Here is a 57,671-nt window from a genome sequence, read left to right as displayed (position 1 = left end):
TTCACGTGTGCTCGGGGCAAAGCACGGCTTTCCACGCCGATGAACGACGTTCCGCTTACAACTTGCGCGGAACGTGAAAGCATCGTGGGGGAGAAAAACGATTAGGGAAAGTTAGAAAAATTTATTGTATAAGTTAGCCATCGTGTATGGATGGAGGGCTCCGCCGTGATGCGCAATGCCACGCTGCGACAGTTGAAGATCTTCGAAACCGTCGCGCGCCGCCTGAGTTTTTCGCGGGCGGCTGAGGAGCTTTACCTTACGCAGCCTGCCGTTTCGACCCAGGTCAAGCAACTGGAGGAGCACGCGGGGCTGCCGCTTTTCGAGCAGCTTGGCAAAAAGATCTATCTCACGCCCGCTGGCAATGAAATGCTTCATTACAGCCGAGCCATTCTCGAACAGTTCCGCGAAGCTGACGACGCGATGGCGCGGCTGAAAGGCATTTCCGGCGGCACGCTGAACGTCGCGGTGATCAGCGCCGGCGATTATTTCTTCCCGCGTCTGCTCGCCGCCTTTACGAAGCGCAACACCGATGTGCGCCTGAATCTCGCAGTGCACAATCGCGAGGAGCTCCTGCATCAGCTCACCGACAACCTGACCGATCTCGCGGTCATGGTCCGTCCGCCGAAGGACATGGACACCGCGAACGTGTCGTTCGCACCGCATCCGTACGTGATCGTCGCGCCGCCGGATCACCCGCTCGTCGGCAAGACCGATATTCCGCTTGAGGCGCTCGCCGAGGAGCCTTTTATCGTCCGCGAGAAGGGATCGGATACGTGGAATTCAATGGAGGAAGGCTTCGCCGGGCGTTTGCCGAACCTGAACATCGCGATGGAGATCACCAGCACCGAGACGATCAAGCAGGCCGTGATCGCCGGCATGGGCATCAGCTTTCTCTCGGCGCACACGATCAGCATGGAACTGCAGGTGGGCAAGCTCGCCGTGCTCGATGTCGCGGGCTTTCCCGTGATGCTCAACTGGTTCGTCGTGCACCGGAACAACAAGCGCCTGCCGCCGGTCGCGCTGGCGTTCAAGGAATTCCTGATCGAGGAAGGCGCGGCGCAGATCGAGGCAATCACCCATATCGGTGCAGAAACCGGTAGACCCAATTCATAAAGTTTTACTTATCGTTATTCGGAAAAAGTTTAACTGTCGTATATGGATCGAAGTTCTTATCCTGCATGTAACCCCTCACGGCCAAACAGGAACAGGAGACGACCATGATCCACGCCACTCACAGCGACGACCGCGAAATCCAGGCGCAAATTTGCGCGTACAACAACGCCTTCGAAGAACTCGACCTGATGTTCCGCTGGGACGCCGACACCTATCGCGCCCTCGCCGCCGCCGATAGCGACTACGTCCGGATTGCGCAGTACATCGAGTCGCACTGCCCGCATTTGTTGACGGCCTACAGCGCGGATTTCCTGTGCCAGGCGATCGTGGATCGGAAGAACGCCGTGCTGGAAGCGTGCCGGGCGAACACCGTCAAGAACGACGACAGCGCTCGCCGCGCGCGGCTCTGGCGCTCGCGCAACGAGCAATCGGTTGCGCACGCCTGAAGCGTTTGATCGGGATTTAATCAAAAAAGCCGTTCACGTTCGAACGGCTTTTTTGCGATTTTGAGCGGCCCGCGGGCCGCTCTTTGTTTAGGTTCAAGGCGTAAGCGACACCCAGATCGCCTTCGGCTCGGTAAAGTTTTCGATGGCGACATCGCCATGTTCGCGCCCGAAGCCCGAGTCGCCTGAGCCGCCCCACGGCAGCCGCACGTCCGTGTAGCCGTAGGTATTGACCCAGACGGTGCCCGCCTTCAGCTCCGCCGCCATCCGGTGCACCCGGCCGATATCCGCGCTCCACACGCCCGCCGCAAGGCTGTAGGCCGTGCCATTGGCGATGCGCAGGGCGTCGGCTTCATCGTCGAAAGGAATCACGCTTACCACCGGGCCGAAGATTTCCTCCTGCGAGATGCGCATTTCGTGCGCGACGTTCGCGAACACCGTCGGCTCGACGAAATAGCCGCGCTCGCCGGTGCGCCGTCCGCCCGTCACGAGCGACGCACCCTCGCCCTTGCCGATATCGACGTATTCGAGCACGGTCTTCATCTGCTTCGATGAAATCAGCGGGCCCATGTTGGTCTCGCGCTGCGACGGATCGCCGAGCTTGATCGACTTCGCGCGCTGCGCCAGCATTTCGACGACGTCGTCGTACACCGCGCGCTGCACCAGCACGCGCGAGCCCGCCGAGCACACCTGCCCGGCGTTGAAAAAGATGCCGGAGGCGGCGGCGCGGGTGGCGGCGTCGAGGTTGGCATCGGCGAAAATCACGTTCGCCGACTTGCCGCCGAGTTCCAGCGTCACGCGCTTGAAGTTGCTTGCGGCACCCTGCAGAATGCCGCGCCCCACCGACGGCGACCCGGTGAACGTGACCTTGTCGACGCCCGGATGCGCGACGAGCGCATCGCCGACCACCGATCCCTTGCCGGTGACGATATTCAGCACGCCCGGCAGGACGCCCGCTTCGAGCGCGAGCTTGCCGATCATCAGCGCCGAGAGCGGCGTGATTTCGGCCGGTTTCACGATCAGCGTGCAGCCGCAGGCGAGGGCCGGCGCGATCTTCCACATGCCGATCATCAGCGGGAAATTCCACGGCACGATCGCCGCGACCACGCCAACCGGCTCGCGCACCGTGTACGTCAACGCGTCGGGGCGCGCCGGCACGACCTGGCCGTTGATCTTGTCGCACCAGCCGGCGTAATAGGCGAGGGTATCGATGGCGGCGGGCACGTCCTGGCGCTGCACGCCCGCGATCGGCTTGCCGCAATCGAGGCTCTCGACGGCGGCGATTTCCTCCTGGTTCTGACGCAGCAATTCGGCGAAGCGCATCAGGATGCGGCCGCGCTCGCTGGCGCGGATCGCGTTCCACGGCTTGAGCGCGGCGCGCGCGGCGAGCACGGCCCGATCGACGTCGGCGGCGGTGCCTTGCGCGACGCGCGCGATTGGCCGCTCGGTCGCGGGATCGAGATTGATCGAATAGTCACCGCCGCTCGGCGGCACGGATTCCCCGCCGATCAACAGTTCGTAGCGCTTCAAGTCTGCTGTGTTTTCCATTTGTCTCACTCCTTTTGCACTCGTAGATCCATTCATGCTGGACCAGATGACTCATAAACGATAGCAAAACATTCTTATCTGATTCATTCAGTCTGACTTATGCTTCGGCGATAAAGACCCGATTCGCTGACATGAATTCTAGTGTGCGCTTGTTGAGCGAGAGGGGCACAGCGGCGGCGAAGCGCCGGGGGCACAGGGACGAGACTGGTGGGCCGGGTGGGACTCGAACCCACTATCGGTCGATTATGAGTCGACAGCTTATACCAATTAAGCTTCCGGCCCTTTTGAGGGAAAAAGGCAAAAAGAAAGCGCCGGGTGGCGCTCTTTCATACGTCGGAACAATGCGCCCGCTCTGCGAGGGTTGCGAGTTTGCCTCACAACGCCTCACAAAACAAGGGGCTTTCAGTTCCCTTCGAGGAACGACTTGAGCTTGTCCGACCGGCTCGGATGACGGAGCTTGCGCAGCGCCTTCGCCTCGATCTGACGAATCCGCTCGCGCGTCACGTCGAACTGCTTGCCGACTTCCTCGAGCGTATGGTCCGTGCTCATTTCGATGCCGAAACGCATGCGCAGCACCTTCGCCTCGCGCGGCGTCAACGAATCGAGCACGTCCTTCACGACGTCGCGCATGCTGGCGTGCAAGGCGGCATCGGCCGGAGCGACCGTGTTCGTGTCCTCGATGAAATCGCCGAGATGCGAATCGTCGTCGTCGCCGATGGGCGTTTCCATCGAGATCGGCTCCTTCGCGATCTTCATGATCTTGCGGATCTTGTCTTCCGGCATCTCCATCTTCTCGGCAAGCGTCGCCGGGTCCGGCTCGAGACCGGTTTCCTGCAAAATCTGCCGCGAGATACGGTTCATCTTGTTGATCGTTTCGATCATGTGAACCGGAATCCGGATGGTGCGCGCCTGATCCGCGATCGACCGCGTAATCGCCTGACGAATCCACCACGTCGCGTACGTCGAAAACTTGTAACCGCGACGATATTCGAACTTGTCCACCGCCTTCATCAAGCCGATGTTGCCTTCCTGAATGAGGTCGAGGAACTGCAAACCGCGGTTCGTGTATTTCTTCGCAATCGAAATCACGAGACGCAGGTTGGCCTCGGTCATCTCACGCTTCGCCTGACGCGCCTTCAGTTCGCCCGCCGCCATCTGGCGGTTGGTTTCCTTCAGGTCCTTCAGAGGCAACACGACACGCGCCTGCAAGTCGAGCAGACGCTGCTGCTGTTCTCGGATCGCCGGAATATTGCGTTCGAGGATCGCGCTATAGCCGTGCCCTTCCGTCACGACCTTCTCCGACCATTCGAGGTCCGTCTCATTGCCCGGGAAGCGGGCGATGAATTCGGCGCGCGGCATGCCGCACTTGTCCACGACAGTATGCAGAATCTGCCGTTCGACCTGACGCACTTCATCGACCTGCGCGCGCAGCGTGTCGCACAGACGCTCGACGGTACGCGCGGTAAAGCGGATCGACATCAGTTCGGTCTGGATGGCTTCCTGCGCCTTCAAATACGCCTTCGACTTGTAGCCTTCCTTCTCGTAGGCGCGGCGCATCTTGTCGAACCATTCGCTGATCAGGGAAAACTTCTCCAGCGACGCGCGCTTGAGCGCTTCGAGTTGAGCGGCGTTCGCATTCGCCTGCGCGGTGCTTTCGTCCTCTTCTTCCTCGTCGTCGCTCTCTTCCTCGGTGGCCTCTTCCTCGTCCTCGCTTTCGATCGCCTCCGCTTCCTGCTCGGAGAAACCGTCGGCGTCGGCGGCGTTCGGATCGATCAGGCCGTCGACGAGTTCGTCCACGCGCGTCTCTTCGTTCTGCACGCGCTCGGCCATCGCCAGGATGTCGGCGATAGTGGTCGGGCAGGCGGAGATCGCCATGACCATGTGCTTCAGGCCGTCTTCGATCCGCTTCGCGATCTCGATTTCGCCTTCGCGCGTCAGCAGTTCGACCGTGCCCATCTCGCGCATGTACATGCGCACGGGATCGGTTGTACGGCCGAATTCGGAATCGACAGTAGAGAGCGCGACTTCCGCTTCTTCCTCGACTTCGTCGTCGGTGGAGGCAGCCGGCGCGTTGTCGTTCAGGAGCAGCGTCTCGGCATCGGGCGCCTGCTCGTAGACGGCGACGCCCATGTCGTTGAACGTGCTGATGATCCCTTCGATCGCTTCCGTTTCCGTGAAGTTATCAGGCAGGTGATCGTTGATTTCCGCGTACGTCAGGTAACCGCGCTCCTTGCCGAGCTTGATCAGCGCGCGCAGTTTCGAGCGTCGTTCCTCGAGCTCTTCCATCGTGCCGGGCGCGGCGGAGGCGAACGCGTCTTTCAGCAGCGCTTTTTCCTTCGCGCGGCGATCGCGTGCCTTCACCTTTTCAACCTTGACCGCAGGAGCGGCGACGGCGGGCTCTGCGTTTTGCGTTGCGTCGTCTTCGACGGGTGTTTCGTTCAGCTTTTTCGTCATGGAATTCGCCGTGCCGGCTTTAGTCTCGACCCGCGGCTGCTGGACGGCAGCCGATGGAACCGTGGAATCTGAATGTGCGCGCGCTGCTTCGTCCCGCGCGCCCTGCCCGGGGTCGTGCCGCGGGCCATCGCGCTCGCGATGACTTCGACCCTCGCTCCGTCCCTCAATAGCAGCCGTTTCCCTTCTGCCCGTCTGTTCGTCTGCGATCGGATCCGCCCGATCGGGGTCCTCCGGCGCACGCACGGCCTTCACCGACGTAGCCGACGCCTTCTTCCCAGCCGATTCAGCCAGCGCCCTCTTCCTCGAACACGCCTCGTCGCGCGGTTCGGCACCGGCCTTCGATTCACCGGAGGAGGAAGTTGACGCACCAGGAACCCCCGTGGGGACTACTGCCCGATCCGGCCCCGTCGAGCCGCCGCGTCCTGTCACTTTCTTCCCGCTCGTAGTCTTTGCCATTTGCCTTTTTCGCCTGTGCCCTTAACACATCTTCAAGCTGATATGCGGGCGCCGTACAAGGAAAACAAACTCAAAAAAACAACTTGCTGAAAACCTGAAATTATAGCACCGCGGGTCTAGCTCTCCCGGCTCACAACCCGCGCCGCCTTGATCTGCGCAGCCTTCACCGAGAGCTCGCTGAACTCGGCAACTTCCTCCGCCGATAGCGTCGCCTGCCGCGCCAGTTGGTCCAGTCGCGCGCGATAGCTGTCGTGGCGCAGCTTGATAACCGTCGCCTGCAGCTCTTCGGCGAGCAGTTTCTTCTGTTCCTGGACCCTTTCTGTCGCGCTTTCGTCCGCCGGATCGATCATCAAATCTCGTCCATTTTCATCATAGGCGAGAATTTCCTGAAAGATATCTTCGTACGTCGGCGCATTCGGACCGTTTTGCAGGAGATCCTTGAGCACCGGAAACTCCGCGTCCGCCCCGAGTTCGCGCGCATGGCCGATCACTTCGCCGAACAATTCGCCGTGCTCCGTCATCAGCACAAGCGTCTGCTCGCTCTCCTGGTCGAGCGCTTTGGCGATGCTCGGATACATCACCAGATTGCGCAGCGCCCGCTGCTCCTGGCCCGTCACGCGCCGCCGCTCGCTCTTCGGCACAGCGCGGCGCGCGACCGCCGCCGCGCGCGAATCGATGTCGCAGAGCGCGGCAATTTCCGCAAATGGCGTCGAGAGCCGGTCTGCCAGCATGTGCAATATCTGCACCCGCAGCGCGTTCGCCGGCAGCGCCTGCAGAAGCGGCTTCGCGTCGAACAGCGCTTTCGCGCGGCCTTCCGGCTGGTCCAGTTCCTTGTCGTTCAGCACTTCGTTGAGCAGAAACTGCGACAGCGGCATCGCCCGGTCGACCTGCTCGCCGAAACCGTCCGCGCCAAACTCGCGCACGTAGCTATCCGGATCGTGCTCCTTCGGCAGGAACAGGAAGCGGATCGTGCGATTGTCGGCGGCGTGCGGCAGGCACGCCTCCAGTGCGCGGCGGGCGGCGCGCCGTCCGGCCGAATCGCCGTCGAAGCTGAAGACGACCGTCTCGGTCTGCCGGAACAGCTTCTGGACGTGGACCGGCGTGCACGCCGTGCCGAGCGTCGCGACGGCGTTCGCAAACCCGAGTTGCGCAAGCGCCACGACATCCATATACCCTTCGACGACCAGCACATAGCCCAGTTCGCGAATCGCGAGACGCGCCTCGAACAGGCCGTAAAGCTCACTGCCCTTGCTAAATAGCGGCGTCTCGGGCGAATTCAAATACTTGGGCTCGCCGCTGTCGAGAATGCGCCCGCCAAAGCCGATCACGTTCCCCTTCACGTTGCGGATCGGGAACATCACGCGTTCGCGGAAACGGTCGTATCGGCGGGATTGGCCCTGGGCGTCGTTCTTCTCGCTGACGATCACGAGTCCCGCTTCGACCAGGTTGTCGTTGCGGTAGTCGGGGAACGCGGTTTCGAGGTTCTGCCAGCCGTCGGGTGCGTAGCCGAGACCGAAGCGCGCGGCGACTTCGCCCGTCAGCCCGCGTTTTTTAAGGTATGCGATCGCGTTCGGCGCGCCGCGCAACTGCTTGCGGTAAAAATCGCAGGCGGTCTGCATGACTTCGGTCAGCGCAACGCTTACAGCCTTGCTCGGCCCCGGCGCGTTGCCTTCGCCGCCGCTGCCCCTGAACGAAGACGGTTCCTGCGGCACGGTCAGTCCGCACGATTGCGCGAGTTCCTTGACGGCTTCCGGGAACGTGAGCCCGGTGTGTTCCATGAGAAAGCTGATCGCCGTGCCGTGCGCGCCGCAGCCGAAGCAGTGATAGAACTGCTTGGTCGGGCTGACCGTGAACGACGGGCTTTTCTCGTTGTGGAACGGGCAGAGCCCCATGAAGTTCGCGCCGCCCTTCTTCAACTGGACGAAGCGGCCCACCACGTCGACGATATCGACGCGGTTAAGCAGGTCCTGCAGGAAAGCGTGCGGAATCACGTGGAGACGCGCTTACTTCGTCAGCGCCGCTTTCACCTGCGCCGAGACGGCCGTCATGTCGGCCTTGCCCGCGAGCTTGGGCTTGAGCACGCCCATCACCTTGCCCATGTCCTGCGGGCCAGCCGCACCCGTCGCGGCGACGGCGGCCGCGACTTCCGCCGCGATTGCTTCGGTCGAGAGTTGCTCCGGCATGTACGCGGCGAGCACGGTCAGTTCGGCGCTTTCCTTCGCGACCAGATCGTCGCGACCGGCGGCCTGGAACTGGCTGATCGAGTCCTTGCGCTGCTTGATCATCTTGTCGATGACGGCGGTCACGGCGGCGTCGTCCAGCGTGACGCGTTCGTCGACTTCACGCTGCTTGATCGCGGCGAGCAACAGACGAATCGTGCCGAGGCGCTCGGTTTCCCGCGCGCGCATCGCGTTTTTCATGTCGTCGCTGATCTGGTCCTTGAGGCTCATCATTTACCCGTGCAATTGCAATTTTGAAGAGATTGGGCCGGCGGCTTTCGCATCAAACGCGCAAAAACCACGCGAAATAAAGCAAAAACCCGCTTGGGATGCTTCCTCAAGCGGGACCGTGGAGTGGCGAACAGGCCGGCTGGTGCGAAACAAATGGAGCTTGCTCGTCGCGTTTCAATGTGGCTGTTCACTTCGCGTCTCGTGATGCTCGCGCTCGGGCATTTTTACGCTACGTATTCAGCCCACGCCGATCGACCCGATGGTTCAATCGAGTATAGCAGTTCGATAGTGCCGTTTCGAGATAGCGGCAAACCCTGCAAGCGCCGCGCCGCAAGGCTTGTAGCGCGACTCTATGCGGAGTCCCGCAACGCCTGTTCGCGGGCGAATTCGGCAGAGGCTTGTCCCGCCGCAACGCCCGATGCCCACGCCCACTGGAAGTTGTAGCCGCCGAGCCAGCCGGTAACGTCTACCGCCTCGCCGATGAAGTAGAGGCCGGGCACGCGCGCGCTCATCATCGTCGCCGATGAAAGCTCGCGTGTATCGACGCCGCCGCGTGTCACTTCGGCCTTGCGATAGCCTTCGGTGCCGTTCGGTGTGAGCGTCCAGCGCGACAGCGATTCACCGATCGCCTTGAGCGTGCGGTCGGGGAGATCGGCGAGGCGAGCGTCGGCGGACACGCGCTGCGCTTCGAGCCACGTGTGCGCGAGGCGCGCCGGCACGTGCTCGGAGAGAAACGTGCCGATCTGCTTCTTCGATCCAGCCTTTGCAACGAGCAGCGTTTCAGTCGGATCGAGGCCGGGCAGCAAATCGATGTGAATCGGCGCGGACGGATTCCAGTAACTCGAAATCTGCAGCACGCCCGGACCGGACAAACCGCGATGGGTGAGCAACAAGTCCTCCGAGAACTCACCGCGCGTCTTGCCCTTCCCGGTGCTCAACTCCACTTCCACCGACAGGCCCGACAACGCCGCGAACGGCGCCCAGTCGTCGGCGGCGAAGGTAAGCGGCACGAGTGCCGGACGGGTGTCGATGAGCTTGTGGCCGAACTGCTTCGCGACGCGATAGCCGAAATCCGTCGCGCCGATCTTCGGGATCGACAGGCCGCCGGTCGCGATAATCAGTGCTGCGGCGTCGATCGTGCCAGCGGTCGTGTCCAGCGCGAAACGCTCGCCGTCGCGGCGGATCGCATCGACCGTCACCGGACGGCGCCACGCCACCTGGCCGGCTTCGCACTCGCTTTTCAGGACGTCGATGACCGATTCGCTGGAGTCGTCGCAAAAAAGCTGGCCCTTGTGCTTCTCGTGCCAACTGACGCGATGCCTCTTGAGCAGCGCCAGAAAATCGCGCGGCGTATAGCGCGCGAGCGCCGAGCGGCAGAAATGCGGATTCGCCGACAGAAAGTTCGCCGGTCCCGCGTTGATGTTCGTGAAGTTGCAGCGTCCGCCGCCCGAGATGCGGATTTTTTCGGCGAGACGCTCGGCGTGGTCGATCAGCACGACGCGGCGGCCGCTCTGTGCTGCGACCGCGGCGCTCATCATGCCCGCCGCGCCGGCGCCGATGACGGCGATATCGAAGGATTTCATGGCGCGCATTGTAACCGGGGCGCCCTCGCCAAGCCCTTGACTGGAAACCCGCAAAAGGCCCCGCTGCTATACTTTGACGTTCCCCTGACGCCCAATCCCATGCTAGTTCTCGGCATCGAAAGCTCCTGCGACGAAACCGGCCTCGCGCTCTACGACACCGAGCGCGGCCTGCTTTCGCACGCGCTGCACTCGCAGATCGCGATGCATCGCGAATATGGCGGCGTAGTGCCCGAACTCGCGTCGCGCGATCACATCCGGCGGGCGCTGCCGCTGCTCGAACAGGTAATGGCCGAAGCGGGCACGGCGCGCGGCGACATCGACGCCATCGCGTTCACGCAGGGCCCGGGCCTCGCGGGCGCGCTGCTGGTGGGCGCGAGCATCGCGAATTCGCTCGCGATGGCGTGGGACAAACCGACTGTCGGCATTCACCATCTCGAAGGGCATCTGCTCTCGCCGCTTCTGGTGGATGAGCCGCCGCCGTTTCCGTTCGTCGCGCTGCTGGTGTCGGGCGGGCACACGCAACTGATGCGCGTGACCGACGTCGGCGTGTACGAAACGCTTGGCGAGACGCTCGACGACGCCGCTGGCGAAGCCTTCGACAAAACCGCCAAGCTGCTCGGCCTAGGGTACCCTGGCGGCCCGGAAGTCTCGCGGATGGCGGAATTCGGCACGCCGGGCGCCGTCACGCTGCCGCGCCCGATGCTGCATTCCGGCGACCTCGATTTCAGCTTCAGCGGGCTGAAAACCGCCGTCCTCACGCAGAGCCGCAAGCTGGGCGCGAATGTCTGCGAGCAGGCGAAAGCGGATCTGGCGCGCGGTTTCGTCGATGCCGCCGTCGACGTGCTGGTCGCAAAATCGCTCGCGGCGTTGAAGCGCACTGGGCTCAACCGCCTTGTCGTCGCGGGCGGCGTGGGCGCGAACCGGCAGTTGCGCGAGGCGCTCTCGGCGGCGGCGAAAAAGCGTCGCTTCGATGTCCACTATCCCGACCTGTCGCTCTGCACCGACAACGGCGCGATGATCGCGCTCGCCGGCGCTCTGCGTCTCACGCGCTGGCCCGAGCAGGCCGTGCGCGACTACGCGTTCACCGTCAAGCCGCGCTGGGACCTCACCTCGCTCGCGACCGCCTAACTCGGCGGATTGAACGGCTGGAGGATCGCCTTGAACGCGGGCAGCGCTTCGCAATTGTCCGCATGGGCGATCAGCGTCGGCCAGCGGGTCGGCGTGAAGAGCGCCGGATGCGCCTCGCGGGCGAAACGCAGCGCGCAAGCCACCGCGATATCCGCATGACCGATCGCATCGCCGAACCAGTAGGGCGTCGCGCGCGGGGCACGGTCGGCTTCGAGCACGCCGAGCACGCGCTCCACTTGCCCCGTGCAACGTTTCATCCACACTTCCGACTTTTCCTTGTGCAGCACGCGCTCGTAAACGAGCGCGACGGCCTTGTCGCCGAGACCCGTCGCAAGCGCGCAAATCTTCTGCGCCTGACGCCGCGCCGGGCCTGATGCCGCCATCATCCGCTTGGCTTCGCCCGCTTCTTCGTCGAGATAATCGAGGATCATCGCGCTTTCGATCAGCACCTCGCCGGAATCGAGGACGAGCGTCGGCACGCGGACGAGCGGATTGAACGGCGCGACCTTGTCGGCATCGCCGAAGACGGACCACGGCTTGTGCTCGAAAGGCATCCCGTAAAGCGTCAATGCGATGGCGACGCGCCGCACGAACGGTGAATCGTATTGGCCGATCAGGATCACGGCATGGCTCCGCTTTTTATTTTGGGACAGCCAGTTTAAGGTCGCGCGGGCCTCGGAAACAATGGCAATGCGGCGAGCGCGACGGCGCCTGCGACGAACCACACCGTGCCCCACGAGCCCACGGCGAGCAGATGCGGAATCGCGATGGGCGTGAGGAACAGTCCGAAGTAGACCGCCGTGTTCGCCATGCCGAGCGCGGTGCCGGCGCGTTCGGTGCCGGCGAGCGTCGCGAGTTCGGTGTACGCGACGCCATGCCACGCGGACACGCAAATCCCGGCGAACGCGACGAGCGCCATCAACAGCGCGCCCGACGCGTGTCCGAACGCAAACGCGAGCGCCAGCACGATGAACGAAGCGGCGGCGACGATCGTCGAGCCGCGCAGATACGCGCGCCGGTTCCCGCGACGGTCGGTGAAACGCCCGCTCCAGACGCGCATCGCCATCGCGCCGATCTGGACGGCGGCCATCGTCCCGCTGATCGCCGCGATGCCGAGGTGCGCGGCGTCGTGAAGGAAAACGGTCGCGAAGGTCAGCACGGCCATCTGCGGCGAGCACAGGATGCCGATGCCGAGCACGACGCGCCAGATCCGCGTGTCGCTTAGAGGTTCGCCGCCTTTTCTGGCGCCCGACGCGGCCTGTGAATAAGGCGGCTCGTGCAGCCAGCGCCACGCGAACCCCGCCGACACCGCGCACATCGCCGCGAGCACGCCGTACACGGCCGCGAATCCGAATGATGCCGCGAGCCACGGCAGCAAGAGCGCGCCGAGCCCGCCGCCGAGCGGCACGGCCGTCTGCCGGATGCTCATCGCGAGGCCGCGCTCGCCTTCGCGGAACCACGCCATCACCGCGCGCCCGCTCGACCCGTTGACACTCCCGCCGACCAACCCCGTCACGCACATCGCGGCGACGAGCCAGCCGAGCGCGGGCACCGCGTCCCCCGCCGATGGCGCGAGAAACAACGCCATCGCAAAAAGCGCGGCGGCGGTGGCCGCGAGGCCAGTGAGCAACACGGGGCGGTCGCCCCAACGGTCGGTGAGCATGCCCCACGGCAATTCCGACAGCGCCACGCCCAGCCCCATCGCCCCGAGCACGAGGCCAAGTTCCGCGTTGCCGAGGTGATAGCCCGAGCGCAACCAGACGGCGGTCGTCGGGATGCCGGCCGCCGCTGCCGAGAAACTCGCATTGGACGCGACGCCCACCGCCAGCACTTTCCACCGATGCCCTTCATCGCGCGCGTTCGACTGCCATGTCAGCGATGTCACCATGATCCTGCTCTCCTGAAATTGACCGGAGCAGTGTCGCGCGTTACGATCGTCCTGAATATCGGAAAGTTTGATAACGATGGTTCGATAAAACAGGATGATTGTCATGAGCCAGGTGTCATTCGATCTCGCGGTGTTGCGCAGTTTCGTCGCGGGGATGGATTTGGGAAGTTTCGCGAAGGCGGCGGATCGCGTCGGACGATCGACCTCGGCGGTGAGCGCACAGATCCGCAAACTGGAGGAGCAGGCGGGCACGGCGTTGTTTCGCAAGTCGGGACGCGGCCTCGCGCTGACTGAAGCCGGCGAGATCATGCTGCGGTACGCGCGGCGGCTCGTCGAGCTGAACGACGAGGCCGCCGTCGCGATGCGCGGCGTCGATCTGGAAGGCTGGATACGGCTCGGTTTGCAGGAGGATTTCGGCGAGGTCGTGCTGCCGGAGGTGCTCGGACGCTTCGCGCGGGCGCATCCGAAGGTGCGCATCGAGGCGCGGGTCGCGCGCAATGCGGAGTTGATGGAGCGCATCGAGACGAATCAGCTCGATCTCGCGCTGGTCTGGGGCGGTTCGACGGACCCGATCGCGGTGCCGCCGATGTGCTGGATCGGATCGTCAGCGGTGCCGTTTTCGCGCGAAGCGGCCGAGCCGCTGCCGCTCGTCGCGTTCGACCGGCAGTGTCTCTTTTTCAGCGCCGCGACGGCTGCGCTCGATCGCGCGGGGATCGAATGGCGCGTGGCGTTCACGAGTCCGAGTCTCGCCGGATTGTGGGCCGCGGCGGCCGCGGGGCTCGGGGTGACGGTGCGCACGCGTTACGGTTTGCCGTCGACCGTGCGCGCCCTCGATTCGCAGGAGTCCGGCCTCCCCTCGCTGCCGATGATCCCGCTGACGCTCGAACGCGCCTCGCCGACGGCGCCCGCGCCGATCGAACGGCTCGCATCGATTTTGCTCGACGCGGTGCGCGGCGGGCCATCGGCGCTTGACAGGATCGCGGCGTAAGCGAAAAAGCCGGTCTCGCGACCGGCTTTTCTTTCTGCGTCAAAGCGAGGGATTTCAGCCGCGCCTGTCCCGCTCAATCACCGCATACGCGCTGTGATTGTGAATCGACTCGAAATTCTCGGCTTCCAGCACATAAGCGACGATCCGCGCGTCTTCGTTCAGCCGCGTCGCGACATCGCGCACGAGATCCTCGACGAACTTCGGATTCTCATATGCACGCTCGGTGACGAACTTCTCGTCGGGCCGCTTGAGCATGCCCCACAACTCGCACGACGCCTCTTCCTCCGCGATCCGGATCAAATCCTCCACCGGCATATCGCTGGCGAGTTCAGCGGAAATCGTCACGTGGGAGCGCTGGTTGTGCGCACCGTACTGCGAAATCTTCTTCGAGCACGGGCACAGACTCGTTACCGGAACGAGCACTTTCAGCGACATACGCGTCTCGCCGTCGCGCAATTCGCCCGTCAGCGTGACCTCGTAGTCCATCAGGCTCTCGACGCCCGACACCGGCGCCGTCTTCATCACGAAATACGGAAACGACACTTCGATACGTCCCGCCTGCACTTCGAGTTTCGCCAGCATCGAAGCAAGCATCGCGCGGAACGCGGTCTGATCGAGCGGCGCGCGATGTTCGTCGAGCAGCGCGACAAACCGTGACATATGCGTGCCCTTCTGCTCAGCAGGCAGGTGAACGTCGAGATTCCACACGCCGACGCTCGGCTGCAACTCGCCGCTTTGCGCGCGCACGGTCAGCGGATAGCGCACGCCTTTCACGCCGACGCGCTGGATCGGAATCTGGCGGGTGTCGGGCGTGCTTTGCACGTCGGGCATCACGAAGGCGGGATTCATCTGATTCATGTTCTTATGTCCTGATCCGCCGCGCGCTTGAGTCCGGGGCGACGCACGGCGTGAAATCGGTAAGGCGGACTTCGCGGGGCGGAGTCGCTTTGTAGTGACTGTCGTATTCGATGTGACGAGCGAGGCGCGCGTTCCCCGGACGCGCCTTTCACATCGTGTTGCAGTTATGCGACGCGCTTGGTCAGCTTGCCCGGCGCCGTCTCGACGGCGGCGACGTTCAGAAACCGCTCGCGAATCGACTTGGCGATACCCGCGCCGTCCAGCCCGACGCTCGCCAGCAGCTTCACCGGATCGCCGTGGTCGATAAAGACATCGGGCAGGCCAAGCTGCAACACCGGTTTGACGACCTGCTGCGCGAGCAGCGCCTCGACGCACGCTGAACCCGCGCCGCCCATGATCGCGCCCTCTTCGACCGTCACGAGCACGTCGTGCGTCGCGGCGAGTTCGCGCAACAAGTCGACGTCAATCGGCTTAACGAAGCGCATGTTGGCGACGGTAGCGTCCAGTTGCTCGCCAGCCGCGAGCGACGGCGCGACCATCGTGCCGAACGCAAGGATCGCGATGCGCTGGCCAGAGCCCAGCTTTTGCGACGATTCGCGACGAATTTCGCCCTTGCCGAGCGGGATCGCGGTCATCTGCTTGACCGTCGCGACACCCGTGCCGGCGCCGCGCGGATAACGCACGGCGGTCGGATTTGGCTGCTGGAGCGCGGTGTAGAGCATCTGACGGCATTCGTTTTCGTCGGATGCGGCCATCACCGTCATGTTCGGGATGCAGCGCAGGAAGGCGAGGTCGTAATTACCCGCGTGCGTCGCGCCGTCCGCGCCGACGAGACCCGCGCGGTCGATCGCAAAGACTACCGGCAGGTTTTGCAGCGCGACGTCGTGGATCAACTGATCGTAGGCGCGTTGCAGGAACGTCGAATAGATCGCGACGACCGGCTTCATGCCGTCGGCCGCCAAGCCGCCCGCGAAGGTCACCGCATGCTGCTCGGCGATGCCGACGTCGAAATAGCGGTCCGGGAAGCGCTTTTCGAACTCCACCATGCCGGAGCCCTCGCGCATGGCCGGCGTTATGCCGACGACGCGCGAATCCTGCGCGGCGGCGTCGCACAGCCACTCGCCGAACACCTGCGTGTAGGTTTTCTTCGAAGGCGCCGTCGACGGCTTGATGCCTTCGGCCGGATTGAACTTGCCCGGTCCGTGGTACAGCACCGGATCGGCCTCGGCGAGCTTATAGCCCTGTCCCTTTTTCGTCACGACGTGCAGGAATTGCGGGCCGCGCAGTTCTTTGATGTTCTGCAGCGTCGGGATCAGCGAATCAAGGTCGTGGCCGTCGATCGGGCCGATGTAGTTGAAGCCGAATTCCTCAAAGAGCGTGGCCGGCACGATCATGCCCTTTGCATGCTCCTCGAGCTTGCGGGCGAGATCGAGCATAGGCGGCGCGACGCGCAGCACGCGCTCGACGCCCGCGCGCGCGGCGGCGTAGAAACGTCCCGACATCAACCGCGCGAGATGGCGATTCAGCGCGCCGACCGGCGGCGAAATCGACATGTCGTTGTCGTTCAGGATCACGAGCAGCGGCACGTCGTCCTCGACGCCCGCGTTGTTCATCGCCTCGAAGGCCATGCCGGCGGTCATCGCGCCGTCGCCGATCACGGCGATCGAGAAGCGGTTCTCGCCCTGCAGCTTGCTCGCGATCGCCATGCCGAGCGCCGCCGAAATCGACGTGCTCGAATGCGCGGTGCCGAAGGTGTCGTATTCGGACTCGCTGCGGCGCGGGAAGCCCGAAATGCCGCCGAGCTGGCGCAGCGTGGGCATCTGGTCACGGCGGCCGGTCAGAATCTTGTGCGGATACGTCTGATGACCGACGTCCCAGACGATGCGGTCACCGGGGGTGTCGAATACATAATGCAGCGCGATCGTCAGCTCGACCGTGCCGAGATTTGACGACAGATGACCGCCCGTTTGCGACACGCTGTCGAGCACGTAGGCCCGCAGTTCGTCGGCAAGCGGTTGCAGTTGGCGGCGATCGAGGGCGCGCAGGGCGGCCGGATCGTCGATGGTTTTCAGCAAGTCGTACATCGTCGTCCCATTTTAGGAAAACTGGCGTGGTTCCGTGGCGCGCATTTTGCACTCACGCGCGGGATCACGCATTCAACGTTCAATGCACCCGGTTCACGACCAGGTCGGCAAGCTCGGCCAGGCGCTGGGCGCGCGCGCCGAACGGTTCGAGCGCGGCGTGCGCGTCGCGGCTCAGTTGCGCGGCGAGTTCGCGCGAGGCGTCGAGTCCGATGATGGAAACGTAGGTGGGTTTATCGTCCTTCGCGTCCTTGCCCGCGGTTTTGCCGAGGGTAGCGGAGTCGGCGATGACGTCGAGGATGTCGTCCACCACCTGGAATGCAAGGCCTACAGCGGCCGAATAATCGTCGAGCGCCTTGAGCGCTGCCGCGTCGGGCGTGGCGCCGGCAAGCGCGCCCATGCGTACCGACGCGCGCAGCAACGCGCCCGTTTTCTTCCGATGCATCGTTTCGAGTTCCGGCCGCGACAGCTTGCGCCCGACGCTTTCGAGGTCGATCGCCTGCCCGCCCGCCATGCCGATCGAACCGCTCGCCAGCGCCAGTTCGCGCACAAGCGCGGCCTGCTGGGCATCGTTCAGACCATTGCCGGCGGTCGTCAGCGCGATGAACGCCTGCGATTGCAGCGCATCGCCGACGAGCAGTGCCGTCGCTTCGTCATATTGGACGTGTACCGTGGGCTTTCCGCGACGCAAAGCGTCGTCGTCCATTGCGGGCATGTCGTCATGCACGAGCGAATACACGTGGATCATTTCGAGCGCGGCGCTCGCCGTCTCGACCGCGTGCGCGCTCGCGCCCGTCAGCTCGCCTGCGGCGTGGCACAGAAGCGGGCGAACCCGCTTGCCGCCGCCGAGCGCCGCGTAACGCATTGCGTCATGGAGCTTCGCCGGGGCGATGTCGGTGCCCGGCAGAAAATGTTCCAGTGCCGTCTCGACGCGGTCGAGACTTTCGCGCATCCATTTTTCGAATGTCATAGATCGTCCCCGTTGCCTTGGGCCGCGCGTACCGCATCGACGGGCAGGGCCTTCAACGTCTCGCCATCGAGCACGCGAACCTGTTGCTCGACCTTCTCGAGCTGCTGCTGGCAAAAGCCCACGAGTGCGGCGCCGCGGCGATACGCCGCAAGCGACTCCTCAAGACTCAGCGCCCCGCCTTCCATACGCGAGACGAGTCCTTCGAGTTCGGTCAGCGCCGCTTCGTAATTTTCCGGAAGCGTTGAGCTATCGGCGTCCGGCGCGCTGGCGGCGGTTTCCTCTATTGCGGTTTTCGCCATGAATCGTTGGTGTGGAATCGAATTTTGGGAACAAGTCGCACATTCTACGGCAAAAGCCGGTTTTCCGACCTTCACCCCGTCCCCACCTTTTGCCCGCTAGCCCTCTGGCCAAGGGGCGGTGTCCGAAAATGCCGCCAATCGTCCAGCCGGTCACTGCCGCGGAAGTGATGCGGCCTGCCGAATTTCGACCCCGATCCCACCCTTCGCGCCCTGAAAAGGGTGTTTTTGGTATAATCGCCGGCTCCCTAAATCGAATTTTCGATGGTTGGGTTGTTCACTGCTTTCACGTTTTCATCGGGAGTGGGAATGTCCAATCTGAGCAATGCATTGCAGCTGAAGGCTGTCCACAGCCAGCTGCCAGTCACGGCTTACTTTGACGAAGCGCTTCTTACGCGCGAAATCGACACACTTTTCAAGCAGGGTCCTCGCTACGTCGGGCACGAACTCATGGTGCCCGAGGCAGGAAGCTATTTCGCGCTTCCGGGTGAAGGCGAAGGGCGCGTGCTCGTGCGCAACCAGCAATCGCAGATCGAATTGCTGTCGAACGTCTGCCGCCATCGGCAGGCGATCATGCTCAACGGCCGCGGCCAGGCGGACAACATCGTCTGTCCTCTGCATCGCTGGACCTATGATCTGAACGGCCAGTTGCTCGGCGCGCCACATTTTGCCGACAACCCGTGCCTGAATCTTGGCGCCACGCCGCTGCAGAACTGGCAGGGCCTGCTCTTCGAATCGCAAGGCCGCAACGTCGCGGCGGATCTCGCGCGCCTCGGTACGGCGAAACACTTCGACTTCTCGGGCTTCATGTTCGATCACGTCGAGGTGCATGAGTGCAACTACAACTGGAAGTCCTTCATCGAGGTGTATCTGGAGGATTATCACGTCGCGCCTTTCCATCCGGGCCTCGGCAGCTTCGTCTCGTGCGACGACCTGACCTGGGAATTCGGCGACTGGTACAGCGTCCAGACGGTCGGCGTGCACAAGAATCTCGAAAAGCCGGGCAGCCCGACGTACCGGAAATGGCACGACCAGGTGCTCAAGTTCCGTAACGGCACGCCGCCGGAATTCGGCGCGATCTGGATGGTGTATTACCCGGGCCTGATGATCGAGTGGTATCCGCACGTGCTCGTGGTCTCGTGGCTGATTCCGCACGGTGCGCAGAAAACGACGAACATCGTCGAGTTCTATTACCCGGAGGAAATTGCGCTGTTCGAGCGCGAGTTCATCGAGGCCGAGCGCGCCGCCTATATGGAAACCGCGCGCGAGGACGATGAAATCGCCGAGCGCATGGACGCCGGGCGGCGAGCGCTGATGTCGCGCGGGGAATCGCAGGTCGGGCCGTATCAGAGTCCGATGGAGTCAGGGATGCAGCACTTTCACGAGTTCCTGCGGCATCAGTTAGGCGAGATCTGAGCGGCACGGGTCGATGAAAAGACGGGCGTTGAGCCCGTCTTTTTTTGTTTAGACTTAGTCAATCCACTACTCGAAAGCCCAAGCCCTTCCCGCCTATCGAGACATCGGGCACATCGGGCGCATCGGGCGCATCAGGAGCCGCCATGCCGCACACCCGCTACACCACGCTCATTTCCGCCGCCAACCTGGCAGACCGGCTCGACGCCGCACCTGGCAGCGTGCTCATCTTCGATTGCCGCTTCGACCTCGCCGCGCCCGAATCCGGCGAAGCCGACTACACGGCGGGCCATCTGCCAGGCGCGCATTACCTGCATCTGGATCGCGATTTGTCGGGCACGAAGAACGGCACGAACGGCCGGCATCCGCTACCGGATCGCGCGGCACTTGTCGCGACGCTCGCGGCTTTCGGGCTGAACGACGGCCAGCAGGTCGTCGCCTACGACGCGCAGGGCGGCATGTACGCCGCGCGGCTCTGGTGGCTCTTGCGCTGGCTCGGCCACGATTCAGCGGCGCTCCTCGACGGCGGCCTGCAGGCGTGGAAAGCCGCCGGCAAGCCGCTTGAAGCCGGCGCGCCCGCGAAGACGCCCGGGAATTTCAAAGCAGCGGCGCCACTTGCCGTGACCGTCGATGTCCAGGCGGTCGAGCGCAATCTGACGACACGCGATCACGTCCTGATCGACGCGCGCGCCAACGACCGCTATCGCGGCGAGAACGAAACGATCGACCGGGTCGGCGGGCACATTCCGGGCGCGATGAATCATTTCTTCAAGGACAACCTGAACGCCGAGGGCCGCTTCAAGACCGCCCACGAACTGCGCGACGCCTACGGCGCGCTGCTCGGCGCGACGCCGCCGGATCGCGTCGTGCTGCAATGCGGGTCGGGCGTGACGGCCTGCCACAACGCCCTCGCGATGGAAATCGCCGGCCTGCACGGCGCAGCGCTCTATCCGGGGTCGTGGAGCGAATGGAGCGCGAACCCGTCGCGACCCGTGGCGACGGGCCCGGCGGCCTGAGATCGCCCCTGCGTTACTTCACGCCGTGCTCCTTGAACCAGGCGAGGGCACGGCGCCAGCCGTCCTCGGCATCCGCCTTCCGGTAGCTCGGGCGATAGTCAGCGAAGAACGCGTGCGGCGCATCGTCGTACACGACGAATTGCGAGCCGCGCGCGCTCGGCGGACCGTTCGCGATCGCCTGCTTCATCGCCTCGATCGTGTCCTGCGGGATGCTCTGGTCCTGACGTCCGTACAGACCGAGCACCGGCACCTTCAATTGCGCCGCGTTGTCGATCGGGAAGCTCGGCTTGTTGGCGGTCTTCGGGCCTGTGAGCTGCCCGTACCACGCGACGGCCGCCTTCACGCGCGGGATTGTGCTCGGCATAGAGCCACGCGATCCGCCCGCCCCAGCAAAATCCGGTAATGCCGAGCTTGTTCACATCGCCGCCATGCTCGCCTGCCCAGACGACGGCCGCGTCGACATCGGACAGCACTTGCGAGTCCGGCACCTTCGACGCAATCTGGTCGTTGATCTGCTGAATCGACGGGACAGACGCCGGGTCGCCCTGCCGGATGAAGAACTCCGGAGCGATCGCCAGATAGCCGAGCTTGGCGAAGCGGCGGCAGACATCGGCGATATGTTCGTGCACGCCGAAAATCTCATGCACGACGATGATGACCGGCAGCTTCGTTTTGCCCTTCGGCTGCGCGCGATATGCGGGCACGAGCGTGCCGTCGGCGGCGCGGATGCCGATCGCGCCGGCCTCCAGCCCTTCGGTGTCGGTGGTGATGGTTTGCGCCGAGACGGGCAGCACGGCGGCGGCGAAGCCGGTGCCGATCGTGGCTTTGATGAAGCTGCGGCGGTCGAACGGGACGTGCGGGACGAGGCTGTCGACTTCAGGCTTAAGCATGCGAAGCTCCTGCGGCAAAGGCCGCCAAGGGCCGTCGGCTGCGCGTAGGCGCGCCGGGCGACGCTGATTCGGAGACCGCGCGTCGTGAATCACAAGCCTCGCCACGCGCGGCGCTGCACTGCGGAAAGAGCGCGGCTCAACCTCGCAAGCCGCGTCTTCGAACTGCGCGCCAGAAGGCGCGCCGCTCATTCTAAACAGCTTTCGCGCGTGCCTGCAGGGGTGCCAAACCTCAGTGCAGCTTGACGCGCGGCGCGGTGGAGCGCCGCAGCCAGTGCGCGAAGGTATCGAGCACCATGCGCGGATAGCCGTGCAGCGCGGCGATGTGCAGCCGGTACAGCGACATGTACATGAAGCGCGCGAAGAGCCCTTCGATCAGCATGTTCCCGCCGATCAGCCCGCCCATCAGGTTGCCGACCGCGCTGTAATGCCCGAGCGACACGAGCGAACCAAAGTCGCGATACGTGTATTCCGGCAGCGCCTTGCCTTCGAGCCGGCGCGCGAGCGACTTCATCAGGAAGCTCGCCTGCTGGTGCGCGGCCTGCGCGCGCGGCGGCACGTTGCGCTCGTTGCCCGGCCACGCGCACGCGGCGCAATCGCCGATGGCGAAGATGTTGTCGTCGATTTCGGTTTGCAGCGTGCGCCGTACGACGAGCTGGCCGAGCCGGTTGGTCGGCAGGCCGTCGAGGTTCGCCAGCACCGGCGGCGCCTTGATGCCGGCCGCCCACACGGTCAGGTCGGCGCGAATGATCTTGCCGCTCGCCGTGCGGATCGAATCGCGCGACACTTCGGCCACCGTCTCGCCCGTCATCAGCCTGACGCCGACCTTGTTGAGCAACTCGGCGGTCGCCGTCGATACACGTTCCTGCAGCGCCGGCAGAATGCGCGGCCCGGCTTCGATCAGCGCGATGCCGATGTCGTGCTTCGGATCGAGCTTGTGCAACCCGTAGGCCGAGAGCACCTGCGCCGTGTTGCGCAATTCCGCCGACAATTCGACGCCCGTCGCGCCCGCCCCGACGATCGCCACCTGAATGCGCGGCTGCTCCGGCTGCCCTTCGATCACCGGGTCCGGCGCGCGATGCTCCGCGCGCATGCACGCGGCGATCAGGCGCTTGCGAAACAGCTCGGCCTGGCCGACGGTATCGAGCGCGATCGAATTTTCCTGCGCGCCCGCGACGCCGAAGAAATGTGTCGTGCTGCCGATGGAGATGACGAGCGTGTCGTAGTCGAATTCGCGTTGCGGAATCAGCTCGCCCGCTTCGTCGTCGAGAAGCGGGCCGATCGTGACGCGCTTCGCGGCCCGGTCGAGGCCGATCAATTCGCCCTGCGCGAACTCGAAGCCGTGCCAGAGCGCCTGCGCGGCGTATTCAAGTTCCTGCGTGAACGGGTCCATGCTGCCCGCCGCGACTTCGTGCAGGAGCGGCTTCCAGATGTGCGTCGGGTTGCGGTCGATCAGCGTGACCTGCGCGTGCGGCGTCTTCTTGGGATCGGTCGAACCGTAGCGGTCGCCGAGACGCGTCGCCAGTTCAAGCCCTCCGGCCCCGCCGCCTACGATGATGAAGCGATGCATTGAACTCTCCCTGTGCCGTTACTTGAACTCGTCGATTCTTCGGACATTGGCTTCCTGCTCGCCTCGACAGGCATTGTGCGCGCCCTTCCCATCCGCTCACAAGCCCGTGTTCCGCATGCGCGACATGCGGCTCATGAAAAATCAGTGTGCTTCTTCCCAGTTCGCCCCCGCGCCGACTTCAGCCACGAGCGGCACCTTCAGCGACGCCACGCCGCACATCAGTTCTGGCAGACGCTTGCGCACTTCCGATAATTCTTCCTCCGGCACTTCGAGCACGAGCTCATCGTGGACCTGCATGATCATCCTCGCGTTGACGTCCGAAGCCTCGATCCAGTCCTGCACCGCGATCATCGAGAGCTTGATGAGGTCGGCTGCGGTGCCTTGCATCGGCGCGTTGATTGCGGCGCGCTCGGCGGCCTGACGGCGCGGTCCGCTCCCGCCGTTGATCTCGGGCAACCACAAACGACGGCCAAACACGGTCTCGACAAAGCCATCGCGCTTCGCACTCGTGCGCGTGTTTTCCATGTATGCCGCGACGCCCGGATAGCGCGCGAAATAGCGGTCGATGTAAAGCTTCGCGGCATCGCGCGTAATGCCGAGGTTCGACGCAAGGCCGAACGAACTCATGCCGTAGATCAGCCCGAAGTTGATGACCTTCGCGATGCGCCGCTGGTCGCTCGATACTTCGATCGGCGTGACGCTGAAAATCTCAGACGCGGTCGCGCGATGCACGTCCTCGCCTTCGGCGAACGAGCGCATCAGCGATGCGTCGCCGGAGATGTGCGCCATGATGCGCAACTCGATTTGCGAGTAATCCGCCGATACGATCCTGCTGCCCGGCGGCGCGATGAATGCTTCGCGAATGCGCCGCCCTTCACCCGTGCGCACCGGGATGTTCTGCAAGTTCGGCTCGTTCGACGACAAACGCCCCGTCACCGCGACCGCCTGCGCATAGTTCGTGTGCACGCGTCCCGTCGATGCGTTGACCATGCGCGGCAGCTTGTCGGTGTACGTCGACTTGAGCTTCGACAAGCCGCGATGTTCGAGCAAGATTTTCGGCAGCGGATAGTCCTCGGCGAGCTTCTGAAGCACTTCTTCATCGGTCGATGGCGCGCCGCTCGGTGTTTTCTTGACCACCGGCAATTGCAGCTTCTCAAAGAAAATCTGCCCGATCTGCTTCGGCGAGCCGAGATTGAATTCGCCGCCCGCGAGTTCATACGCCTCGCCTTCGAGCTGGATCAGGCGCGTTGCGATCTCGCTGCTTTGCTTCTGCAATTCGTCGCGATCGATCAGCACGCCGTTGCGCTCCATCTTGCGCAACACGCGCGCCGTCGGCAGTTCGATGTCGCGATAGACGCGCAGCAAGCCGTCTTCATCCGCGACTTGCGGATAGAGCGCCTGATGCAATCGCAGCGTGATGTCCGCGTCTTCGGCGGCGTACTCGGCGGCCTTGTCGAGCGCGACTTCATCGAAGCCGATCTGCGATGCGCCCTTTCCCGCCACCTCTTCATACTTGATCGTTTTGACGCCGAGATGACGCAGCGCGAGGTTGTCCATGTCGTGCGGCCGATGCGACTCCAAGACATACGACTGCAGCAACGTATCGTGCTCGACGCCTTTTAGTTCGATGCCGTAGTTGGCGAGCACCTGCTCGTCGTACTTCAGATGCTGGCCGACCTTCTTCTTCGATGCGTCTTCGAGCCACGGCTTGAGCTTTTGCAGAACTTCGTCGCGTGGCAACTGCTCGGGCGCATCCGGCCCGCGATGCGCGACCGGAATATAAGCCGCATGCCCCGGCTGGACCGACACCGACAAGCCCACCAGTTGCGCCACCATCGGATCGAGCGCCGTCGTCTCCGTATCGAACGACGTGAGTTCGGCCGCGTTGATTTTCGCAAGCCACGCGTCGAACTGCTCCCACGTCTGCACCGTGTCGTAGTGATGCTCGATCTCGGTGGCTTCGGCGGGCGGCGTATCGGTCGGGCCTTCGACCGCGTCTGCGATTTCGACTTCGCGCAGCCACGTCTTGAACCCGTGACGCGTGAAGAGATCGCGCAGTTCGTCACGCGCTTCGGGACGGCTCGGCAATGTGCCTTCGATCGATTCGATTTGCGAGCTCAGGTCGCATTGCGTATCGACGGTGACGAGTTTTTTCGCCATCGGCAGGAAGTCGAGAGCCTTGCGCAGATTGTCTCCTACCGCACCTTTGATCTCCGCTGCATGTGCGACGATGCCATCGAGGGTGTCGTATTGCGTGAGCCATTTCAATGCCGTCTTGGGCCCGCACTTCTCGACGCCCGGCACGTTGTCGACCGTATCGCCGATGAGCGACAGGTAATCGACGATCCGCTCCGGCGGCACGCCGAACTTCCCCAGCACGCCGGCACGATCGAGCGTCTCGTTCGTCATCGTATTGATGAGGGTGACATGATCAGTCACGAGCTGTGCCAAATCCTTGTCGCCCGTCGACACGATCACCTTCATGCCGCGCGTCTCGGCAGCGACGGCCAGCGTACCGATGACGTCATCCGCTTCCACTCCCTCGATCATGACGAGCGGCCAGCCAAGCGCGCGCACGGTCACGTGAATGGGCTCGATCTGACGCGAGAGATCGTCGGGCATCGATGGCCGGTTGGCCTTGTAGTCCGCATACCAGTCGTCGCGAAACGTCTTGCCTTTGGCGTCGAATACGCACGCGCTATACTCTGCATTGATCTCGCGCCGCAAGCGGCGCAGCATGTTGATCATCCCATACAGCGCGCCCGTCGGCCCGCCATCGGGTCCGCGTAAATCCGGCATCGCGTGATAAGCACGGTAGAGATAGCTGGATCCGTCGACCAATAGCAGGGTCTTACCTTCAAGACTTAGTTCTTCAGGCATTATGAACAAGAGAAAAGTGATTCCGAGTCTGCGATCGCTCGCAGATCAAGAGCGCGCGACGGCCAAGAAGGCTCGCGCATCGTGGCAGATGTTCACGATTATGGCAGAGTTTATCGAGGCGACCGAGTACCTCTCGGAGATCCGCCCGGCCATCAGCATCTATGGTTCGGCGCGTCTGAAACCCGAGTCGCCTTACTACAAACTCACGATCGAGATCGCCCAGAGATTCTCCGATGCGGGCTTCGCCGTCATCTCAGGCGGTGGCCCCGGCATCATGGAAGCGGCCAATAAAGGCGCGCACGCGGGCAAGTCTCCGTCGGTCGGGCTGAACATCGAACTGCCGCACGAGCAGTCGGGCAACCAGTGGCAGGACATCTCGCTGCGCTTCCGGCACTTCTTCACGCGCAAGGTCACGTTCGTGAAGAATTCGGATGCAGTCGTGGTGATGCCCGGCGGATTCGGCACGCTCGACGAACTCGCCGAAGTGCTCACGCTCATTCAGACGAAGAAGTCGCGCCACGTGCCGATCGTTCTGGTGGGCGCGGAGTTCTGGGCGGGGCTGCTCGACTGGTTCAAGACCACGCTCCTCACGAACGGTGTGATCGGCGATAAGGACCTGAACCTGATGCAGGTGATCGACGATCCGGACCAGGTGCTCGAAGCGGTGCTGAAGTTCTACGAAGACCGCGAGGACGCGGGCGAACAGCCGGCCGAAGGCAAGTCCGACGAAGACCGGATGTTCTACCTCTGATAACGCGATGCGGGCGGCTTTTCGAAGCCGCCCGTTTTCGTTTCGGGCCGGATTCTCCTCGCCGACTTACTGGAACGCGACTTCCGCGAAGCTGCGCAGCTTGCGGCTGTGGAGCTTCGAGAGCCCGTTCATGCGCAAGAGCTCCATCGCCTTCACGCCGATCTGCAAATGCTGATCGACTTGCGCGCGATAGAACTGGTCGGCCATGCCGGGCAGCTTCAGTTCGCCGTGCAGCGGCTTGTCGGAGACGCACAAGAGCGTGCCGTACGGAACGCGAAAGCGAAATCCGTTCGCGGCGATGGTCGCGCTTTCCATGTCGAGCGCAATGGCACGGCTTTGCGACAACCGCTGCACTGGCTCGCGATGATCGCGCAATTCCCAGTTGCGGTTGTCGACGCTCGCCACCGTTCCCGTACGCATCACGCGCTTCAATTCGACGCCTTCAAGCTGCGTCACCTGCGCGACCGCTTTTTCCAGCGCGACCTGCACTTCGGCCAGCGCCGGAATCGGCACCCAGAGCGGTAGATCGGCATCGAGCACGTGGTCTTCGCGCACGTAGCCGTGTGCAAGCACGTAGTCGCCGAGACGCTGCGTGTTGCGCAGCCCCGCGCAGTGCCCGAGCATGATCCACGCGTGCGGGCGCAGCACGGCGATGTGATCGGTGATCGTCTTCGCATTCGATGGCCCGACGCCGATGTTCACCATCGTGATGCCGCTGCCATCGGCACGTTTCAGGTGATACGCAGGCATTTGCGGCAGGCGCGCGGGCTGCGTGCCTTCGTCCTCGAACTGTTCGCTCAGGTTCGCGTTGTAGGTGATCACGTCGCCGGGCTCGACGAACGACGAATACTCGCTGCGATACGCGCGCGTTTCTTCATCGTCGGCGCGCGACATGATCGTGCGGCCGAGCTTCACGAACTCGTCGATATAGAACTGGTAGTTCGTGTAGAGCACGTAGTTCTGGAAATGCGTCGGAAGCGTGGCGGTGTAATGCCGCAGCCGATGCAGCGAGAAATCCACGCGCGCCGCCGTGAAAAGCGCCAGCGGATGCGGCTCGCCGGCGGCCGGCTCGTAGGTGCCGTTGACGATGCGATCGTCGAGCAGCGCGAGATCCGGTGTATCGAAGATATTGCGCATCGCGAGCAGCCGGTCGCGATCCAGATCGCCTTCAAGGTGGATACCCTCGGCGAACGCGAAGTGAATTGGGATCGGTTGCGCCGAAACGCCCACTTCGATGCCGACGTGATGGTTCTTCGCCAGAAGCCGCAACTGCTCGCGATAGTAGTCGCCGAAGAGATCGGGACGCGTGAGCGTCGTCTCGAAGATGCCGGGCCCCGCGACGAATCCATACGAGCGGCGCGAGTCGATCTGCGTGTTGAGCTCGGTGCGCACGCGCACGAACGGATAGCACGCGCGCACGCGATGGGTGAAGTGCTCATTGCGGCGATAACGCGCGAAGGCATCGCGCAGGAACGCGGTATTCGCTTCATAAATCGCGTTGACGCGCGAGACGGCGGCGCCCGGATCGTCGAAGGATTCCGTCGGGAAATCGTTGGCGGGTGTGGCCTGGGTGCTCTGAGTCCGGTCGTTTGTCATGATCTTGCGCGCTCTTGTGATGAATCGACATTACCACGGAAGAACGCCAGAACCATGAAGCCCATGCTCGCTGCGTGCGCGCCGCAACACCTTTATGACGCGACATCGAATTCCGCAAAAGCGGCGCAAAATAAGGCTTTGCACGGCCCTGTGGCGGGTGCGGTTTGCTAGAATCCGGCCACATATTTGGAGAATCATCATGAAGCCGCTTCTTTTCGCCGCCGTCGCGGCAGTCCTCGCCGCCGGCAGCATGGGCGCGATTGCGCAGCCGTCGAGCGCGGCGGACCAGCCCCCACCGGCGCAAAAGATGTCGCCAGAAGAAGCTGCCGGCCTGCCGGACCTGAAGGCCATCAACCGCCCGCCCGCAACGGCGAGCTCGAAGGTCGAGATTTCGCCGCCGCGTCTGCCGAGCTATCACGAACTCAGCACGAACGGCACGGAAATCACCGAGTATCGCGACAAGGGCAAGCCCGTCGAGATCAACGTGCAGTCGAACTTCGGCACGCGCTATCAGATGAGCGCCCCAGCCGACACGTCGCCCGCCGTGCGCGACAACGGCAAGGCGAGCACGCGCCTGCCGTCGGTGAATTTGCGCTACTGATCGTCGCGCGCGCTACGCTGATTCCCGCTTAGGGCCGCCGCGCGCATGTCGCGCGGCGCCGCCTGACTGGCTGCGTTCCAAACGCACCAGCCGTCCAACCCGACCGACGCTCCCGCATGGCCGTATTCACTCCTGTCACCGCTTCCCAGCTCGAAGACTGGCTGCAAAACTACGATCTCGGCGACGTCGTCGAATTTCGCGGCATCCAGTCGGGCATCGAAAACAGCAACTTCTTTCTGACCACGACGCACGGCCAGTACGTCCTCACGATCTTCGAGAAGCTCACGGCCGAGCAACTGCCGTTCTATCTCGACCTGATGCGGCATCTCGCGTCGCATCGCGTGCCGGTTCCCGATCCGATGCCGCGCCGTGACGGCTCGCTCTTCGCCGAACTCAACGGCAAACCCGCGACCATCGTGACGAAGCTCGAAGGCGCGCCCGAACTCGCGCCGACGCCCGCGCACTGCATCGAAGTCGGCCAGATGCTCGCGCGCCTTCATCTCGCCGGGCGCGACTTCGGGCAGCATCAGCACAACCTGCGCAGCCTCGCATGGTGGCAGGAGAACGTCCCAGCCATCCTGCCCTTCCTCGCCGACAGCCAGCGCACGCTGATCGAAGACGAACTCGCGCATCAGTCAGCGTTCTTCGGCTCGGCCGATTACGCGTCCCTGCCCGAAGGCCCGTGCCACTGCGACCTCTTCCGCGACAACGTGCTCTTCTCGCACACGGCGGACCACGCGCGCCTTGGCGGCTTCTTCGACTTCTATTTCGCTGGCGTCGACAAGTGGCTCTTCGACGTCGCCGTCTGCGTGAACGACTGGTGCATCGACCTCGAGACGGGCGTGCTCGACCGCGCGCGCGTCGACGCGATGCTGCGCGCCTATCAGACGGTGCGGCCGTTCACGCCGGCCGAAGAGCGCCACTGGAACGACATGCTGCGCGCCGGCGCGATGCGCTTCTGGGTGTCGCGCCTGTACGACTTCCACCGTCCGCGTGAGGCAGAAATGCTTAAGCCACACGACCCGGGCCATTTCGAACGCATTCTGCGCGAGCGCGTCAAAGCCGCTGCTCCTTCCGCCACCCGGTAAGCCAATTTATGCAACTGATCGAAGTCCCCGCCAAAACCGGTTACGTGTGGTTCCGCCAGGGAATCTGGCTGTTCCGACGCAATCCGCTTGCGTTTCTCACGGTGTTCTTCGCATATCTGTTCATCATGACGCTGATTTCGCGCATTCCGCTGATCGGTCCGTTCCTGCCGCTCGTGCTGATTCCGGGCGTCGCCGTCGGTTTCATGGCCGCGTGCCGCAACACGATCGCGGGCAAGCCCGTCTGGCCGACCGTCCTTGTCGACGGCTTTCGCTCCTACGGCAGCGTCGTTTCGCGGCGGCTGCTGGTGCTTGGCGCGCTGTACGTCGTGGCGATGGGAGCGATTTTCGCGCTGTCGGCGCTCGTCGACGGCGGCATCCTGCTCTCGATGATGCTCGGCAGCGGCCCGACCGGCGACCCGGAAACCGTCGCGGCCAGTTTCAGCCCGCTCGCCGTGCTCGTCGCGATGGTGGGCTATTTACCCGTCGCGATGCTCTTCTGGTTCGCGCCGATCCTCGTCGCGTGGCACGACGTGCCGCCCGCGAAAGCGCTGTTTTTCAGCTTCGTCGGCTGCTGGCGCAATCGCGGCGCGTTCATCTTCTACGGCGTGTTGTGGATCGCGATTGCGATCACGGTGTCGTTCGGGCTGACCGCGCTGATGCAGGCGCTCGGCGCGGGGCAGGAAGTAGCGCTCGCGGTGCTGATGCCCGCATCGATTCTCGTCACGACCGCGCTCTACTGCTCGTTCTACGCCACCTATCGCGGCTGCTTCGGCGTGCAATCGCCCGATACACCGGATATTCCGTCCGCGACCCCGGGCGTCTGACCCGGTCGAATGCTGGGTTCCGGGCGCCTCGTGGCGCCCGTTTTCATTTCCGCGATTGGTTTCGTTCGTGCGCGAAGGAATTCCGTACACTAGCGCTATCAGCCACTCGCGCTTTGGGCTTCCTTCATGAACACGCCGCAGAATTTTCCGCTCGAACTCGATCAGCAACTCTGTTTCGCGCTCTATTCGACATCGCTCGCGATGACGAAGGCGTACAAGCCGCTGCTCGAAAACCTCGGGCTGACTTATCCGCAGTACCTCGCAATGCTCGTCTTGTGGGAAAGCGACGACCTCACCGTCAAGGAAATCGCCGCGCGACTGAGCCTCGATTCCGCGACGATGACGCCGCTCCTCAAGCGTCTCGAGGCGCAGGGTTACGTTGAACGACTGCGCGGTGTCGAGGACGAGCGGCAGGTTCATATCCGCCTGACCGACACCGGCCGTGTGTTGAAGCAGTTAGCGCGCGCGATTCCCGGCGAAATCTACTGCGCGGCCGGCAGCGATGGCGACCGGCTGATCAAGCTGCGCGATTCGTTGGTACAACTGCGCGCATCGCTGAACGAGTACATCGGCGCCTGATAGACGAAATCAAACGCGTCGATCATGATAATTTAATTTGCACACTAATGATTAGCGCGATATATTTCGCTCGTGGTTGGCGCTTCACAACTCAACACCCAGGAGAATTCAAATGAGCATCCTCTACAAGGCAACGGCAACGAGCAACGGCGGCCGCGACGGCCGGGCGGTATCGTCGGATCAGCAACTCGACGTAAAACTGAGCGCGCCGAAGGAACTCGGCGGCACGGGCGCACCGGGCACGAATCCGGAACAACTGTTCGCCGCCGGCTATTCGGCATGTTTCCTGAGCGCGATGAAGTTCGTCGCTGGCCAGCAAAAGCGCACCATCCCCGCCGATACGACCGTCACCGCTGACGTCGGCGTCGGCCCGAACGACAACGGCGGCTTCAAGCTCGACATCGAATTGCGCGTCGCGCTGCCCGGCCTGCCCGCTGGCGAAGCTCAACAACTCGTTGATGCAGCGCACCAGGTCTGCCCGTACTCGAACGCGACGCGCGGCAACGTCGACGTGCGCGTGAACCTCGCCTGAAGCATCAACGCCCGAGCAAAACCCGGGCGTCGAAAAGCAAATGCCGGCTGGGAAGCCGGCATTTGTGTTTGCTACGTGCGCGCTGTTGTTGCGCGCTGCGCCTCGTACGGCGCCCCGCTCTTACTGAGCGAGCCACGACGGATGACGCTTCGAACCACGGCGATCCATCTTCTTCATACGATATTCGAGATCGTAGATGTCGGTGGCTTCGGCCAGGTAAGCGTCGTCGCGTTCACGATCGCGCTGGTCGGGGGACTTCGTCAGGAACAGGAAAAGGCGGCTGAGCAGATACATGGTGGGACCTCGAAGATTAGGGTATTTACCTATGACAGACCCGATTATAGGGTAATCCCTAGTCAAACGCCAGCGGATATCTGTAGAACTTTGATCCAAAAGACTTTTTTGCAACATATGAAACGTCCGAAGCCCGTCAGGCAAGCAGTTCGTCGTTAACGGAGTGCCGCTCGACGCGCCGCTGATGCTTGAAAAACTCCCACATCAGCGCCGACGAATCCGGCCCCTTTGACGAGTGGAACGCAACCGTATCGTCGCCGCCGGCCCACGAATGGCCGAGCCCGCGCACGATGCAGGTCTTCACGACGCGGCGTCCGCTCTTCACGAAATCGCGCACGACGCCGTCCGGCTGCTTCTCTTCTCGCGTTTCGCCTGCACGCCGCGCGCCGGAGGCATCGATGAAGCCGTTCAGCCGCAGAAATTGCTTGGTCAATTGCTCGGCGTTGTTCGCCGAAACGACGGAATCAAGTTCGCCATGCACGATGACGGCCGGCATGCCCGGAAAGGCGCGCACGTCGACGCTGGCGTCGATCAGCGCGACCGGGTCGCTGCGGCTGCCGCGGCGCATCACGTCCATCGCGGCGATCGCCGAGCGCGCCTCGCCGAATACGACGCCCGAGTGCAGACCAACCGCCGCGAACACCGACGGATAGCGGATCGCGAGCAGCGCGGCGAGCCCCGCGCCCGCCGACATCCCCGCAACATAAACGCGCTCGCTGTCCAGCCGATGCTCCCCGACCACCGCCTGCACCAGCGACACGACCGATGCCGCCTCGCCACCGCCCGCGTTGCTCGCGTCGTCGTACCAGCGCCAGCAGCGGTGCGCGTGGTCGTGCTTCGACTGCTCGGGGTACAGCACGGCGAAGCCGTAGCGGTCGGCGAGCAGGTTGAGGCGCGTGCCTTGGGCGAATTCGTCGGCATTTTGCTTGCAGCCGTGCAGCATAACGACCAAAGGCATACGCCCGAGCGACGCGCCCGGCGGAAGATACAGCGCGTACGCCATGTGATTCACGAAGCGGCCCGCCGTCGGCGGCGCGGAATGGAACGAGCGCTCCCATTTGCCTCGCGCCCAGGCCGAAGCGCGGGGACGCACGCGCGACTCGCGTACGGGAGCACGCGCAGCGGTGCGCGGCGGTTGTGCGGCCTTGATCGGGGCCGGGGCTTTCGCCTTCTGGACGGTCGCAGCGCGCTTTTGCTTGGCGGGCGAGCGCGGCTTGGGCGCACGAGCCGGTTCGGGTTGGCCGGCGATCAGGCGGCGCAGTCCGCGCAGCCAGAGATTGGTGAGACTTTTGGGCATTGAATGGGACCTCCACAGCATGCAGTTTGATCCGGCTCGCCGAGGGCGCGCAGCGGAAAGTTGTTGCGATGCACAATAACATCGATCGCAGTAGCATGCGTGTAATAGGATGTTTAAAAACGTACCTGTTTCCGTCTGATCGTGAATTTTATCCGACGTTAAACTGAATTGATGCTTTTTAGGCGCATAAAGCGAGCTGCAAGTTGGCAAAATTCAGCAAAATCTTGTACGGGTATACTCTTAATAGACCTATAAACAAGGCTCCTTGCACCGACCTGCCGCTGGCTCGGCTTCCGCGTTGCAGCAACGATCGTTCCACCCGCAAAAAATAACTCGATGACTACTTCGTCCCCTTCGCTTTGGTATTCGATTACCGCGCTCGGCAGTGTCGGCGTGATGATTCCGCTCGCGCTCGCCGTCGCCTTGTGGCTCGCGCTGGGCTATTCGCGCCGTTACGCGCTCGGCTGGCTCGGGCTGCTTGCTGGCGCGGTCGGGCTCGTTTTCCTCAGCAAGATCGCGTTTATCGGATGGGGCATGGGCGTGCGCGGCTGGGATTTCACCGGCATCAGCGGGCACGCGATGGTCGCAACCGCAGTGCTCCCTGCGGCGTTCTTCGTCGCGTTCTTGCCCGCGCGCGGTGCATGGCGCGCGGCAGGCGTATCGGTGGGGCTCGTGGCGGGGGTCGTGGTCGGCGTGTCGCGGATCGTCGTGGGCGCGCATTCGGCGTCGGAGGTGATTGCCGGTTGTGCACTTGGTGCACTGGTTGCGGTCGGATTCGCGCGGATTGCCTGGCGCGCGGAGGCGGGACGGCTCTCGCCGGCGCCTGTCGCGGCAAGTCTCGCGGCGGTGGCAATCACGCTGCACGGCGTGCCGGTGCCGAGCCATCAGTGGATCACGCAGATCGCGCTGGAGCTGTCGGGCCATGAGCGCCCGTACGTGCGCGCGCGCTGGAAAGCGGGGCACCACGACGCGCCGATGCGGCGTACTGAGGTCGTCGTGCCGCATGCTGCGGACGCTTGAGGGCGCGAGCCGTTTGCATTACTCGCTTCGCCGGAGGCGTTGGGACCGTCCCTAGTCGTCCACGCCGAGAATCACGCTCGATCCCTTGATGACCGCCACCGCACTTTCCCCCGGCGCAAGCCCGAGCGCATCGACGCTCTGATTAGTAATGATCGCCGTGATCGTGCTCGACCCGCCGATCGCGAGCGATACCTCTGCATTCACCGCCCCGCGCGTCACGCGCTCGACGGTGCCCTTCAGCTGATTGCGCGCCGAGATCCGCACGGGTTCGTCGGCCATCAGCATGACCCACGACGCCTTGATCAGCGCCACCGCGTCGCGCCCGGGCGCGAGTCCAAGCGCGTCCGCGCTTTCATGCGTGACGACGGCGACGATCGACTGCCCGCCCGGCAGCACGAGTTCCACCTCGTCGTTGACCGAGCCGCGTGTCACTCTCGTCACCTTCCCCGCCAGTTGATTGCGCGCGCTCGTCTTCATGCCGATTCTCCCGATCAACGGCCAGTTTTCAGCAAATCCGTCGATCGCCGCGCCCGCCTGCTCCAGAAACTTGCGATGCTCGCGCTCGATGGCGCGAAACGTATCGATGAGACGTAGCGCTGCGGGCGTCAGCGTCGTGCCGCCGCCGCCCTTGCCGCCGCTCGCGCGCACGACGAGCGGCTCGCCGGCGAGATTGTTCATCGCGTCGATGGCGTCCCACGCCGCCTTGTAGCTCATGCCGACCGCTTTGGCCGCGCCTGTGATCGAGCCGCTTTCGCGGATCGCCGCCAACAGGCCGATGCGTGCCGCGCCGCCGAGCGTCTGCTGGCCGCTTCGCAGCCACACGGAGCCGTCGACGTCGAGCGATTCATCCTTCATTCGTGCGCACCCGTTTTCTTGAGACGCGGTTTTTCGATCGATCGCAGAATGCGTTCGCCCTCCTCCGCGTCCTTATGTTCCGACACCGCCGCCCACGCGCGCGCGAAGCCGCGCTGGTAGTCGCTGGCCTCCGGGAGCGCCGAGAGACGCTCGGCGGCGACCGCGGCGTCGTTACCTTCGCCGAGCACGGTCTGTAGCCTCGACAGCTTTTTCGCTGTGTCACCGCGCGTTTGCCGCGTCGTCAGCGAGCGCAGGAATTCGAGCGCGTAGCGCAGCCGCTTCGCGTGAATCCGCACGCGATGCCGCGTGCGTACGTCGAGCGTCGTCAGATCAGGCACATTGACGATTTTCCGGTAATTCTTGCGGATTCGTTTCTTCGCAAAGTCGGCGAGAGCAACGGGCGCTTCGTCGGGACGCATCCCGATTCGCGCGAGCCATTCGACGAACGCCAGCGACAGCCGCGCATAGCGCTTCGCATGCAGCGCATGGGCGAGCCTCGTGCGCGCGGCGTGGCGCCTCGCGTCGGCGGCGTCGATGACGGCCTGCCACGACGGGCCGCCCGCGTCCGCTTCGGCGTAGGCCGGAAGCGTCGTATCGGTGAAAACGTCCCAGTCGCGGGCGTCGCCCAGCAAGTCGCCGAACCACTTCAGTTCGGGCGCGATGGTTTCGTTCCATACGGCGTCGACGTCGTCGGGGAAGAGCTTGAGCAGCGTCTTCAGCCGCCGCTGCGCGACGCGCAACTGATGCACGCGCTCGACTTCGAGCGCATGGCGCGCGGCGGCGTCGTTGCCGAACCAATGCATCGCGATCGATGCCGCGATCGTCACAAACGCCTCGCGGGCCGTCGACTCCAGCGGCAAATCGATCTTCGATGCGTGGACTTCCGACGCTTCGGGCGATTCGTCGCCGACAGCCAGCAGAGAGAACGGCGCGGCATCGACCGCTTCGCGCGCCAGGCGGAACACGGTGTCGAGCACGATTTCGTCGTCGCCGGGGGCGGACAGGCACAGCGTCGGGCGTTCGTCGTCTTGCGCGGCAAGCGTAGCCAGCACGTCGCCGATGCGCCATTCGACGCGACGCGACTCGCGCGCAGGGCCGGCATCCAGCGCGATGCCTTTCAGCGCCGAGAGAGCGTGCCCGGAGTCGGCGAGTTCGTCGAGCGTGGCGGAGACGTCGCCCGGGGCGGGCCGCGCGAACTTGCGGCAGCGCGTGAGGCCCGGCAGCACGGGCGCCAGGATTTCAACCGCGTGCAGCGTGCCCGCGCCGTCCTGCGTCTCGATCCAGAGACACCAGCCGCGCGCGTCGCTTTCGAGCTCCTGCAGTACGGCGCGCGCGCGCACCGCTTCGACCTCCGCGAACGACGGCAGCGCCGCCACCGCGCTCGCCAACTGGTCGAACGTTTTTTCCTGCGAGCCCAGCGCCAGTTCCACCCAAGCCGTCATAAAGCCCTCGCACGTTACGCGCGCCGCCCCGCGTCAGATCAGACGATTTCGGGCGCGGCGTGCGGTCATCAAAGCGACACAAAGCGCATGCAACCATGCTGGATCGTCAGCAGTTCAGCCTACCTCGCCACGCCCAATCAAGGACGCATCATGACCGATCTCGCCTTTCCACAATCAAGAGCAGGCCGCTCGCCCGGTCAGCGGCTCGCGCTGCTGCTCTTCGTCATCGTCATCGTGGCGGGCGCGATTTACTGCGTCACGCACCTGTTGAGCGATCTCGAATCCGTGCAGCAGTCGTCGGTGATGCCGTACGTGCTGCTCGGCGTTGCGCTCCTGATCGCGCTCGGTTTCGAATTCGTCAACGGTTTCCACGATACCGCCAACGCCGTCGCCACGGTAATTTATACGCATTCGCTCACGCCGAATCTCGCGGTCGTGTGGTCGGGCGCGTGGAACTTCATCGGCGTCCTGGTTTCGAGCGGCGCCGTCGCGTTCGGCATCCTGCAATTGTTGCCCGTCGAGCTGATCATCGGCGTCGGGTCGTCGCAGGGTTTCGCGATGGTCTTCGCGCTCCTCATCGCCGCGATCATCTGGAATCTCGGCACGTGGGCGCTGGGCCTTCCTTCTTCGAGTTCCCATACGCTGATCGGTTCGGTGATCGGGGTTGGATTGATGAACCAGATGCTGCACGGTACCAACGGCACGTCGGGCGTCGACTGGAGCCAGGCGATGTCGGTCGGCAAGTCGCTGCTGTTCTCGCCGCTGATCGGTTTCGTGGCCGCGGGCTTTTTGCTCTATGTGCTCAAGCTCGTCGTGAAGATTCCCGCGCTCTACAAGGAGCCGGAAAAAAACACGCCGCCGCCGTTCTGGATTCGCTGCCTGCTGATCCTGACGTGCACGGGCGTCTCGTTCGCGCACGGTTCCAATGATGGCCAGAAGGGCATGGGCCTCATCATGCTGATCCTGATCGGTACGGTGCCGACCGCCTACGCGCTCAACAAGGCCGTCACGACCGGCGAGACGCAGACGTTTCTGTCGGTCAGCCACCACGCTTCTGAAACGCTGCAGCGCTACAGCAACGGCGCGGCGCCCGTCGCCGATCCGCGCGCCGACGTCCAGCACTACGTGCAGACGAAGACGCTCGCGCCGAACACGGTCGTCGCGGTGAAGCAGGTGGTCGATCTCATCGATTCGCAGGTGCGCCCGAACGGCTCGATTTCGGCGCTGCCGCAGGGCATCGTCAACAACGTGCGCAACAACATGTACATCGTGTCCGAGGCGCTGCGCCTGATGGAAAAGCAGAAGGCGCCTGCTTTCGCCGCCAACGATGTCGCCGTCCTCGACAATTACAAGCACCAGCTCGACCACGCGACCAAGTTCATCCCGACGTGGGTGAAGGTGGCGGTCGCCGTCGCGCTCGGACTCGGGACGATGGTCGGCTGGAAGCGCATCGTGGTGACGGTCGGCGAGCGCATTGGCAAGACGCATCTGACGTATGGACAAGGCGCGTCGGCGGAACTCGTCGCGATGCTGACGATCGGCGCCGCCGACGTCTACGGCCTGCCGGTAAGTACGACGCACGTGCTGTCGTCGGGCGTCGCGGGAACGATGGCCGCGAACGGCTCCGGCCTGCAATGGCGCACGGTGCGCAGCCTCGCGCTCGCGTGGATTCTGACGCTGCCGGTCTCGATCGCGCTGGCGGGCGGACTCTTCTGGGCGTTCCGCGGCATCTTCTAAAACGCGCTTACAAAAACGCGCGGACGAGTGTGCAACTTTTGCCGACCGCACTCGTTTGCGACGTGACCGCGTCAGTCCTGGCGCGGTCCAGACTCCTTATGGCGCAAGGCTTTCGCATAAGTGGCACGCACTTTGCTCATAGCCTTGTGTCGATCGCAATCCATCAAGGGAATCGCGGCGGCGGGACATCCGCCGCGTGACGCGCCGTTGTCCGACGTGCGCGCAGTGCCCGCCAAATCCTGCGATCTTTGAATAAGGAGAAGTCGAAATGACGATCGGAACCATCTTGCTGATCATCCTGATCCTGATGCTCGTCGGGGCCATTCCGTCGTGGCCGCATAGCCGCAGCTGGGGCTATGGGCCGAGCGGTATCCTCGGTGTCGTGCTGGTCGTGGTGATCGTGCTGCTACTTATGGGACGTTTATAAGAACACTCTGACGCTATCTGCGTTTTGATTTGAACGGTGCTAAGTTTCTGATCTTGGCCCGTTCGATACGACTCGGTTGACGGGCTGCCCTCTGGCCCGTCAACCGTTTTTTTTGGAGACCCACCGATGGACTTGCACCTCGACAACAAGCTCGCGCTCGTATCCGGATCGACGAAGGGAATCGGACACGCGATCGCGGTGAGCCTCGCGCGCGAAGGCGCGCGCGTGATCGTGAACGGTCGCACACAGGCTTCCGTCGACGAAGCGCTCGCGAAACTGCGCGAACAGGTGCCCGGCGCGAAGGCCGAGGGGTTCGCCGGCAACCTTGCGGAGCGCGAGCAGGTGGACGCGATCGTCACGCGCTATCCGGCGGTCGACGTGCTCGTGAACAACCTCGGCATCTTCGATCCGAAACCGTTCGACGAGATCCCCGACGAGGACTGGCAACGCTTTTTCGAGACGAACGTCATGTCGGGCGTGCGGCTCTCGCGCGCGTATCTGCCGAAGATGAAGGAGAAGAACTGGGGGCGCGTGGTGTTCATCAGCAGCGAGAGCGGCGTCCAGATTCCGGTTGAGATGATCCACTACGGCGTGACGAAGACGGCGCAGCTCGGGTTGTCGCGCGGACTCGCCGAGAGTTGCGCGGGCACGGGCGTGACGGTCAATTCGGTGCTGCCGGGGCCGACGCATTCGGACGGGGTCGAGGAAATGGCGCAGAAGATGGGCGGCGGCAAGTCGTTCGCGGAGTTCGAGAAGCATTTTTTCGAGACAGCGCGGGCGAGTTCGCTAATCAAGCGCTTCGCGACGACGGAAGAAGTCGCGAACATGGTGGTTTATGTGTGCTCGGAGGCGTCGTCGGCGACGAACGGGGCGGCGTTGAGGGTCGACGGAGGGGTGGTCAAGTCGGCGTTTTGATTCTCTGCGCGCGACGCTAAAATCGCACCCCGATACAAGAAGGGCGCTCATTCGAGCGCCCTTCTTCATTTTGATCAGCCTTCTTACCGCGCCGGATAACTCACGCGCATCACCAGCCCGTCCGGCCCGATCTTGCGCGGCAATTGCGGGATCGGATCGACGGCCGGATTCGGCTTCGGTGCCTGCTTCACGCGCGGCAAGGCAGGCGTTTGCGCGACCGAAGTCTTATCGGCGACTTTCTTCACCGTCGTCACGTTCTTGCGCTTTTTCTTGGCCTGCACCGGCACGACGTTGCGTGCCTTCGCCTTGCTCTTCGAAGCGGCGCTTGCTTCGGGCGGATTCCAGACTTCGGTGTAGCGTTCGGCCGAAAACGCCGTCGACGATGCCACCAGCAGCAAAACAGTGAGGAATACAGGCTTCAAGACAGTCGCTCCATGAATTTAGTGATCGACAGCGCGCGAGAGTATAGCGTCAAGCGGTTCGTTCCGAGATTTCCAGTTCCTTCAGCGCCGCGTCGAGCCGCGCCAGCGCGCGAGCCACCGACTTGGAACCGCGTTCGAAGACCGGCTCGCCGCGAGTGGCGTCGAATGCCGCCGACACCGCTCGCGTCGCGCGCATGAAGCGTTCGAGCGCTACTGCCTCCGAGGAACCATTGCGAGCATTCATCATTCGATGTGCCTCCGATGTGCTTCTTCTTGCAATTGGACTGTATGAATATACAGTGAAAGCAGGTAGCGGAAAAGCGCGCTCAAAAAACCGTCGCAAAAATGCCAAACGTTTTCGTCCGATCGATTTAAGTCGCGCTTAATTCTCGCTCGCCACACTCATGTCAACAAAATCTGCCGCCGACGCCGGGTCGGCGCTCCCAACGTGAGTGAGGACAGTCATGTCTGCCAAGGCACCGGTAAGGAATCTCGCATCGGAGATGAAGTCTCAGCATGCGCTGACGCTGCGCGAATGCCGCGTCTCCGCGCCCTTCGACCAGCCGTTCGGGCCGCCGTATCGGCTCGTCGAATGGGTGCTGAAGAACGATCCGTGCATCCAGCGCCGCGTCGTTCCGGCCGATTGCACGACCTCGCAGATCGCCGACGTGCTTCGGAGTCACGTCCCCGGCAAGCGCTATGGCCCGGCGGATAACGATTGACCCTATCCGCTTGACAAATCGCTTGACCGAATCCAGATATGGACTATTATAAAAATCAAGTTCCACTGGAGACTAATTGACATGAACAACGCCGCCCGTGTAACTTCAGCGGCTCCCGAAGCGGCGCCGCGTCTCGCGCCCGGCATCGGTGACCTGTCGGCGGCCGGATTGCGCGCTTTCTTCAACATCGCGCGCGACTGGTCGCTTTCCGCCGACGAGCAGATCATCCTCCTGGGCGAGCCGGGCCGGTCCACGTTTTTCAAGTGGAAAGCGCAGCCGCATACCGCGCGCCTCGGCCGCGACACGCTTGAGCGACTATCGCTGATTCTCGGCATCTACAAGGCGCTTCAGATTCTTCTGCCCCAGCCCGAAGCCGCCGATACCTGGATCAAGCGCGCGAACAGCGCCCCGCCGTTCGGCGGACGCGCGGCGCTCGACCGCATGCTGGCGGGCAATGTCAGCGATCTCGTCGCCGTCCGGCAATATCTCGATGCCATGCGAGGCGGATGGGCGTGACAGAAAGGAATGCTGCAAGCACCTGGCGCGAGCTCTGGCCGCCCAACGCACTCGACTGGTCGCCCGCGTATCGCGTGATTCCCACCCGTTTTCCCGCCGTGAACCTGTTCGACCGCGTCGCGTCACCGGACGACTTCGAGGCGCTCTACGCGCTCGAAGCGATGACCAACGACCGCCTGCGCAACGAAGTCGGCGAACTGGATCTCGTGCCGGCCGAGGAGCGCTGTTTCGGCGCGGGCTGCGGCCCGATCATGGCGGCGTTCACGCACTTGAACCCGAGCGGCAGCCGCTTTTCCGATGGCAGCTACGGCGTGTTCTATTGCGCGCGCGAGCGGCGGACGGCGATCGCGGAGACGCGTTATCACTCGGCGCTTTTTCTCGCCGCGACGAACGAAGCGCCGCTGCGGCAGCAGATGCGTTTGTACACAGTGCTGGCGCACGGCGATGTGGTGGATCTTCGCGGAACGTTGCTGGCCGAGGCGTCACTGGACCCGCGCATCCTCGATCCCGACGACTACGGCCCCGGCAAGGCCATCGGCCGCGCGGCGCGCCAGGCGGGGGCGTGGGGAATCGCGTATCCATCGGTGCGGGATGCCGAAGGTGAATGCCTCGCCGCGTTCCGCACGATGCTGCTGCGTGATTGCCGCCATGCCGCGCATCTCGAATACAACTGGAACGGCGAAACCATCGACTACGTGCTGGAGATGAATCAGGTCGGCTGAAGCGCGCTCACCCAATCGCCAGTGCCGTAGGCGAGCGCGTCCGCGCCAGCTTTTTAGTCGCTGGCCGCGCCGCCTTCGGCGCGCTCTTGCGCGCGGCGCTTTCCAGAGCCTGCGCCGCGACATCTTTCCCGCTCCCCTTCAGCGCCCCAGCGCGCGCCTTCCGGCTCGACTTTGCAAGGAGACCGGTCAGTTGTGTGTCCGTCGCCGCCGCGCCGTTCCTGCTCTTGCGCACCGCTTCACGCGCCCGGCGCTTCGCGTCTTTTTCGAGAAAGATCGCAAGTGCGGCTTCGTCGGCTTTCAGGCCGTGCCGGCGCGACGCGGGCATCGCATCCGCAAGTGCGCCCGCCTCGAACGCCTCGATCACCGCCGGATGCACGTAACACTTGCGGCACACGGCGGGCGTGTTGCGCAGCAGTTGCGACACTTCCTTGATCGTCCCGACGACGTGCTTTCTCGCCTCCGTGACGGTTTCCCACGTCAGCCGCCGCAGCGACGCCAGCGCGAACACGCTGCCCGCCCACGTGCGGTAATCCTTCGCGGTGAAATCGGCGCCGGTGATTTCGCGCAGATAGTCGTTGATGTCAGATGAATTGACCGAATGGCGCGCGCCGTCGGCGTCGAGGTACTGGAAGAGGTCCTGCCCCGCGAGATCCATACAGCGCTTGACGATTTTCGCGACGCGCGCATCGTTCACCGATACATCGTGCTCGATGCCGCTCTTGCCGCGAAACTGGAATCTCAGCGTGCCGGCCGTCATCTTCAGATGTTTCTTGCGCAACGTGGTCAGCCCATAAGAGCGATTCTCGCGCGCGTATTCCTCGCTGCCGACCCGGATCAGCGTCGTATCGAGCAGACGGACGACCGTCGCGAGCACCTTGTCGCGCGGCATGCCGTCGAGGGCGAGGTCGCGCGTCACGCGGGCGCGCAACTTCGGCAGCACGGCGCCGAACGCGAGCATGCGCTCGTACTTGGTGGCGTCGCGCGTCTCGCGCCATTGCGGGTGATAGCGATACTGCTTGCGGCCGCGCGCGTCGCGGCCGGTCGCCTGCAAGTGGCCGCGCGAATCGGGGCAGATCCAGACGTCGATATAGGCTGGCGGGATCGCGAGCGCGTTCACGCGGCGGATTTCCGCGGCATCGTCGATGCGTTTGCCTTGCGTGTTGAAGTAGGCGAACGCGCTGTCAATCCACTGGCGCGTGTAGCCGGGGCGCGAATCGTCGACGTAGCGCAGTCCGGGCGGAAGGTCTTCGGGGCAGCCTTGCGGGCCGCCATTACCGGTCGATGTGTCGTGTTGTGCCACTGCGCGCCTCGCCGTCCCGTTTTCGATTTCCGACGAAACGAGCAAGCGACGTGCCGCTATGCCTTTAACGCAGCGCCATCACGGCAGCGTCAGTTCCCGCGCGCCTTCCGACGCCGCCCAGCGTTCTTTCACGGACCAGCGCCGGTCGGTGCCGGCTTCGACGATCGTCAGCCGTCCGTCAGACGAAAACGCGCCGGTATCGATGAAAACCTGCGAGCCGATGTTCTTCACGTTCTTGGTCGGCGTGTGGCCGCAGTACGTGAGCGACAAGCCCTGCTGACGCGCGGGGTCCGCACTGCCGAGCGCGAGGCCGCGGCCCCAGAGCAGCGTGTTGCGCGTCTCGGGGGCGAATTCGGCGACTTCGAGGTCGGCATCGGTGCCGAAGAATTCGGCGTGAAGCACGTTGAAGCGCTCGGCGCCGTCGCCGACGATGCGCACGAGCGGCAGCACCGACAGTCGTGCAGCGAGCGCGGCGAGCTGATCGTCGGCGAGGGTTTCGGCCCACGCGCCGCCGATTCCGTACCACGCCTGGCGGCGCATCCGGCCACTAGCGACCGCGATCAGCGCGTCCTCGTGATTGCCGAGCACGGGGAAGAACCACGGTTTGTCGATGAGATCGATGGCGGCGAGCGAGTCCGTGCCGCGATCGACGAGATCGCCGACGGAGAAAAGCCGGTCGCGCGCGCCGTCGAAGCCTATCTCCTGCAGGAGATAGCGCAACGAATCGACGCAGCCGTGAATGTCGCCGACGACGAAGTCGCGACCCGCACGGTTGGCCGGATGTCGAAGTACGACAGGATGAGTAGGAGCATTCATGGGAATTATCTTAGCTCCGCAAAGGTCAAGCATGTGCGCGCTTGCTCTCTTTCGCAACGCAATTTGAGCGCAACTTTTTTTGCCCGGGCGGAACGGCTCGCAAACGAAGGGATCGGCGGGTAAAAGGCGGGCATCGTCCTCGACAAAATCCGGTCAAGGCGGCAGTTATTGCGCGTTCCCCCGGCAGGCGATTGAAAGGCTCGTAGTCAATAATCAGCGCGCATCGAAATCCCAAGGGCTCGCATGTTTCCGCTTCCGACCGTCTTCCGCTACCGACCGCGCGCGCTGATCGCCCTCGTGATCGGCATCCTTGTCGGGTTCCTCGCGCCGGTCCACGCGTCGCACATCGCGCGCGTGCTTCTCGGCTGGGATACCACCGTGTGGCTCTACCTGATCCTGATCTGGATCAAGATGGCGCGCGCGCATCAGCAGCAGGTTCAGGAACTCGCCGAGCGCGAGGACGAAACGGCCGCCACCGTGCTGCTCGTCGTGAGCCTGGCAGCGCTGGCGAGCATCGTCGCGATTGTGCTGGAGCTGGCGGGACCGAAGCACGTGAGCATCGGCGCGGCCGTGCTGCAGTACACGCTGACCGGCGCGACGATGCTTGGCGCCTGGTTCCTGATCCCGACGATGTTCACGCTCCACTACGCGCGCCACTACTACCAATCCGACGACGACGACACCGCCCTGCTCTTCCCCGATCGTCACCTGCTGCCCGATTACTGGGATTTCCTCTACTTCGCGTTCACGATCGCCGTCGCCTCGCAGACGTCCGACGTCGTGCTGCGTTCCAGGGATGTGCGACGGACGGCGCTCGCGCAATCGGTGCTGTCGTTCTTCTTCAATCTCGCCGTCCTCGGCTTGAGCGTAAACATCGCGGCGAGCCTTGTCGGCGGCTGAGATTTTCTTCCTGCCTTAAACAGGCTGTCACATCGGCTTCATAAACTTTGCAGCAGGCACTGTGTAAAAACGGCGCCCGCCGCCGCATCAGTTTTACACGCCGCACGAGCACGCTTCACGCGCTCCGGCCCCGGCGCATTGCAGCGCCGCAATCTCCCCTTCTAGCGACGCGTGGCATACGCATTGCTCTTCCTATGCGGCCGCATAAAAACAACCTGAAGAAGCGCCGCGAACGTGCGGTCCGAAACACACCGGACGCGCCATCGACGGGCTTCCTCTCTCGCTCCGGGAGCCGAATTTTGTCCTTGAATGTACTGCTTGTCGCTTCAGAAGCCGTCCCGCTCGCCAAAACCGGCGGCCTCGGCGACATGGTTAGTGCCTATGCCGCCGCGCTGCGCGAGGCGGGCGTCGATGCCACCATCCTGATGCCCGCATATCCGGAGGCGATCGCCGCGGCCGTCGGGTTGCACGAGGTCTGCGCGTTGCCGGGCCTGCCCGGCGGCGACGCCGCGTTGCTGCGCGGCCGGATGCCCGACACCGGCGTGCCGCTCCTCCTCGTGCGCTCCGATGCGCTTTATGCGCGCGCCGGCCTCTATCAGGACGAGCAGGGCCGCGACTACACCGACAACGCCGTGCGCTTCGCCGCGCTGTCGGCGGCGGCGGTGCGGATCGCGCAAGGCATCCACGGCGTGAAGACGCCGGACATCGTCCACGCGCACGACTGGCATTCCGGCCTTACGCCGCTGCTCATGAAGCGCGCGGGCGTGAAGGCGAAGAGCGTCTACACGATCCACAACCTTGCGTTTCAGGGCAATTATTCGCTTGCGCTGGGACCGTCGCTCGGCGTACCGGCCGAATGGCTCGTGCCTGCGCTGACGAACCCCGAGAGCATCGAGTTCTACGGTGCGTTGAGTCTGATGAAAGCGGGCATCGTCCACGCCGACCGTGTGACGACCGTCAGCGAGACCTACGCCCGCGAAATCCTCACGCCGCACTTCGGCCATCTGATGGAAGGGGTGCTGCAAAGCTGCGCGGACAAACTCACGGGCGTGATCAACGGCATCGACGAAAAGACATGGAACCCCGCGACCGATCCGCTGATCGCGCGCCACTATTCCTTCGACGACATGCGCGGCAAGCACGCCTGCAAGCGCGCGCTGCAGCAGATGTTCGGTCTCCCCGCCGATCCGTTTGCGCCGCTCATCGCCATCGGCAGCCGGATGACGGGTCAGAAGCTGGCCGATGTCGTCGTCGAGGCAATTCCGGCGCTGCTCGAGCGGCATCCGCGCCTGCAAATCGCGGTGATCGGCAAGGGCGAGGCGTATATCGAAGCTGGCTTCCGGCGGCTCGCGCTCGACTGGCCGGATCGCGTGGGCGTGCGTATCGGCTATGACGAGCGGCGCGCCCACGCGCTGCACGCGGGCGCCGACATCCTCCTGCACGGCAGCCGCTTCGAGCCCTGCGGCCTCACGCAGATCTACGCGATGCGTTACGGCACGGTGCCGGTGGCGTCGCGCGTGGGCGGCTTGGCCGATACGATTGTCGATCACACTTTTCATCAGAACGATGCGCCGACCGGCTTCCTTTTCGACGGCGAAACGGTTCATGATGTGATCGCCGGCGCAACCCGGGCAATCGATGCCTTCATGCGGCCCCAACAATGGCGCACACTTCAACGCAGCGCGATGTCGCGCGGCTACGGCTGGGGCCAGGCCGTCGCGCGGTTCGTCGATCTGTACACGGGCCTGAGCGATGCACGCCCGGCGAAGAGCGCGCTCGGTACGACCCGGCGCGTGGTGGAAACCGTTCAACCGGCGTTCGTGGAAGAGGCAGCCGCCGAAGCGCCACGCGTGGCACGCAGTGCTTGAAAGAAGCACACGCGCTGAAGTAGCCTGAACATCCCGCTGTACCAGAAAGCACCCCAAGAGAAGCCGCTCGACAAGCGGCTCGCGAGAAAACCGCCGGTTTGCATGGCGGGTGCGGCACGCTACATGCTGCTACCCCCCGTGCGACCCTGGCGCCGCACCGAATGGCGCATTGCCCGGAAGCGGTGCGCGCCGCATTCGTGACCTCGGAAAGGTGATCTTCCAGTTGTCTGAGGCTCGTCTGCCGCAGCCATCCGATGTGGATTGGCTCAACGTGCCGCCCGTGAGCGTGATCGCGTCGATTGCCCGCATCCCCGCCACCGCAGGACGACTCTGGAAAAGACGAACGATGGAAAACCATCCCGCCCATCATGCGTACGCGCCGCGTATTTATTTCATCGACCCGCTTCTCGTCGGACCCCTCCCGAAATGGCCCGCTCACTTCGAGCACGCGGCCGCGCTGGGTTTCGACCACATATTGATCGGCTCGCCGTTCGTGCCCGGCGCAAACGGGCACCGGCAGGCCATCTCCGATCATCACCGGCTGCATCCCGTCTTCGAATCCGATGAACCGGCCGCCGCCGGTCTCGCCAAGCTCGCCGATGCCGCGAAAAAGCACGGCCTGACGCTGCTCGTCGATGTCGTGATCGACCGCGTGAGCGCCGACGGTGGCCTCTTTCACGAGAACAAGCACTGGTTCCACCCGTTCGAAAGCGCCGAGGCGCGGCTCGATCCGCGCCACGCGCCGCGCGAGGAAAACGTCGCGCACGCGAATTTCGGTGACGCCGAAGCCGCGCAGCACCTCACCGAATGGTGGGCGCGCGAGCTGTTGCTGCTCGCCGACGCGGGCATCGGCGGATTTCGCTTCGACGCGCCGCACAAGGTGCCCGCGCACGTCTGGCGCCGGCTCGGCGCGGCGGTGCGCGAGCGTCATCCGGAAACGCGCTGGCTTGCGTGGACGGTCGGCATCAGCCGGCACGATCTGCACGGCCTGACCGACGCGGGTTTCGACGCCGTGTTTTCGTCGTCGCGCTGGTGGGATTACCAGAGCGCGTGGCTCGCCGATGAGCACGCGGCGCTCGTGCGCGTCGCGCCGCCAATTTCGTTTCCCGAGGAGCCGTTCGGCACGCGCCTGCTGTCCGACTTGCCCGATACCGGCGACACCGCGCTCGTCGAGCGCGCGTACCAGCGCGCGCTGTACGCGGCCGCCGCGATCGGCACGGGCATCCTCGTGCCGATGGGCTTCGAGTACGGCGTCGGCCTGCCGATGTCGTATCAGTACGGCGTCGCCGCTGAATACGATCGTGCGCAGAGCCAGGCGCGCTTCGATTTGTCGAAGGATGTCGCACGGGCGAATGCTTTGCAGCGCGATACGGGCACGCTCGCGACCACGGGCGAACTGCGCTCGCTGACGGGCGCCGGCACACACTTCGCCGCCCTCGTGCGCGCGAACGGCCCGGACTTGCGCAACGCCAATGCCGCCGCGTTCATCGTCATCAATCCCGATCTCGCGACGCCGGTGCGCGTCGATCCGCTGCATCTGCTCGAAGCGGTGCCGGGCAATTTCACGCGTTTCGCGCCGCTCGGCGATGCAAAAGCCACGCCCGCCCCGCTCGCCGAATTCACGCTCGGCGCGGGCGAAGCGCGCATGTTCCGCGCGAGCGCCGAGCCGTACGTGCTGCTCGCGCAACCGCAGGTCAAGCGCGGCGCGAAGACCGCCGACAAGAAATCGGTCGCCGAGGCGATCACGAATCCACGCGTTGCAATCGAAAGCGTGACGCCGTCCGTCGATCACGGGCGCTTTCCGGCGAAGCGGATCGTCGGCGAGGCAGTCGAAGTGCGCGCGGCGATCTTCGCCGAAGGGCACGACAAGATCGCGGCGGCCGTCCAGTGGCGCGCCGCCGATGAAACCGACTGGCACGAAGCGCCGATGGTCCCCGTCCTGCCGCTCGGCAACGACCTGTGGACGACGCTCATCCCGCTTGATCGCGTGGGAAGGCACGAATTCACCGTGATGGCGTGGCGCGACGACTTCGCGTCACTCGTCGATCACATGCAGAAGAAGCTGAAGGCCGGGCAGACGGTCGAACTGGAACTCGAGGAAGCGCGGCATCTGTTCGCGCTGATGCTGGCCGAGGTGCAGACGGTCGAAGAGGCCGAGAAGGAACCGCTCGATAGCATCGTCAAGGAATTCACGAAAGCGGACGCCGATCGCAGGCTCGAACTCGTGCTCGCCGAGGCTACGGCGAAGGCGGTTGCTGACGCGCGTCACCGGCCGTTCCTGTCGCGCGATCCGGTGATCTATCGCGTCGATGCCGAGCGGGCGGCTGCACGGTTCGCGAGCTGGTACGAGATCTTCCCGCGTTCGATGAGCGACGACGAGAACCGCCACGGCACCTTCGTCGATGTGATCGGCAAGATGCCGCGCATCCGCGACATGGGTTTCGACGTGCTTTATTTCCCGCCGATCAACCCGATCGGCATGGCGAATCGCAAGGGCAAGAACAACTCGCTGACGGCTCAACCGGGCGATGTGGGCAGCCCGTATGCGATCGGCGGCAAGGAAGGCGGACATACGGCGGTGCATCCGGAACTCGGCACGCTCGAGGATTTCCGGCAAATGCTCGACGCCGCGCACGCGCATGGTCTTGAGATCGCGCTCGATTTCGCGGTGCAATGCTCGCCGGACCATCCGTGGCTGAAGGAGCATCCGACGTGGTTCGCGTGGCGTCCCGACGGCACGTTGCGTTACGCCGAGAACCCGCCGAAGAAATATCAGGACATTGTCAATCCCGACTTTTATGCGAAGGACGCGAAGCCCGAATTGTGGGTGTCGCTGCGTGACGTGTTCCTGTTCTGGATCGCGGCGGGCGTGAAGATTTTCCGCGTCGACAATCCGCATACGAAGCCTTTCCCGTTCTGGGAATGGGCGATCAACGACGTGCGTGCGCGTCATCCGGACGTGATGTTCCTCGCCGAAGCGTTCACGCGGCCGCGCGTGATGAACCGGCTGGCGAAGCTCGGGTTCTCGCAGTCGTACACGTACTTCACGTGGCGCGAGACGAAGCGCGATTTCATCGAGTACATGCACGACCTGACGCAGACCGACGCGAAGGAATTCTTCCGTCCGAACTTCTTCGTCAACACGCCGGACATCAATCCGCGCTTCTTGCAGCGCTCGGGGCGAGCGGGTTTCGTGATTCGTGCCGCTCTTGCCGCGACGCTTTCAGGCTTGTGGGGCGTGTACAGCGGCTTCGAGCTTTGCGAAGCGGCGGCGTTGCCGAACAGCGAGGAGTACCTGGATTCCGAGAAGTACCAGTTGCGTGCTTGGGACTGGAACCGGCCGGGCAACATCGTCGGCGAGGTGACGTTGCTCAATCGCATTCGTCGCGCGAATCCTGCGCTGCAGACGCACTTGGGTATCAACTTCCTGCCGGCGCACAATGAGCACATCCTGTTCTTCGAGAAGTCGAATGCGGCGGGGGACAACGTCGTGCTGGTGGCGATCAATCTCGATCCGTTCAACGAGCAAGGCGCGGACGTGGATTTGCCTTGGGCAACGCTCGAACGTTGGGGCGTGAAGGAATGGGATGCTGTCGCCGTCGAGGATCAGGTTACCGGGCAGCGGTTTCAATGGACGGGACGCAGGCAGCACGTTCGACTCGATCCGAATTCCTTGCCGTTCGCTGTTTGGCGGATAGCGCCTGCCTGGGGCTTGCCGAAGCCTTAGCGGTTTATTTTTTTGCTGCGCTTGGGGTGGGGGTGGGGTTGGTTTGGGCCGCTTGAACCGTTTGATGCGCTTGGGCTTCGATGGAACTTGCTTTCTTTTCGGTCTATTTGCTCTGCCCCTGTCCGGGGCGGGACTCACTTTCTTTGCTGCTGCAAAGAAAGTAAGCAAAGAAAGCAGCTTTCAACCGCCAGTGCTAACCAATCCATCACTAGCGTTTGGTTGGGATTGGCGCTGGAGAGTAAGTGTCGCCCTCACGGTGGACCTGGGCTTGGCTCGCGGACCCACTGTGGCAACGAGCGGTACAACGGACAGGTGCAGCAGTCATACATCCATCCTCGCGCTACGCGCTCAGACGCGGGGTGCATTCAGCAGGATCAAGGTAAGGGGTGAGAACATGCAGGAGACGAAAGGCAATCGAAGCAATGGGCTTTTGTGAACCCCACGTCGGAGCGAAGCGAGGACGGAGCCAAACGGAGCGCATACCACTCCGAGGAAGTGTGCGTTGCCGCAGTGGGTCCGCGAGCCAAGCCCAGGTCCACCGTGAGGGCGACACTTACTCTCCAGCGCCAATCCGGTTTTACGCGAGTGATGGACCGTTAGCACTGGCGGTGGGAAGCTGCTTTCTTTGCTTACTTTCTTTGCAGCAGCAAAGAAAGTGAGTCCCGCCCCGGACAGGGGCAGAGCTAATAAACCGCTAAGAAAGCAAGTTCCATCGGAGCACAAGCGCATCAAACGGTATAAAGACCAAGACAACAGCAAAGGGCAAACCAGCCTAAAGCGCCAGCGAAAACAAACATACGGAGCGAAACTGTGAAGCGCAACAAGACATCGACTCTCAGCAACGATCCGCTCTGGTACAAAGACGCGATCATCTACCAGATCCACATCAAGTCCTTCTTCGATGCGAACAACGACGGCATCGGCGATTTCCCCGGCCTGCTGGCGAAGCTCGACTACATCGCGGAACTGGGCGTCGATACGATCTGGCTGCTGCCCTTCTACCCCTCTCCGCGACGCGACGACGGCTACGACATCGCCGACTATCGCAACGTGCATCCGGATTACGGCACGCTCGGCGACGTGAAGCGCTTCATCCAGGAAGCGCACGCGCGCGATATCCGCGTAATCACGGAACTCGTCATCAACCACACGTCCGATCAGCACCCGTGGTTCCAGCGCGCACGGCTGGCGAAGCCCGGCTCGAATCATCGCAACTACTACGTGTGGTCCGATACGGACAAGAAGTACGAAGAGACGCGCATCATCTTCATCGACTCGGAGCCGTCCAACTGGACGCACGATCCGGTCGCGGGACAGTACTACTGGCACCGCTTCTTCAATCACCAGCCCGACCTGAACTTCGATAACCCCGCCGTGCTGAAGGAAGTGTTGCAGGTGATGCGCTTCTGGCTCGACATGGGCATCGACGGGCTGCGGCTCGATGCCGTGCCGTATCTCGTCGAACGCGAAGGCACGAACAACGAGAACCTGCCCGAGACGCACGCAATACTTAAGAAGATCCGCGCGACCATCGACGCCGAGTATCCGAACCGCATGCTGCTCGCCGAAGCGAACCAGTGGCCGGAGGACGTGAAGGAATATTTCGGCGACGAGGACGAATGCCACATGGCATTCCACTTCCCGCTGATGCCGCGCATCTACATGTCGATTGCGAGCGAAGACCGCTTCCCGATCACCGACATCATGCGTCAGACGCCGGACCTCGCCGAGACGAATCAATGGGCGATCTTCCTGCGCAATCACGATGAACTGACGCTCGAAATGGTCACCGATTCGGAGCGTGACTACTTGTGGAACACGTACGCCAGCGATCGCCGCGCGCGCCTGAATCTCGGCATTCGCCGTCGCCTCGCGCCGCTGATGGAACGCGATCGCCGGCGCATCGAACTGATCAACTCGCTGCTGCTTTCGATGCCAGGCACGCCCGTCATCTATTACGGCGACGAACTCGGCATGGGCGACAACATCCACCTCGGCGACCGCGACGGTGTACGCACGCCGATGCAATGGTCGTCGGACAGAAACGGCGGCTTTTCGCGCGCCGATCCCGAGCAGCTCGTGCTGCCACCCGTGATGGGCTCGCTCTACGGCTACGACGCGGTCAACGTCGAATCGCAAAGCCGCGACCCGCATTCGCTGCTCAACTGGACGCGCAAGATGCTCGCCGTGCGCCGCTCGAAGCATGCGTTCGGGCGTGGCACGATCCGCTTCCTGCGTCCGAACAATCGCAAGATTCTCGCTTACCTGCGCGAATTGCCGGGCGAACCAGCGATCCTGTGTGTGGCGAATCTCTCGCGCGCGCCGCAGGCGGTCGAGCTCGATCTGTCGGAATTCGCGGGCTCGGTGCCGCTTGAAATGACCGCGGATTCGCCCTTCCCCGCGATCGGCCAGCTCACGTATCTGTTGACCTTCCCGCCCTACGGCTTCCTCTGGTTCCAGCTTTGCCCGGGCAACCTGCGTCCGGCGTGGAGCCAGGCGCCGTCCGAACAGCTGCCCGAATTCGTCACGATGGTGATCCGCGCGGGTCAAACAGGACCAACGCCCGAGAACGTGCGTTTGCTCGAATCGGAAGTGCTGCCGTCGTATCTGAGCAAGCGGCGCTGGTTTGCTTCGAAGGATCAGAAGCTCAATAGCGTGCGGCTTGCTGCGTTGACGACGATCGAAGGCGCGGGCTTCGCGTTCACTGAAATCGAAGCCGATGTCGGCGATCACACCGAACGCTACGTGCTGCCGCTCGCGATTGCGTGGGGCACCGAGACGACATACCCGCTCTACATGCAGCTCGCGCTCGCGCGCGTGCGCCGCAACCGCAACATCGGGCACCTGACCGATGCGTTCGCCGTACCGCAGTTCACTTACGGCGTGTTGAAGAAGCTGCGCGAGCGCGCCGTCGTGCCGACCGTGCAGAAGAGCGAAATCCGCTTCCTCCCGACCGAGCGTCTCGCCGAACTCGACTTCACGCCCGAAGCGCCGCCCGAAATCCGCTGGCTCGCGGCCGAGCAAAGCAACAGCTCACTCGTGATCGGCGATCGAGTGGTGCTGAAACTCGTGCGGCGGCTGGTGGGCGGGATTCATCCGGAAGCGGAAATGAGCCGCTATCTGACGAAGCTCGGCTACGCGAACACCGGACCGCTCTTCGGCGAAGTGGTGCGCGTCGATCCGCAAAACGTGCCGCACACACTCGCGATTCTGCAAGGCTATATCGAAAACCAGGGCGACGCCTGGAACTACGCGCTCGACTATCTGCGCCGCATCGTCGATGAACTGGCGGTCGCCGTCGATACCGAAGAGCACTCGCCGAATCATCAGAACGAACTGCAAGCGTTCGAAGGCTATCGGTCGATTGCGGGCATCATCGGCAAGCGGCTCGGCGAACTGCACGTCGCGCTCGCCTCGCCGACCGACGACGAAGCGTTCGCGCCGCAACGCGCGACCCAGAAGGACGTCGATGACTGGTTGAGCGGCACGCTCGGCCTCCTCACGACGGCGCTCGACATCATCACGCAGAAAATCGGCGACTTCAACGAGCACGACCGTTTCCTCGCGCAAAGCGTGATCGATCGTCGCGACATGCTGATCGAAGCGGTGAAGAAGCTCGTGCCCGAGAGCACCGATGCGCTGTGCATCCGCATCCACGGCGATTTCCACCTTGGACAAGTGCTGATGGCGCAAGGCGATGCTTACCTGATCGACTTCGAAGGCGAGCCCGCGCGTGCGCTCGACGAACGCCGCCGCAAGACGAGTCCGCTGCGTGACGTGGCTGGCCTGCTGCGTTCGCTTTCGTATGCCAGCGCGGCCGCGCAATCGACGACGGAAAATGCGCCCGCGCAGACCGCCGATCGCAAGCGCGCGCTCTTCGAGCGTCTGCGCGCGCATGCTGAGGAGAGTTTCTTGCTGCAATACAAGGAGGCGGTGGCGCAGTCACCCGAGCCGATCGCGGGCGAGAAGACTTACGCCGCGCTGCTGGATCTTTTCCTGATCGAGAAGGCCGCCTACGAAATCCGCTACGAAGCGGCGAACCGTCCGACGTGGATCGGTCTGCCGTTGCGCGGCCTCGCGTCGCTCGCGAGCCGCCTGCTGGGCGACACGGGCGCGCCGCCCGCGCCCGGCACGCGTCACGTGATCGAAGCAACCAAGGACACCTCCGATGGAACCCAACATGAATAAGCGTACCGATGCGAAAGACCCTGCCGAGGGCCTGCATTCGCTCGACATCGACGCCCTCGTCGAGGCTCGCCATCCCGATCCGTTTTCGAAGCTGGGCATGCACCAGACGGAAGCGGGCCACGTCGTGCGCGTGCTGCTGCCTGGTGCATCGAGCGTGACGGTGATCGACCGCGAAAGCGGCGCGCCGCTCGGCAGCCTGACGAAGATTCACGACGCGGGCCTGTATTCGGGTTTCGTCGATCGACCCGGCGCGTATCGTCTCGCCATCGACTGGCACGGCACGCCGCAGGAAACGCATGATACGTATGCGTTCGGTCCGGTTCTGTCGGAGGATTGGCTGAACAGGCTCGCCAACGCCGATCCGTATGCGGTGCTCGAATGCCTCGGTTCACGGCCCGTCACGCATGAAGGCGTCGCGGGCGTGCGGTTTGCCGTGTGGGCGCCGAATGCGCGGCGCGTGTCGGCGGTCGGCGACTTCAACTCGTGGGACGGACGCCGGCATCCGATGCGTCTGCGGCATAACGCGGGCGTGTGGGAACTCTTCGTGCCGGGACTTGGCGCGGGCACGCGTTACAAGTACGAGATCGTCACGCGCGATGGCCACACACTGCCGCTCAAGGCCGACCCGTGCGCGATGCAGAGCGAAAAGCCGCCGGCGACTGCATCGGTCGTCGCGGACGGCGATGCCATCGACGGCTATCAGTGGACCGACGCCGACTGGATGCAGACACGCGGTGCGAAGCAGACCGCGAGCGCGCCGATCACGATTTATGAAGTGCATGCCGAGTCGTGGCTGCGTGTCGAGGAGGACGGCAATCGAGGGATGAACTGGCACGAGCTTGCCGAGCGGCTGATTCCGTACGCGAAGGGCATGGGCTTCACGCACCTTGAATTCATGCCGATCGCCGAGCATCCATTCGGCGGCTCGTGGGGTTATCAACCGCTCGGGCAGTTTGCGCCGTCCGCGCGTTTCGGCACGCCGGAGCAGTTCGCCGAGTTCGTGAACCGCGCGCACGAGGCGGGGCTGGGCATTATCCTCGACTGGGTGCCCGCGCACTTTCCGAACGATGCGCACGGCCTTGTCCAGTTCGACGGCACGCCGCTGTACGAGCATGCCGATCCGCGCGAGGGGTATCACCAGGACTGGAACACGATGATCTACAACCTCGGCCGCAACGAGGTGAGCGCGTTTCTGGTCGCGTCGGGTCTTGCGTGGCTGAAGCGCTATCACGTCGATGGATTGCGCGTTGACGCGGTGGCTTCCATGCTCTATCGCGACTACTCGCGCAAGGCGGGCGAGTGGGTGCCGAACATGTATGGCGGCCGCGAGAATCTCGAGTCGATTGCGTTTCTCAAGCGGCTGAATCACGAAGTACGGCAGTTCGCGGGCGCGATCACGATCGCCGAGGAATCGACAGCCTGGCCGGGCGTGACGGCGCCGGTTGAGGACGGTGGGCTTGGCTTCGACTTCAAGTGGAACATGGGCTGGATGCACGACACGTTGCACTACATGGAGGAGGACCCGGTTTATCGCCAGTACCATCACCACATGTACACGTTCGGCATGGTGTACGCGTATTCCGAGCGGTTCGTGCTGCCGTTGTCGCATGATGAAGTGGTGCATGGGAAGGGGTCGCTGATCGGCAAGATGCCGGGGGATCGCTGGCAGAAGTTTGCGAACTTGCGGGCGTATCTCGGGTTCATGTGGACGCATCCGGGCAAGAAGCTGTTGTTCATGGGTGGCGAGTTCGGGCAGGTCGCCGAGTTCGATCACGATACGACGCCGCACTGGCATTTGCTCGACGACCCGTTTCATGGCGGCTTGCAAAAGCTCGTGCGCGACTTGAATCGGCTCTATGGCGACGAGCCTGCGCTGCATAAGCTGGATAGCGATCCGCGCGGATTCGACTGGCTTGTTGGCGATGACTCGGCTAACAGCGTTTATGCGTTCCGGCGCACGGATGGCGAGGGTCGTGAACTGGTCGTTGTGTGTAACTTGACGCCGGTGCCTCGGCAGGGTTATCGGATCGGATTGCCTCGCGGCGGACGATGGAGCGAGGTGCTCAACTCCGATGCTTCGATTTACGGCGGATCGAATATGGGCAATGGCGGCGTGATTCACGCGGATGACTTTGCGAGCCATGGGCGGGCGCATTCAGCTGCGTTGACGTTGCCGCCGTTAGCGACGATTGTGCTTCGTGCCGATTGAGGTTTAGTGGGTTCAACCGTTTGATGCGCTTGTGCTCCGATGGAACTTGCTTTCTTAGCGGTCTATTAGCTCTGCCCCTGTCCGGGGCGGGACTCACTTTCTTTGCTGCTGCAAAGAAAGTAAGCAAAGAAAGCAGCTTCCCACCGCCAGTGCTAACGGTCCATCACTCGCATAGGGGAGGGGATTGGCGCTGGAGAGTAAGTGTCGCCCTCACGGTAGAACCCGGCTTGGCTCGCGGACCCACTGTGGCAACGCGCGGTACACCGGACCGGTGCAGCAGTCATACATCCGTCCTCGCGCT

Annotated in this window: 46 protein-coding genes, 1 tRNA gene and 1 pseudogene; 24 read left to right on the top strand and 24 right to left on the bottom strand. The window is 63.6% G+C overall.

The features are described 5' to 3' along the window. Positions 1 to 168: 168 nt before the first annotated feature. Positions 169 to 1,113: a LysR family transcriptional regulator gene (locus AWB65_RS14680; protein WP_087667848.1), complete on the top strand. Its 945-nt coding sequence runs from the start codon at positions 169 to 171 to the stop codon at positions 1,111 to 1,113. Positions 1,114 to 1,217: 104 nt separating this feature from the next. After that, complete coding sequence (locus AWB65_RS14675) at positions 1,218 to 1,559, top strand: hypothetical protein (RefSeq protein ID WP_087667847.1); 342 nt, start codon at positions 1,218 to 1,220, stop codon at positions 1,557 to 1,559. A gap of 93 nt (positions 1,560 to 1,652) precedes the next feature. Here AWB65_RS14675 and AWB65_RS14670 read toward each other — a convergent pair whose 3' ends face one another. The 6 genes from AWB65_RS14670 to AWB65_RS14645 all read right to left on the bottom strand — a co-directional run bounded on the left by AWB65_RS14670 (position 1,653) and on the right by AWB65_RS14645 (position 10,047). Next, positions 1,653 to 3,104 (bottom strand): aldehyde dehydrogenase family protein, encoded by a 1,452-nt coding sequence (locus tag AWB65_RS14670; RefSeq protein WP_087667846.1) that lies wholly within the window; start codon positions 3,102 to 3,104, stop codon positions 1,653 to 1,655. Between the two features lie 205 nt (positions 3,105 to 3,309). Then, positions 3,310 to 3,386: transfer RNA gene (locus AWB65_RS14665), tRNA-Ile, on the bottom strand. A 120-nt stretch (positions 3,387 to 3,506) separates the two neighbouring features. Then, positions 3,507 to 6,014, bottom strand: coding sequence for an RNA polymerase sigma factor RpoD (rpoD, locus tag AWB65_RS14660; RefSeq protein WP_087667845.1), 2,508 nt, complete (start codon positions 6,012 to 6,014; stop codon positions 3,507 to 3,509). 116 nt (positions 6,015 to 6,130) lie between these two features. Further along, positions 6,131 to 8,005: a DNA primase gene (gene dnaG, locus AWB65_RS14655; RefSeq protein WP_087667844.1), complete on the bottom strand. Its 1,875-nt coding sequence runs from the start codon at positions 8,003 to 8,005 to the stop codon at positions 6,131 to 6,133. A 12-nt stretch (positions 8,006 to 8,017) separates the two neighbouring features. Further along, positions 8,018 to 8,464 carry a GatB/YqeY domain-containing protein gene (locus AWB65_RS14650; protein ID WP_087667925.1) on the bottom strand — a complete coding sequence of 149 codons (447 nt, stop codon included), beginning with the start codon at positions 8,462 to 8,464 and terminating at the stop codon, positions 8,018 to 8,020. Positions 8,465 to 8,814: 350 nt separating this feature from the next. Continuing rightward, positions 8,815 to 10,047: a BaiN/RdsA family NAD(P)/FAD-dependent oxidoreductase gene (locus AWB65_RS14645; protein ID WP_087667924.1), complete on the bottom strand. Its 1,233-nt coding sequence runs from the start codon at positions 10,045 to 10,047 to the stop codon at positions 8,815 to 8,817. Positions 10,048 to 10,146: 99 nt separating this feature from the next. On the opposite strand from AWB65_RS14645, the gene tsaD reads away from it, so the two are divergent. Further along, on the top strand, positions 10,147 to 11,175 hold the full coding sequence (gene tsaD / locus AWB65_RS14640; protein ID WP_087667843.1) for a tRNA (adenosine(37)-N6)-threonylcarbamoyltransferase complex transferase subunit TsaD: 1,029 nt from the start codon (positions 10,147 to 10,149) through the stop codon (positions 11,173 to 11,175). Here tsaD and AWB65_RS14635 read toward each other — a convergent pair. Both AWB65_RS14635 and AWB65_RS14630 read right to left on the bottom strand, forming a co-directional pair. Continuing rightward, positions 11,172 to 11,798 carry a glutathione S-transferase family protein gene (locus AWB65_RS14635; RefSeq protein WP_087667842.1) on the bottom strand — a complete coding sequence of 209 codons (627 nt, stop codon included), beginning with the start codon at positions 11,796 to 11,798 and terminating at the stop codon, positions 11,172 to 11,174. The two genes, tsaD and AWB65_RS14635, sit on opposite strands and share 4 nt — an antisense overlap. A gap of 35 nt (positions 11,799 to 11,833) precedes the next feature. Continuing rightward, positions 11,834 to 13,063 (bottom strand): MFS transporter, encoded by a 1,230-nt coding sequence (locus tag AWB65_RS14630; RefSeq protein WP_087667841.1) that lies wholly within the window; start codon positions 13,061 to 13,063, stop codon positions 11,834 to 11,836. A 103-nt stretch (positions 13,064 to 13,166) separates the two neighbouring features. Here AWB65_RS14630 and AWB65_RS14625 point away from each other — a divergent pair, with 103 nt between their 5' ends. Further along, positions 13,167 to 14,051, top strand: a complete 885-nt coding sequence (locus tag AWB65_RS14625; RefSeq protein WP_087667923.1) for a LysR substrate-binding domain-containing protein — start codon at positions 13,167 to 13,169, stop codon at positions 14,049 to 14,051. Positions 14,052 to 14,105: 54 nt separating this feature from the next. Here AWB65_RS14625 and folE2 read toward each other — a convergent pair whose 3' ends face one another. The 4 genes from folE2 to AWB65_RS14605 all read right to left on the bottom strand — a co-directional run bounded on the left by folE2 (position 14,106) and on the right by AWB65_RS14605 (position 18,259). Next, complete coding sequence (folE2, locus tag AWB65_RS14620) at positions 14,106 to 14,909, bottom strand: GTP cyclohydrolase FolE2 (RefSeq protein ID WP_087667840.1); 804 nt, start codon at positions 14,907 to 14,909, stop codon at positions 14,106 to 14,108. A gap of 164 nt (positions 14,910 to 15,073) precedes the next feature. Then, positions 15,074 to 16,993 carry a 1-deoxy-D-xylulose-5-phosphate synthase gene (gene dxs / locus AWB65_RS14615; RefSeq protein ID WP_087667839.1) on the bottom strand — a complete coding sequence of 640 codons (1,920 nt, stop codon included), beginning with the start codon at positions 16,991 to 16,993 and terminating at the stop codon, positions 15,074 to 15,076. 79 nt (positions 16,994 to 17,072) lie between these two features. Continuing rightward, on the bottom strand, positions 17,073 to 17,960 hold the full coding sequence (locus AWB65_RS14610) for a polyprenyl synthetase family protein (protein ID WP_087667838.1): 888 nt from the start codon (positions 17,958 to 17,960) through the stop codon (positions 17,073 to 17,075). After that, a complete protein-coding gene (locus AWB65_RS14605) occupies positions 17,957 to 18,259 on the bottom strand; it encodes an exodeoxyribonuclease VII small subunit (RefSeq protein ID WP_087667837.1) in 303 nt (100 codons plus the stop codon). Before AWB65_RS14605 ends, AWB65_RS14610 begins: the two co-directional genes overlap by 4 nt. A 306-nt stretch (positions 18,260 to 18,565) precedes the next feature. On the opposite strand from AWB65_RS14605, the gene AWB65_RS14600 reads away from it, so the two are divergent. Together AWB65_RS14600 and AWB65_RS14595 are read left to right on the top strand one after the other, a co-directional pair. Beyond that, a complete protein-coding gene (locus AWB65_RS14600) occupies positions 18,566 to 19,672 on the top strand; it encodes an aromatic ring-hydroxylating oxygenase subunit alpha (protein ID WP_087667836.1) in 1,107 nt (368 codons plus the stop codon). A gap of 143 nt (positions 19,673 to 19,815) precedes the next feature. Next, entirely contained in the window at positions 19,816 to 20,685 is an 870-nt protein-coding gene (locus AWB65_RS14595) for a sulfurtransferase (RefSeq protein ID WP_087667835.1), read from the top strand. 13 nt (positions 20,686 to 20,698) lie between these two features. On the opposite strand, the pseudogene AWB65_RS14590 reads toward AWB65_RS14595, so the two are convergent. The 3 genes and pseudogenes from AWB65_RS14590 to polA form a co-directional block, all read right to left on the bottom strand. Continuing rightward, positions 20,699 to 21,575: pseudogene (locus AWB65_RS14590) on the bottom strand (dienelactone hydrolase family protein). Between the two features lie 229 nt (positions 21,576 to 21,804). Beyond that, on the bottom strand, positions 21,805 to 23,142 hold the full coding sequence (locus AWB65_RS14585) for an NAD(P)/FAD-dependent oxidoreductase (protein ID WP_087667834.1): 1,338 nt from the start codon (positions 23,140 to 23,142) through the stop codon (positions 21,805 to 21,807). Positions 23,143 to 23,283: 141 nt separating this feature from the next. Continuing rightward, positions 23,284 to 26,022 carry a DNA polymerase I gene (polA, locus tag AWB65_RS14580; RefSeq protein ID WP_087667833.1) on the bottom strand — a complete coding sequence of 913 codons (2,739 nt, stop codon included), beginning with the start codon at positions 26,020 to 26,022 and terminating at the stop codon, positions 23,284 to 23,286. Position 26,023: 1 nt separating this feature from the next. Between polA and AWB65_RS14575 the strand changes: the two genes are divergently transcribed. After that, positions 26,024 to 26,773, top strand: a complete 750-nt coding sequence (locus AWB65_RS14575) for an LOG family protein (RefSeq protein WP_087667832.1) — start codon at positions 26,024 to 26,026, stop codon at positions 26,771 to 26,773. A gap of 66 nt (positions 26,774 to 26,839) precedes the next feature. On the opposite strand, the gene AWB65_RS14570 is transcribed toward AWB65_RS14575, so the two are convergent. Continuing rightward, on the bottom strand, positions 26,840 to 28,369 hold the full coding sequence (locus AWB65_RS14570; protein WP_087657433.1) for an AMP nucleosidase: 1,530 nt from the start codon (positions 28,367 to 28,369) through the stop codon (positions 26,840 to 26,842). Positions 28,370 to 28,568: 199 nt separating this feature from the next. Here AWB65_RS14570 and AWB65_RS14565 point away from each other — a divergent pair, with 199 nt between their 5' ends. The 5 genes from AWB65_RS14565 to AWB65_RS14545 all read left to right on the top strand — a co-directional run bounded on the left by AWB65_RS14565 (position 28,569) and on the right by AWB65_RS14545 (position 31,993). Next, entirely contained in the window at positions 28,569 to 28,970 is a 402-nt protein-coding gene (locus tag AWB65_RS14565; RefSeq protein WP_087667831.1) for a hypothetical protein, read from the top strand. Between the two features lie 116 nt (positions 28,971 to 29,086). After that, a complete protein-coding gene (locus tag AWB65_RS14560) occupies positions 29,087 to 30,058 on the top strand; it encodes a homoserine kinase (protein WP_087667830.1) in 972 nt (323 codons plus the stop codon). An 8-nt stretch (positions 30,059 to 30,066) separates the two neighbouring features. Beyond that, positions 30,067 to 30,882 (top strand): BPSS1780 family membrane protein, encoded by an 816-nt coding sequence (locus AWB65_RS14555; protein WP_087667829.1) that lies wholly within the window; start codon positions 30,067 to 30,069, stop codon positions 30,880 to 30,882. Positions 30,883 to 31,008: 126 nt separating this feature from the next. Further along, on the top strand, positions 31,009 to 31,461 hold the full coding sequence (locus tag AWB65_RS14550) for a MarR family winged helix-turn-helix transcriptional regulator (protein WP_087667828.1): 453 nt from the start codon (positions 31,009 to 31,011) through the stop codon (positions 31,459 to 31,461). Between the two features lie 112 nt (positions 31,462 to 31,573). Beyond that, the gene (locus AWB65_RS14545; RefSeq protein WP_087667827.1) at positions 31,574 to 31,993 is read left to right on the top strand and encodes an organic hydroperoxide resistance protein; all 420 of its coding nucleotides are present in this window, start codon (positions 31,574 to 31,576) and stop codon (positions 31,991 to 31,993) included. A gap of 120 nt (positions 31,994 to 32,113) precedes the next feature. On the opposite strand, the gene AWB65_RS14540 is transcribed toward AWB65_RS14545, so the two are convergent. Both AWB65_RS14540 and AWB65_RS14535 read right to left on the bottom strand, forming a co-directional pair. Continuing rightward, entirely contained in the window at positions 32,114 to 32,287 is a 174-nt protein-coding gene (locus AWB65_RS14540) for a DUF3563 family protein (protein ID WP_087667826.1), read from the bottom strand. A 136-nt stretch (positions 32,288 to 32,423) separates the two neighbouring features. Further along, on the bottom strand, positions 32,424 to 33,584 hold the full coding sequence (locus tag AWB65_RS14535) for an extracellular catalytic domain type 1 short-chain-length polyhydroxyalkanoate depolymerase (protein WP_087667825.1): 1,161 nt from the start codon (positions 33,582 to 33,584) through the stop codon (positions 32,424 to 32,426). 336 nt (positions 33,585 to 33,920) lie between these two features. On the opposite strand from AWB65_RS14535, the gene AWB65_RS14530 reads away from it, so the two are divergent. Beyond that, positions 33,921 to 34,604: a phosphatase PAP2 family protein gene (locus AWB65_RS14530; protein WP_125474135.1), complete on the top strand. Its 684-nt coding sequence runs from the start codon at positions 33,921 to 33,923 to the stop codon at positions 34,602 to 34,604. Positions 34,605 to 34,655: 51 nt separating this feature from the next. Here the strand turns inward: AWB65_RS14530 and AWB65_RS14525 are convergent, their stop codons facing one another. Beyond that, entirely contained in the window at positions 34,656 to 35,459 is an 804-nt protein-coding gene (locus tag AWB65_RS14525; RefSeq protein ID WP_087667824.1) for a TOBE domain-containing protein, read from the bottom strand. Next, entirely contained in the window at positions 35,456 to 36,901 is a 1,446-nt protein-coding gene (locus tag AWB65_RS14520) for a CHAD domain-containing protein (RefSeq protein WP_087667823.1), read from the bottom strand. Before AWB65_RS14520 ends, AWB65_RS14525 begins: the two co-directional genes overlap by 4 nt. 150 nt (positions 36,902 to 37,051) lie before the next feature. Between AWB65_RS14520 and AWB65_RS14515 the strand changes: the two genes are divergently transcribed. The 3 genes from AWB65_RS14515 to AWB65_RS14505 all read left to right on the top strand — a co-directional run bounded on the left by AWB65_RS14515 (position 37,052) and on the right by AWB65_RS14505 (position 39,980). Next, positions 37,052 to 38,638 carry an inorganic phosphate transporter gene (locus AWB65_RS14515; protein ID WP_087667822.1) on the top strand — a complete coding sequence of 529 codons (1,587 nt, stop codon included), beginning with the start codon at positions 37,052 to 37,054 and terminating at the stop codon, positions 38,636 to 38,638. 268 nt (positions 38,639 to 38,906) lie between these two features. Beyond that, the gene (locus tag AWB65_RS14510) at positions 38,907 to 39,065 is read left to right on the top strand and encodes a DUF3309 family protein (protein ID WP_087657445.1); all 159 of its coding nucleotides are present in this window, start codon (positions 38,907 to 38,909) and stop codon (positions 39,063 to 39,065) included. 126 nt (positions 39,066 to 39,191) lie between these two features. Continuing rightward, positions 39,192 to 39,980: an SDR family NAD(P)-dependent oxidoreductase gene (locus tag AWB65_RS14505; RefSeq protein WP_087667821.1), complete on the top strand. Its 789-nt coding sequence runs from the start codon at positions 39,192 to 39,194 to the stop codon at positions 39,978 to 39,980. A gap of 83 nt (positions 39,981 to 40,063) precedes the next feature. Here the strand turns inward: AWB65_RS14505 and AWB65_RS14500 are convergent, their stop codons facing one another. Beyond that, positions 40,064 to 40,402 (bottom strand): hypothetical protein, encoded by a 339-nt coding sequence (locus AWB65_RS14500; protein WP_087667820.1) that lies wholly within the window; start codon positions 40,400 to 40,402, stop codon positions 40,064 to 40,066. Between the two features lie 49 nt (positions 40,403 to 40,451). After that, on the bottom strand, positions 40,452 to 40,649 hold the full coding sequence (locus tag AWB65_RS14495; protein WP_235007622.1) for a hypothetical protein: 198 nt from the start codon (positions 40,647 to 40,649) through the stop codon (positions 40,452 to 40,454). Between the two features lie 217 nt (positions 40,650 to 40,866). Between AWB65_RS14495 and AWB65_RS14490 the strand changes: the two genes are divergently transcribed. The 3 genes from AWB65_RS14490 to AWB65_RS14480 all read left to right on the top strand — a co-directional run bounded on the left by AWB65_RS14490 (position 40,867) and on the right by AWB65_RS14480 (position 42,362). Further along, entirely contained in the window at positions 40,867 to 41,124 is a 258-nt protein-coding gene (locus AWB65_RS14490) for a DUF2866 domain-containing protein (RefSeq protein WP_087667819.1), read from the top strand. Between the two features lie 81 nt (positions 41,125 to 41,205). Further along, entirely contained in the window at positions 41,206 to 41,640 is a 435-nt protein-coding gene (locus AWB65_RS14485) for an MbcA/ParS/Xre antitoxin family protein (protein WP_087667818.1), read from the top strand. Next, on the top strand, positions 41,631 to 42,362 hold the full coding sequence (locus AWB65_RS14480; protein WP_087667817.1) for an RES family NAD+ phosphorylase: 732 nt from the start codon (positions 41,631 to 41,633) through the stop codon (positions 42,360 to 42,362). Before AWB65_RS14485 ends, AWB65_RS14480 begins: the two co-directional genes overlap by 10 nt. A 7-nt stretch (positions 42,363 to 42,369) precedes the next feature. Here the strand turns inward: AWB65_RS14480 and AWB65_RS14475 are convergent, their stop codons facing one another. After that, positions 42,370 to 43,662: a DNA topoisomerase IB gene (locus AWB65_RS14475; protein ID WP_087667921.1), complete on the bottom strand. Its 1,293-nt coding sequence runs from the start codon at positions 43,660 to 43,662 to the stop codon at positions 42,370 to 42,372. 78 nt (positions 43,663 to 43,740) lie between these two features. Then, positions 43,741 to 44,478 (bottom strand): metallophosphoesterase, encoded by a 738-nt coding sequence (locus AWB65_RS14470; RefSeq protein ID WP_087667816.1) that lies wholly within the window; start codon positions 44,476 to 44,478, stop codon positions 43,741 to 43,743. 243 nt (positions 44,479 to 44,721) lie between these two features. On the opposite strand from AWB65_RS14470, the gene AWB65_RS14465 reads away from it, so the two are divergent. The 5 genes from AWB65_RS14465 (at position 44,722) to glgB (ending at position 57,370) form a co-directional block, all read left to right on the top strand. Further along, the gene (locus AWB65_RS14465; RefSeq protein ID WP_087667815.1) at positions 44,722 to 45,378 is read left to right on the top strand and encodes a DUF1345 domain-containing protein; all 657 of its coding nucleotides are present in this window, start codon (positions 44,722 to 44,724) and stop codon (positions 45,376 to 45,378) included. A gap of 299 nt (positions 45,379 to 45,677) precedes the next feature. Beyond that, positions 45,678 to 47,246: a glycogen synthase GlgA gene (gene glgA / locus AWB65_RS14460; RefSeq protein WP_087667814.1), complete on the top strand. Its 1,569-nt coding sequence runs from the start codon at positions 45,678 to 45,680 to the stop codon at positions 47,244 to 47,246. A gap of 346 nt (positions 47,247 to 47,592) precedes the next feature. Continuing rightward, positions 47,593 to 50,973, top strand: coding sequence for a maltotransferase domain-containing protein (locus AWB65_RS14455; RefSeq protein WP_087667920.1), 3,381 nt, complete (start codon positions 47,593 to 47,595; stop codon positions 50,971 to 50,973). 810 nt (positions 50,974 to 51,783) lie between these two features. Continuing rightward, positions 51,784 to 55,161 carry a maltose alpha-D-glucosyltransferase gene (gene treS / locus AWB65_RS14450; protein ID WP_087667813.1) on the top strand — a complete coding sequence of 1,126 codons (3,378 nt, stop codon included), beginning with the start codon at positions 51,784 to 51,786 and terminating at the stop codon, positions 55,159 to 55,161. Continuing rightward, on the top strand, positions 55,154 to 57,370 hold the full coding sequence (glgB, locus tag AWB65_RS14445; protein ID WP_087667812.1) for a 1,4-alpha-glucan branching protein GlgB: 2,217 nt from the start codon (positions 55,154 to 55,156) through the stop codon (positions 57,368 to 57,370). The genes treS and glgB overlap by 8 nt, the downstream gene beginning before the upstream one ends. Positions 57,371 to 57,671 lie beyond the last annotated feature (301 nt).

Source organism: Caballeronia humi (assembly GCF_001544475.1).
Taxonomy (GTDB): Bacteria; Pseudomonadota; Gammaproteobacteria; order Burkholderiales; family Burkholderiaceae; genus Caballeronia; species Caballeronia humi.
Note: the sequence above shows the minus strand (reverse complement) of the source record. Positions and strands in the feature narration are given on the sequence as shown.

Excerpts from the sequence above, each read along its gene's own strand:
- AWB65_RS14680 (WP_087667848.1), top strand. The coding sequence starts at position 169 with ATGCGCAATGCCACGCTGCGACAGTTGAAGATCTTCGAAACCGTCGCG.
- AWB65_RS14675 (WP_087667847.1), top strand. The coding sequence starts at position 1,218 with ATGATCCACGCCACTCACAGCGACGACCGCGAAATCCAGGCGCAAATT.
- AWB65_RS14670 (WP_087667846.1), bottom strand. The coding sequence starts at position 3,104 with ATGGAAAACACAGCAGACTTGAAGCGCTACGAACTGTTGATCGGCGGG.
- rpoD (WP_087667845.1), bottom strand. The coding sequence starts at position 6,014 with ATGGCAAAGACTACGAGCGGGAAGAAAGTGACAGGACGCGGCGGCTCG.
- AWB65_RS14650 (WP_087667925.1), bottom strand. The coding sequence starts at position 8,464 with ATGAGCCTCAAGGACCAGATCAGCGACGACATGAAAAACGCGATGCGC.
- AWB65_RS14645 (WP_087667924.1), bottom strand. The coding sequence starts at position 10,047 with ATGAAATCCTTCGATATCGCCGTCATCGGCGCCGGCGCGGCGGGCATG.
- tsaD (WP_087667843.1), top strand. The coding sequence starts at position 10,147 with ATGCTAGTTCTCGGCATCGAAAGCTCCTGCGACGAAACCGGCCTCGCG.
- AWB65_RS14630 (WP_087667841.1), bottom strand. The coding sequence starts at position 13,063 with ATGGTGACATCGCTGACATGGCAGTCGAACGCGCGCGATGAAGGGCAT.
- AWB65_RS14625 (WP_087667923.1), top strand. The coding sequence starts at position 13,167 with ATGAGCCAGGTGTCATTCGATCTCGCGGTGTTGCGCAGTTTCGTCGCG.
- folE2 (WP_087667840.1), bottom strand. The coding sequence starts at position 14,909 with ATGAATCAGATGAATCCCGCCTTCGTGATGCCCGACGTGCAAAGCACG.
- dxs (WP_087667839.1), bottom strand. The coding sequence starts at position 16,993 with ATGTACGACTTGCTGAAAACCATCGACGATCCGGCCGCCCTGCGCGCC.
- AWB65_RS14610 (WP_087667838.1), bottom strand. The coding sequence starts at position 17,960 with ATGACATTCGAAAAATGGATGCGCGAAAGTCTCGACCGCGTCGAGACG.
- AWB65_RS14605 (WP_087667837.1), bottom strand. The coding sequence starts at position 18,259 with ATGGCGAAAACCGCAATAGAGGAAACCGCCGCCAGCGCGCCGGACGCC.
- AWB65_RS14600 (WP_087667836.1), top strand. The coding sequence starts at position 18,566 with ATGTCCAATCTGAGCAATGCATTGCAGCTGAAGGCTGTCCACAGCCAG.
- AWB65_RS14595 (WP_087667835.1), top strand. The coding sequence starts at position 19,816 with ATGCCGCACACCCGCTACACCACGCTCATTTCCGCCGCCAACCTGGCA.
- AWB65_RS14585 (WP_087667834.1), bottom strand. The coding sequence starts at position 23,142 with ATGCATCGCTTCATCATCGTAGGCGGCGGGGCCGGAGGGCTTGAACTG.
- polA (WP_087667833.1), bottom strand. The coding sequence starts at position 26,022 with ATGCCTGAAGAACTAAGTCTTGAAGGTAAGACCCTGCTATTGGTCGAC.
- AWB65_RS14575 (WP_087667832.1), top strand. The coding sequence starts at position 26,024 with ATGAACAAGAGAAAAGTGATTCCGAGTCTGCGATCGCTCGCAGATCAA.
- AWB65_RS14570 (WP_087657433.1), bottom strand. The coding sequence starts at position 28,369 with ATGACAAACGACCGGACTCAGAGCACCCAGGCCACACCCGCCAACGAT.
- AWB65_RS14565 (WP_087667831.1), top strand. The coding sequence starts at position 28,569 with ATGAAGCCGCTTCTTTTCGCCGCCGTCGCGGCAGTCCTCGCCGCCGGC.
- AWB65_RS14560 (WP_087667830.1), top strand. The coding sequence starts at position 29,087 with ATGGCCGTATTCACTCCTGTCACCGCTTCCCAGCTCGAAGACTGGCTG.
- AWB65_RS14555 (WP_087667829.1), top strand. The coding sequence starts at position 30,067 with ATGCAACTGATCGAAGTCCCCGCCAAAACCGGTTACGTGTGGTTCCGC.
- AWB65_RS14550 (WP_087667828.1), top strand. The coding sequence starts at position 31,009 with ATGAACACGCCGCAGAATTTTCCGCTCGAACTCGATCAGCAACTCTGT.
- AWB65_RS14545 (WP_087667827.1), top strand. The coding sequence starts at position 31,574 with ATGAGCATCCTCTACAAGGCAACGGCAACGAGCAACGGCGGCCGCGAC.
- AWB65_RS14540 (WP_087667826.1), bottom strand. The coding sequence starts at position 32,287 with ATGTATCTGCTCAGCCGCCTTTTCCTGTTCCTGACGAAGTCCCCCGAC.
- AWB65_RS14535 (WP_087667825.1), bottom strand. The coding sequence starts at position 33,584 with ATGCCCAAAAGTCTCACCAATCTCTGGCTGCGCGGACTGCGCCGCCTG.
- AWB65_RS14530 (WP_125474135.1), top strand. The coding sequence starts at position 33,921 with ATGACTACTTCGTCCCCTTCGCTTTGGTATTCGATTACCGCGCTCGGC.
- AWB65_RS14525 (WP_087667824.1), bottom strand. The coding sequence starts at position 35,459 with ATGAAGGATGAATCGCTCGACGTCGACGGCTCCGTGTGGCTGCGAAGC.
- AWB65_RS14520 (WP_087667823.1), bottom strand. The coding sequence starts at position 36,901 with ATGACGGCTTGGGTGGAACTGGCGCTGGGCTCGCAGGAAAAAACGTTC.
- AWB65_RS14515 (WP_087667822.1), top strand. The coding sequence starts at position 37,052 with ATGACCGATCTCGCCTTTCCACAATCAAGAGCAGGCCGCTCGCCCGGT.
- AWB65_RS14510 (WP_087657445.1), top strand. The coding sequence starts at position 38,907 with ATGACGATCGGAACCATCTTGCTGATCATCCTGATCCTGATGCTCGTC.
- AWB65_RS14505 (WP_087667821.1), top strand. The coding sequence starts at position 39,192 with ATGGACTTGCACCTCGACAACAAGCTCGCGCTCGTATCCGGATCGACG.
- AWB65_RS14495 (WP_235007622.1), bottom strand. The coding sequence starts at position 40,649 with ATGATGAATGCTCGCAATGGTTCCTCGGAGGCAGTAGCGCTCGAACGC.
- AWB65_RS14490 (WP_087667819.1), top strand. The coding sequence starts at position 40,867 with ATGTCTGCCAAGGCACCGGTAAGGAATCTCGCATCGGAGATGAAGTCT.
- AWB65_RS14485 (WP_087667818.1), top strand. The coding sequence starts at position 41,206 with ATGAACAACGCCGCCCGTGTAACTTCAGCGGCTCCCGAAGCGGCGCCG.
- AWB65_RS14480 (WP_087667817.1), top strand. The coding sequence starts at position 41,631 with ATGGGCGTGACAGAAAGGAATGCTGCAAGCACCTGGCGCGAGCTCTGG.
- AWB65_RS14470 (WP_087667816.1), bottom strand. The coding sequence starts at position 44,478 with ATGAATGCTCCTACTCATCCTGTCGTACTTCGACATCCGGCCAACCGT.
- AWB65_RS14465 (WP_087667815.1), top strand. The coding sequence starts at position 44,722 with ATGTTTCCGCTTCCGACCGTCTTCCGCTACCGACCGCGCGCGCTGATC.
- AWB65_RS14455 (WP_087667920.1), top strand. The coding sequence starts at position 47,593 with ATGGAAAACCATCCCGCCCATCATGCGTACGCGCCGCGTATTTATTTC.
- glgB (WP_087667812.1), top strand. The coding sequence starts at position 55,154 with ATGAATAAGCGTACCGATGCGAAAGACCCTGCCGAGGGCCTGCATTCG.